Consider the following 56,855-nt stretch of genomic DNA (forward strand, 5'->3'; position numbering starts at 1 on the left):
CCGAAGCCGTGGGCGGCGCGGTGTCGGTGTGCAGGTCGCCTCTCGGCGAGTGGCGCGACGCGGCTCCAGCCGGACGGTATTCCGCGAAGGCAATTTGGGTGAGGCCCGGGGACACTGGACACACCGACAGTCATTTCAACCCACCACCCTGCCCAGGTGTTCCGGTCGGCGACTGTCGTCCGGGTCACAGCCGGAGGAGGGCAGTGCCCCGGAGACGGGTTTGGCGTACCCCACCCCGGGTAGCTGCCCACGATGACGGATGACCAGCCATTACTCGACACCGACGAGGTACGACGACGCGACCTGGACGAGGTGGTCGTCCGCGACTTGGACACCCCGTTGACCGAGGTCGACGTCTTCCCGCCGGCGCGTGATCTCGACGAACTGCTCGACGACATCTATCTGGGGCAGGACCGGATCACCCAGTCGGAAATCCACCGACGGGCAGTGGCGGCGGAACTACCGGCCGAGTTGCTGATCCGGATCACCGCGATGCCGCAGGGCGAATACGCCATCGACGAGGCAGCCGAGATCCTCGCCGAGCGTACGGTCGGCGACGAGCACCGGGAGCCGACGATTTGACCAGTGTTCACCGGACCGGCCGGAACCCGGACCACCGGACCGGCCGGAACCCGGACATCCTGGCCGGGCAAGACCAGCCGACGGAGCGACTGCCCGCCCTCGGCCAGCCGGCCGGCTACCCGGATCCGATCGGCGATCCGGACTTCGCCGACGAACACTGCCGTACGACTGTCGCCGACGACATCCTCACCGGCGCGGATCGGAGCCGGCAGCGCTAGACGATCTATTCCAAGGGGTGCGGGGCTACGCAAGGAAGCGAGGGCATCACGATTGACGTTGCGAAGCGTCACCCACCGGTCCAGCCCGCTGTCAGCCGCTGGCTTCCGCGGCGTGGACTCGACGGCACCGACTCGGATCAGTTAGTTAGCGCGGAAACTTTTTCGGCCTCTGACCCGAAAAAGTTTCCGCGTTGTTCCGATCATGGCTATGCCCTCGCTTCTTCACGCAGCTGCACTCCTTGGAATAGATCGTCTAGGTCGGCGCGCCTAGCCGGACACGTAGTCGACAGCGGCTAGTCGGAGCTGGCCGGCTTGGCCTGTCCCTGCGCCGCCTGCTGGGCCACCGCGTACGCCATCTGGAGGAAGTCGGAGGCGGCCACGGCGGTCAGCGCGGTGGCGGCCAGCCGGGTGAGCCGAGGGGCGAGCACCAGCCCGCCGGTGAGCCCGGTGGCGATCCAGACGGCCAGGCAGAACGGGCAACTGAGCAGTTCGCCGATCGCATGGCGGATACCGCTGCCCTGGTCGCGTACCTGCTCCATCACCTCGCCGCTGCCGATCGGCTTGTCGTACTGGGTGAACGGGGCCCGGATCGGGCTGGTCACCGCGTCCTTGGACAGCACCCGACTGAGTTTGTGGGTGGCGATCGACACCAGCACGATGTCAGCGGTCGAGGGGCGGGACGGCACGGGCCAGCCGGTCAGTTTCACCGTCGCCGCCAGCGTGCCGAGGAGGCCGGCATAGCCGCCCATCGCCACCAGGTATCCGCCCAGGGGGCGGTGCTCGTTCGGTGCGTACGCCTGGCGTAGCCGGGACACCTTGTCCCGGAAGCTCCGCTCGCCCATCTGGATCCTCTCGGTTTCAGCCGGCGTTCAGGTTGTCGGCGACCTCGCGAGCCAGGCTCTCCAGCGAGGCGTCAGCGAGTTCGTCGAGGCGCGGCCCGGGTGGTTCGACCGCCAGGTCGAACCGGACCTGGGCACCACCCGCGTCGATCGCTCCTATCTGGAGGTGCGCCATCCAGGTAGCGGCCCCGGACCCGCCGTCCCACCGGGCGCTGAGCGTCTCCGCAGCGATGTCGGGTCGCTGCCCTTGGCGCAGTGGCTCCGGCAACCAGCCGGATCGGGCCGGGTCGGTCGCGGTGTTGAAGACCACCTCTGGCGGCTCGGACATACCTCGCTCGGCGTGGCCAGGCATGTCAGACGCCAGGGCGTAGTCGGTTCGGGTCGATCTCTCGCCCGGGATGGCGGGCAAGGTATTCGGTCTCCAGTTCGGCGGTACGGCGCAGGTGGTTGGCCAATGCCGAGTCGGAGGCGTGGCGCAGGACGTCCAGCCGGGTGCGGTGCAGGCTGTGCATCTCCCGGATCAGGTCCTCGTCGTCGAGTTCGGCCGGGTCGATGCCGAGTTCGTCGATCGGATCGAGCCCGGTGAGCGGTTCCCCGTCCGGTCGCGGGACCTCGGCTTCGCGCAGATGGTCACCGTCCCACTCACCGAGACGCTGCTCCGGGCTGGCGTCGGTGGACACCCTGGGTCCGGTCGGCGGGAACTGGTCACGGTAGAGAGATCCGGTCATCCTTGCCCTCCGGGTTCGCGTGATTCGACACCGCCGGGGCGTACCGGTCGGCAACTAGACCTTTGCCCGGACCCGGCGGCACCAAACCAGTGACACCGGCACCAAACCAGCGACACCAGGGCGGCAACTACGACGGCGCGTCGGAGAGCCGCCGGTGTCCCCGGTACGCTCGGTCCATGAAACGGCTCTGGACCCCGGCCTGGATCACCCGCCACGTGATCGCCGTCGTCCTGGTTGCCGCCTGCCTCGGGCTGGGCTGGTGGCAGGTCAGCCGCGCGGCGTCCGGTAACGCGGTGAGCTGGGCGTACGCGTTCGAGTGGCCGGTCTTCGCCGGCTTCGTGGTCTTCATCTGGGCGCGTGAAGTCCGACACACGCTGCGCGGTGGGGAGACGGCGGAAGCGGTGGCGGATTCCTCAGCTCTCCCCGAGGCCAGCCTGCCCCCGGGGATCCGTCGTCCCGTCCGGGTGACCCGGGCCACGGTGCCTGCCCTGGACAACGACGATCCCGAGCTGGCCGCCTACAACCACTACCTGTCGTGGCTGAACGCCAATCCGGGCGCTCGCCCCAGTGACTACCCCGGCTGACCGCCGGAGGAGGAAAGGACGGAACGAGGTGGGCGCTGCCCTGACCCGCTACCGCGTCATCGCCTACGTGGTGGGCGTCGTGCTGATCGCGCTGGTCGTGATCGGAATGCCGCTGAAGTACATCTGGGCGGAGCCGATCGTCGTCGAGACGGTCGGTACGGCCCATGGCTTCCTCTACATGGTCTACCTGGTGGCCGTCTTCGACCTGGGTCGACGCGTGAACTGGCCGCTGAGCCGGATGGTCCTGGTGATGCTCGCGGGCACGGTCCCGTTCGTGTCGTTCTACGCCGAGCGGGTGGTGGCCCGGTGGGTCAGGACCTCGGCTCAGGCACCCACACCGGACCGGGAGCCGGTACGCGGCTGACCCGGCCCGGTCAGCCGCGTAACCGGCCGGCCTTGAGTTCGGCGCAGAATGCCCACCAGGCGTCTGCGCCGAACTCCAGCATCGGACCGTCGTCGACCTTCGAGTCGCGGGCCAGTACCCGGCCCGGCACGAAGGCCACCTCGACACAGGTGTGCGACTCGCAGCGGCTACTCCGACGCCACTGCGCTGGTTGATCCGCCATAAGATCCGCCCACTCCCGACGACTCGGTCAATGTCGGATGCAATGTGTGCACCGGGCGTTCATCGCCCGCTTCAATGTCTCATGGTCGGACCAACCATAGAAGACGATGAACTTGAATGAACTCCGTGTGATCGACATGAACACGGAAGGCGACGAAACGCGTCGGTCGACGTCGATCGACGCGGGCCCACAATCAGTGCGGTAGGTCTCCGGCGCGGATCGCGGACAGGAAGTTTCGCCAGGCCGGTGCGGCGATCTCAAGGTGGCCGACCGGAGCGGCGGAATCGCGTACGGCCACACCCGAGCCGGTCCTCGCGACTTCGACACACTGCTGAGATTCGCACCGGCTGCTCTTGCGCCAGACGCCCACGGTGGAACCCAACTGCGACATGCGCCCTCCCCGGCACCCCTTCAATTGCGGCAGGTGCCGCGACGCACCAGAGATTAGCCCGTCAATTGCCGCGCCGCATAGCCCGAAAAATTGCGAATTATGTTGTCCTGCCGGGCCATGAAGACTTTGCACGATCGGTCAGTTGCGACAGTCCGCGATAGCTGGTGCAACCTAACAACCCGGTGTAGCCTGCACAAGAGCCTGGCCAATTGATAGGTAGCGGGTAGCCAGGTGGCAACCCTCGCACACGACCACGTGACCCCTCGCTCGGCCGCCTCGCGCCGTTGAAGGAAGGGTTATCGCGATGGCCACTACATATGGACCGAAAGTCGGCCGGCGAAAGCTTCGGTCGGCCATTCGGCGGGCTCGCGAGGCTTCCGGCCTGACGCAGGAGCAGGTCGCGACGGCCATGGACTGGTCACTTTCCAAGCTCATCCGCATCGAAGCCGGATACGTCTCCATCTCCACCAACGATGTGAAGGCGCTCCTGCTCCACTACCAGGTCACCGACCCAGCCGAGGTGGCCGAGCTGGTGAGCCTGGCCCGGGTCGCCCGGCAACGCACCTGGTGGTCGCAGTACCGCGACAGCGTCCCGCCGGCCTACTTCTCCTACATCGGGCTGGAGGCGGAGGCGACGCGACTCTCCTTCTACCAGTCGGTCGGAATGCCCGGACTGCTCCAGACCCCGGAATACGCGCAGGCCGTCGCGAAGATCGTGATACCGAACTTCAACGACCCCAGCGAGGCGGAGGCCTCGGTCGCCCTGCGCATGCGCCGACAACGAGAGGTGCTGGACCGGATCGACCCGCCCACGCTCAACGTGGTCCTTGACGAAGCGACCCTGCACCGACAGACCGGTGGGACCGACGTCATCCGAGGTCAACTTCGTCACCTGCTCGCCCTGGCCGAGAGCGACCACATCACCATCCAGGTCCTGCCGTTCACGTCGCCGGTCTACACCCCGCTCGGCCAATTCGTGATCATCAGCTTTGCCGGCGTCGAGGATCCCGACGTGGTCTACCTGGAGAGCACCGGGCTGGAGGACGTACTCGACCAGCCCGAGGCGGTGATGTCGCACGTGCAGACCTTCGCCGGGCTGCAACAGGCGGCACTGAGCCCGGCCGACTCCCTGGCCCGGATCGCAAAACTGGCGGGCGAGCTCAACTGAGCCCGCCCGCCAGCCTCCCCCCTTACCGCGGTACTGGACGCCAGATCTCCCCCGCGGCCACCGGGTCCGTCAGCCCGCCGAGCCGGGCGACCTCCCGGGCCCGCACCAGGGCTCGGGTCACCTGGCCGAACTCTCGCTCCTGGTCACTGCTGAACAGCAATGTCGTCGTACCCCGGTAGGTACCCCACAGTTCATAGGCGGGTGGTCGCCACCGGTTACCGGCAACGGCCAGCAACACCGGTACGAGCGCCAGGATCCCCAGCGCCAGATAAGCCAGGGCGGTCAGCCGGTATAGCCCGCCGGTATAGCCGAGAGTGATGCCGAGGCCGGCCAGTACCACTCCGCTCACTCCCACTGCCCGGATCGTCAGTCGATCGTGGGGCCCCCGCGCAGTGTGCAGTTCGCTGAGTTCGCTGACCGGGTATCGGTTGCCCCCGACGGTGAACCAGGTGGAAGTCACGCAGATACCGGGTTGCCGATAAAGCGTGACCGAAATCCTGCCTTTAGCACCATTCGACGCTACGGAGAGTAGATCTGGTGAGCGCAAAGAGGGGCGGGTAGGATTCACACGTGCCTCCAACCACTCGTCAGGCGGGCTGGTGTGGACGGTTGTGAAGATCGGCATCTGGTGGCAGCCAGGTGCCGATCGTCGTTCATAGGGATGCTTTCGAAAGACCTCTTTGGCTTCCGCTGTCATTGTGCGAAGGCCGCGCCAGAAAAGGGAAGGCCCCAGTCAGCCACCTGGCAGATTTCCAGGCAGCAGCTAGCTCCGTGGACGCATTTACGTACGACTTTGTATTACTTTGCCGCCCCCAAAGCCCACCAGTCATCCGCCACGAGCGACTAAAGAGACAATCTGCCGACGAGCCGAGGTGGCCTGCGATCACCAGGAATGACCCTTCACCTTGAGCCGCCAAATAGATACTTTGGGTGATTTCGACATTTCCCCCATTAGTCATCTATGGGGGTTATCGCAGCTGCGTCACTGTTGGTCGTACCGATCGTCGGGTTAGGTTGGTCCCGCCGGTCCGGCCGTCCGCCGATCCCTCTGGCTCCGGTCCGGTGCCACCGATCTGTCAGCCCGGATCGGCGGCCGGAGAGAAGGGTCCCCCCACTCTTGTCGTCCGCGCGAAACCTGTTACGAGCCATCGTGCTGGTCGGTTTCTCGATCGGCCTGATCGCCCCCGGTTCGGTCGTACAGGCCGCACCGTCGGTCAGCGAGTTGACCCAACAGATCAACAAGGCCTCGGTCGAGTTGGAACGGATCGTCGAGTCGTACAACCGACTCAATGAGGAGATCAAGGCCACCAAGGCCACGGCAGCCGAAGTGAGCAAGCGGATCGAGCCGCTGGAGCAGCAACTCGCCGAGGCCCGCGCGGAGGTCGGCCGGTTGGCCGTCACCGCGTACAAGAACGGCCGGCTGCGTACCGCCGATGTCCTACTCGACCCGGCCAGCGCCGACAACCTCGCCGGCCGGCTGGGCGCACTGGACCAGCTGGCGCGGGACCGGGAGCAGCGGATCTCCGCGCTCAACCAGGCGCAGCACCGCTACACCGCTGAGAAGGCTCGCCTGGACACCACCCTGGCCAAGCAGACCGCCCAGGCCAAGCAACTCACCAACGGCAAGAAGAAGATCGAGGCCGACCTCGCCCGGCTCTATCAGTTGCGACGACAGGCATACGGCTCGGCCACCACGAAGGGAACCACCTACCAGGGCACCATCCCCGCGGTCTCCGGCCAGGCCGGCGTGGCGGTGCGCTACGCGTACGGCGCGATCGGCAAGCCGTACGTCTGGGCCGCCGACGGCCCCAACGGCTACGACTGCTCGGGGCTGACCAAGGCGGCGTGGCGGGCAGCCGGCAAGTCTCTGCCGCACAACGCCGCGATGCAGTGGGACCGGGTGGCCCGGATCAGCCGTAGCGCACTCCAACCTGGCGACCTGGTGTTCTACAACAAACTCGGTCATGTCGCGCTCTACGTCGGCAGCGGCAAGGTGATCCACGCTCCCACCTTCGGGGAGAGCGTCAAACTAGCCAGCGTGGACATGATGACGCCGTACGGCTACGGCCGGGTGCGCTAGCCAGCGCGCCAGCCTGCACAGGCACGCAGCGCCAGGCCGCCCCAGCAACGCAGCATGCCAGGCCGGGCAGGCACGCGGCCGGCAGAACAGAAGCGGCCGGCACAGCGAAAACGGCCGGCATCCCCTGGCGGGACGCCGGCCGTTCGTCGTACGGGGTTTAGGGCAGTTCGAGATCAGGCTGCCCGGAGGCCCTCTGCCCGAGCCAGCTCACGCAGCCGGCCGAGGGCCTGGATCTCCAGCTGGCGGATCCGCTCCCGGGAGAGCGAGAACCGCGAGGCGACCTCGGTCAACGAGTGCTCCCGACCGTCCTCCAGACCGTAGCGGGCCCGCATGATGCCAGCCGACCGGTCGTCGAGGTGGTTGAGCAGCCCTTCGATCCGCTGACGCTCCAGCGCGGTCAGGACGATCTCCTCGGGCGAGGGGGCGTCGCTGTCGGCAACCAGGTCACCAAGGTTGGTGTCCCCGTCGTCCCCGACCGGCGTGTCCAGCGAGACCGTGTCCTGCGACCAGCGGATCAGCTCCCGTACCCGCTCCACGGGCACCCCGAGGGCCGCTGCCACCTGCTCCGGCTCCGGGTCGGTGCCCAGCTCACGGGTCAGCTGACGGGCCACGTTGCGCATCCGGTTGACGTCCTCGACCAGGTGCACCGGCAGTCGTACGGTGCGCTCCTGCTGGGCGATCGCCCGGCTGATCGCCTGGCGGATCCACCAGGTGGCGTACGTCGAGAACTTGTAGCCACGCTCGTAGTCGAACTTTTCCACGGCCCGCACCAGGCCGGTGTTGCCCTCCTGGATCAGGTCCAGCATCGGCATCCCCGAGCGCACGTAGCGCCGCGCGATCGACACGACCAGCCGCAGGTTGGCCCGGATGAACAGGTCCTTGGCCCGCTCCCCCTCCGCGACCACCCGCTCCAGTTCCGCCCGGTCAACGCCCTCCGGCACCCGCTCCTCGTCGAGGAGGTGCTCCGCGTAGAGGCCCGCCTCGATCGCCTTGGAGAGGTCGACCTCCTTGGCCGCGTCGAGCAACGGCGTACGGGAGATCTCGTGCAGGTAGACGCCCACCAGATCGCGTTCCTCGGCGACCTCGTCAGTACGCATCACGACGTTCTTCTCCACGTTGCTCACGATCCCCTCGCTCGCACCGGCTGCCCGGTTTCTTGCGGTCCCCACGTTCATCAGCCCTCCCCCGTACTTCCGCTGTGCCCTGTGGTGCCGACACCTACACAACAGATGAGACGCACTGGGGATTCCGTCTCGTGAGTCGAAAGTGTCACGAATGCCTGAGTAGTTGCTGAGAGCGAGATCGACGTTTGCTGTCAGGGCCCCGCATTGCGCGACCAAGACATGGGATCCGGCCAACTAGCGCGAGATTGTCGCGGTGTTTCGCCCGAAAACTGGCGAAATCATGGACCCCTGTCGCAACGCTGCCGATGCCACCGTCCGCACTGCGATGTTCATCACTAGCGCAATACGCACCGATACGGCTGACCGGTCCATCCACGGGGCACGGATTACCCCCACCTCGGATGAACAATCCGGCGGGGGGCGCCGGGCAACTCTACCTCAGGGGGCGAGCAGGGCAAGCGCCCCACGAACCTGATGGGCGGAGCGGGCCAACGCGGTGCGCGCCTCATCGACGCCCGCGCCGGAGACGAGCGAGACCAGAGCGGTCTTCAGGTCTCCGCCGGCGTCGGTCAACGCCTGCCGAGAGACGTCCTCGGAACAGCCGGTCGCCTCCATCAAGATGGAGATCATCCGGCCTCGGAGCTTCGCGTTGGTGGCCACCACGTCGATCATGAGGTTGGAGTAGACCCGGCCGAGCCGGACCATCACCGCCGTGGAAAATGCGTTGAGCACCAACTTCTGGGCGGTGGCAGCCTTCATCCGGGTGGAGCCGGTGACCACCTCGGGACCGGTTTCGACGCCGATGAAGACATCCACCTCATTAGCCGCATCAGCAGCGGGATTGGCACAGAGCAGCACGGTCGCCGCCCCGAGTGTCCGGGCGGTACGCAGTGCGCCAAGCACGTACGGCGTACGGCCACTCGCCGCCAGACCGATCACCAGGTCGCCGGCCTGTACGCAGTCCTTCGCCTCGGCGGAACCGGCCGCCTCGTCATCCTCGGCGTTCTCCACCGCCTGCCACATCGCCGACGGCCCGCCCGCGATGTGCGCGCAGAACCAGTGCTTCGGCGAGTTGAAGGTGGGGGCGAGTTCCGCCGCGTCGAGCACCCCCAGTCGGCCCGAGGTGCCGGCGCCGAAGTAGTGCACCCGGTGTCCTGCCTGCAGCGCTCGTACGCCGAACTCGACCGTCTCCGTGAGCTCGTCGAGCACCGCGGTTACCGCCTCGGGCACCCGACGGTCGGCTTCGTTGATCACTCGCAGTACGTCCCGGGTGGGCATCAGGTCCAGGTCGACGCTGAGCGGGTTGCGCCGTTCGGTCGGTGCCCCGACCCGGACCACGGCCGGGTACCCGTCCCCGCCGCCGTCCACTGCCACGTCGCTGCTCATGCCCGCCTCCGGCTACCCACGCGGTGCGAAACGACCGCCTCGGCGGTTACTTCCAGTGCCTTCTTCGCGCGCGCCCGGTTGCGGGCGGCCACTCCGACGAAGAGGCAGTCCACCACGGTCAACTGGGCGAGTCGGCTGGCCATCGCGCCGGATCGGTAGGTCGTCTCCCGGGCCGCCGTGGTCAGTACGAAGTCCGCTGCCTCGGTGATCGGCGAGCGGGGGAAGTTGGTCAGTGCGACGGTGGTCGCCCCCCGGGCTCGCGACTGCTCCAGCACCTCGATGACGTCCGAGGTGGTGCCGGTGTGCGAGATGCCCAGGGCGACATCCCCCTTGCCAAGCAGGGCTGCCGAGGTCAGCGCGGTGTGTATGTCTGGGAAGTAGAAGGCGGTGCGCCCGATCCGGTGCAGCTTCTGTTGGAAGTCGGAGGCGACGAAACCGCTCGCCCCGGCACCGTAGATGTCGACCCGACCGGCGTTGGCGACCGCCGTCACGACCTGCTCGCAGATGGCGGGGTCGAGTTGCTCGGCGGTCTCCTCGACGGCTCGGGCGTCGTTGAAGGCGATGGTGGCGATGATCTGGGCCAGGTCGGCACCGGGTGGGATGTCCCCACCGACGACCCGTGCGTCCGGCGGCTCGACTCGGCGAGCCGCTTCGGCGGCCAGGCGGATCCGCAGCTGCGGATAGCCTTCCATTCCCACCGACCGGCAGAACCGGATGACGGTGGCTTCGGAGGTTTCGGCGGCGGTGGCGAGGTCGGTGATGGTACGCCGGGCCGCATCCGCCGGATTGGCCACGACCAGACGGGCGACCCGCTGCTCGGCCGGCGACAGTGACGGGAGCAGACCACTGATGTGGACTATTAATCCACCGGTCTCGTGGTTCACAGAAACCTTCGCACTCTTCGCCACGGATGAAACTTACTTTCATAAAGCCGGGAGCGTCAACCATGACACGGGGTATTGAGAAAATCACGCCGGGCCGATAGCAAGGGTCCCATCCCCCACCCCGTCCCGCGTACCGGCCCCGTGGCCAGTCATTCCCGACCAAGGGAGCGACCCGGCATTACCGTGTGGCGCATGACGAATCGCAGCGTCCTCATCACCGGCGGCACCGGCGGGCTCGGGACGGCGGTCACCGACAGCTTCGTCGAGGCGGGCTGGCGGGTGGTCGTACCGGTCCGGGAGGCCGGCCCGACGACCGGCCCGGCAGCCGGCGGCGTGGTCCAACCGGTGGCGGACCTCACCGACCCGAGCGCCGTGGCGCGGGCGGTGGACGCCGCGACGGCCGATCCGGCCGCACCGTTGCGGGCCGTGGTCAACCTGGTCGGCGGGTACGCCAGCGGCGGGCTGGTGCACGAGACCCCGGTGACCGAGTTCGAGCGGATGCTGTCGCTCAACCTGCGCCCCACCTACCTGGTGACCCACACCGCCCTGCCCCATCTGGTGGCCGCTGGGGGCGGCGCGGTGGTCTGTGTCTCGTCCCGGGCCGCCGTCGCGCCCTTCCCCGGGGCAGCGGGCTACGTGACGGCCAAGGCCGCGGTACAGGCCTTCGCCGCCGCCGTCGCGGTCGAATACCGACGATCAGGAGTACGGTGCAACACCGTCGCCCCAAGCGTCATCGACACGCCGGCCAACCGAGCCGCCCAGCCCACCGCCGACCACTCCCGTTGGGTGCCCCCGGCCGAGATCGCGGCGGTGATCCGGTTCCTGGCCAGCCCGGAGTCGGCTCCGACGAGCGGCGCGACCATCCCGGTCTACGGTCAGGCCTGACCCCGGCCCTGCGGCCCTGACCCCGACCCTCGGGTCAGGCCGGCCCCACGGACAGGGCCGGCGCCGGACCCCATGCCCAGTGCCGTAGCCGCTCCTGGATGGCCCGGCTCACCTCGTCCGGGGTGGCGTTGGCGTCGATGACCACGAAGGTGGCAAACTCGGGCAACGAGCGGTACGCCGCATCCGCCGCGACCAGGTATTCCATGCTCTCGTGGTCGGTTCCCCGCCGCTCGATCCGCCGGTACGCCTCGGCCGGGTCCACCGCGAGAAAAAAGGTGACCTCCGGCGCCGGGAAGATCCGGTAGAGCAGCCGGGCCAAAGGTTCCCAGCGGTCCCCCCGATGGGCCCGAATGCTGGCGTACTGGCAGACGGCGTAGCGATCCATCACCGCCACCCGACGGCGTAACGTCGACCGGATCAGGGCCCGGGCGATGGCCAGCCAGCGCAACACCGACTCGGCGATCAACATGCCATTGCGGCCCAACAGCCGTTGGGCGTCCCGGCGGCCGAGCCGTTGGGCCAGCCGCCCAAACCAGCGTCGCCCGCCCGCGTTCTGCCAGTAGTCGGCCGGCACTCCGGCGGCAACCAGAACGTCGGCCAGCCGGTGTGCCTGGGTGGTCTTGCCGGACCCGTCGATACCGACCAGGGCTACCGCCCGTAGCCGCCGGACTCTGTCGTCGGAGATGCCGTCATGCCGCTTCCCTGCAGATGTGGCCACCCCGGCCACGGTACCGCCCAAGAGCACGCAATCGTTACTAGAAGGAAAGCGGTCCACCTCACGATTGCCCCGCCAAGTCACAATCGTCACTGCTGTTGACGGCGGTCACAGGTGTGAGCGACCGGCGCACCGGGTACCGATAGATCGTCATCCCACCTACTGGTTTGCCGTCCCACGATTTCAGGGAGATACCCATGGCGCACCGCGAGGACGAGGGGCTGTTGCATACCCTCAAGCGGGTCGCCGCTGTCCTCAAACAATCCGAGATTCCATTCGCTCTTGGCGGCAGTTTCGCCGTCTACGCCCACGGCGGTCACTCCAGCGACCACGACGTCGACTTCCTCATCCGGGGACACGACGTCGACCAGGCCCTGGCGGCGCTCGTGGCGGAGGGCTTCGTCGCGGAGCGGCCCCCCGAGGACTGGCTGGTGAAGGTCTACGACGAAGGTCGTCTGGTGGACCTCATCCACCGCCCCATCGAAACCCCGGTCACCGACGAGACCTTCGCCGACACGGTCGTCCGGCCGGTCGACGCCATCCACATGCCGGTGCTGTCCGCCACCCAGCTGATGGTGCACAAGCTGCTCAGCTTCTCGCAGCACTACTGCGACTTCGCCCGTGGGCTACCACTGGCCCGCTCACTCCGGGAACAGATCGACTGGGAGCGGGTACGCAAGGAGACGGCACATTCGCCGTACGCGGAGGCGTTCCTGGTCCTGCTGGACCGACTGGACGTCGTGCCCGCTCCGGGGGCGCGCGAAGACTGAGGAGGTGATGGCATGCCGCAGCGGAGCGACACCGAGCCGCCGGACGAGTACCTCGAGGCGGCGGTCCACCGGCTGCTGACCGAAAACCCCGGCATCGCCGAACAGGGCATCGCGGTGGTTCGCCGGGACCACTCGCTGGTCCTATCCGGCGAGGTGGAGAGCCACCGCCGCCGCGACCAAATCCTCCAGTTGGTGACCGAAGCCTTTCCCGATCTGCCGCTGCTGGTGGACATCGGGGTGATTCGCGCCCAGGAGCCAACCGAGGTCGAGGAGTTGCCGTGAGGAGAGCACGATGACGATCCGGATCGCCGCGGTCGGCGACGTGCACGTCGACAAGGACGTGGTGGGACGGTTCCGACCGGCCCTGGACCGCCTGCCGGAGCATGCCGACGCGTTGCTGCTGGCGGGCGACCTGACCCGACACGGTACGGAGGAGGAGGCCCGGTGCGTGGCCACCGAGTTCGGTGGCCTGGACGTGCCCGTGGTCGCCGTACTGGGTAACCACGACTACCACTGCGACGAGGTGCCGCAGGTCGTCGAGGTACTCCAGGACGCCGGCATCACCGTGCTGGAAGGGGACACGACAGTGCTCGACTGCGGGGGAACCCGGGTCGGGATCGCCGGGGTGAAGGGGTTCGGTGGTGGATTCGCCGGCCGCTGCGCCAGCGACTTCGGCGAGCCGGAGATGAAGGCGTTCATCCGTACCACCAGCGTGATCGCAGACCGGCTCGGCGAGTCGTTGCGTGAGCTGGACTGCGACGTACGGGTAGCCCTGATGCACTACGCCCCGGTACCGGACACGCTGGCCGGGGAGCCCCTGGAGATCTATCCGTTCCTCGGGTCGTACCTGCTCGGCCAGGCCATCGACTCGGCCCCCACGGCGCTGGCCCTGCACGGCCACGCGCACGCCGGCTCGGAACGGGGCACCACCCCGGGTGGCATCCGGGTACGAAACGTCGCCCACCCGGTCATCAAACAGGCATACAGCGTGTTCCACCTCGCCGAGCACGCGGCCGACTAAAGGTTTCCACAGGTCACAGAAAGGGTATTCAATCGACCATGGAACTGATTCTTTGGATTCTCGCGGTAGTACTGGTGGTCGCCGGTGTGCTGGCCCTCTTCCGGCGGCAGCTGCTCTGGGGAATTGTCCTCATCATCGTCGGGCTACTCGTTGGGCCTGGCGGTGTCAGCATCTTCAATTGACGCCCCCACAACTGACCTCCGCGCAACGATTAACCCCCGCACAACGCTGATCGCACTGCTCAGGCCACTGATCCCGGTGCTCGAAGTCCACCTTGGTGGACCTCCGAGCACCGGGATCAGCGTGTTTCTGGCTATTGAGGAGATCAGCAGCGGGGAACGCCCGGAATGAATCCGTCATGACCGGTGTAGACATAGGCGTCGGCGATGAACCGTCCCGTACCGATCCGGTTCCAGATGTTGCTCGTACCGTAGGTACCCGTGACCGTGGTGCCGGTGGTCTGGCAGTAGATCGTGACGGTGGTGCCGGTGGCCACCGTACCCACTGAGGAATAGCCGGTGCCCGGACCGGAGCGTACGGTCAGCGCGGTGCCGGCGGTCCGAACCGTGCCGGTGCCGGTGCCCCCACTGGAGCAGGCGTTGTCGCTGACGTAGGTCGTCGCGCCCCAGTAGTACGCGAGGCTGCCGTTGAACCGGATCTGGATGTCGCTGCCGCCGGAACGCTGCTCGTAGTGCAGGTGGGCGCCGTACGAGTTTCCGGTGTTGCCGACGTAGCCGAGCACCGTGCCGTAGTTCACGGTGTCCCCCACGGAGAGGCCGGAGGCGAACGAACTCAGGTGGGCGTAGTACGTGGTGTATCCCCCACCATGGTCGATCCGGACGTACCGGCCGTAGCTGGTGTTGCCGAGGTCCGTCACCCGGTCCACCGTGCCGGGTGCGCTCGCCACGACCGGGTCGCCTTCATCGTTGGTGCGGTTGAAGTCGATGGCGTTCGTCGGGCTGTGGTCGGGCCGGGTCTGGCCGTCCCAGCTCTGTCCGCACGGGAACGGAACCTTGAAGGTGGGCGCCGCGAGCGCGGGGCTGGCCGGAACCAGCGCCGCAACGGCAAGTAGCAGCGTGGTGCTGGCAAGAGTGAACAGGCGTGGACGCATCCGGCACCCTCCATGGAGAAAAGCTTCTATGGCCGCGACGAGGATGACAGAAAACTCCGCACACGAGAAGTGGTGCATATCGATGATCAGTCGCGCACACGGACTGCGACCTTGCCGAACGCGTACCGCTAGGTTTCCGAATCGTTACGCCCACGACGCGGCGGCGGTATAGACGAACTTTCCTTGCAAGCGCTTACATGTGGTGACGCCCATCGAGGCCGGCACGGAGCCACGGGCAAGCGAGCCACGGCTATCGGCGCGCCGGCAGAGGAAGGAGGACGGCATGGCGGTCTTCACCAGACCACGCCAAGCCTTCGCGATCGCCAGCGTGTTGGGCCTGGCACTCGCCACCACCGCGTGCGGAGGAGGCAGCGACGACACCAGCGACAAAGCGAACTCACCAGAGTGCGCCGCCTACAAGGACTACCAGGGGCACAACGGTAAGAAGGTTTCGATCTACGCGTCCATTCGGGACATCGAGGCGGACCGGCTACAGAACTCCTGGAAGGAGTTCACCGACTGCACCGGCATTAAGATCAACTATGAGGGCAGCGGCGAGTTCGAGGCACAGCTGCAGGTACGTGTCGACGGCGGCAACGCCCCGGACATCGCCTTCATCCCCCAGCCGGGCCTGCTGACCCGGTTCGCCGAAGCCGGCAAGCTCAAGCCCGTCTCGGCGGAGACCAAGGCGATGGCCGAGAAGAACTACTCCCCGGACTGGCTGAAGTACAGCACCGTCGGCGGCCAGTTCTACGGCGCACCGCTCGGCTCCAATGTGAAGTCCTTCGTGTGGTACTCGCCGAAGACCTTCAAGGAGAAGGGCTACACCATCCCCACCACCTGGGATGAGCTGATCGCCCTCAGCGACAAGATCGCCGCCACCGGGCAGAAGCCGTGGTGCGCGGGGATCGAGTCCGGTGACGCCACCGGTTGGCCGGCCACCGACTGGATCGAAGACCTGATGCTGCGTACGCAGACCCCCGAGGTCTACGACCAGTGGGTCACCCACGGCATCCCGTTCAACGACCCGAAGATCGCTGAGGCGCTGGACAAGGCCGGCACCATCCTGAAGAACGAGAAGTACGTCAACGGCGGCTACGGCGGGGTCAAGAGCATCGCCACCACCTCGTTCCAGGAGGGTGGCCTGCCCATCACGCAGGGCAAGTGCACGATGCACCGGCAGGCGTCGTTCTACGCCAACCAGTGGCCGGAAGGCACCAAGGTGGCCGAGGACGGCGACGTCTTCGCCTTCTACTTCCCCGGCATCGACCCGGCCAAGGGCAAGCCGGTGCTGGGTGGCGGCGAGTTCAGCGTCGCCTTCGCCGACCGGCCCGAGGTCCAGGCGGTGCAGACGTACCTCGCCTCGGCCGAGCACGCCAACACCCGCGCCAAGATCGGCGACTGGGTCTCCGCCAACAAGGGCCTGGACCTCGGCAACGTCGCCAACCCGATCGACAAGCTGTCGGTCCAGATCCTCCAGGACCCGAAGACCGTGTTCCGGTTCGACGGTTCCGACCTGATGCCGGCCGCCGTCGGCTCGGGTTCGTTCTGGAAGGGCATGATCGAGTGGATCAACGGTAAGGACACCGCTGCCACGCTCACGTTCATCGAAGGCACCTGGCCGAAGTGACCCCATCGGTGGTCCGGCCCGGCCTACCGGGCCGGACCACCGATTCGTTGAAACCCCATAGGGAGAGCGGATGAGCTTCGAGTTCGCCGACGAAGCCCCAAAACTCATGATCCTGCTGTACGGCCTGGTGGCCTTCGCCGTCGTGGTGGGCGGCCTGCTACTCCTGCTCGACGCCGTACCCACCTGGTTCACCCGCCGCCGCGAGGCCCGCCTGGTCGCGGCGTCCGCCAGTGGTGGCACCGTCACCGTACGCCGGATGAAACCGCGGGAGGGTGTGCTCGGGCTCTTCTTCCTGCTACCCACGGTGCTGCTGCTGCTCATCGGGCTGGTGGTACCAGCCTTCCGCACCATCCTGTTGTCCTTCATGGACAGCGACGGGTCGAACTGGGTCGGCCTGGCGAACTACGACTGGATGTTCTCCCAGGACGAGATCGTCAAAGTGCTGACCAACACCCTGCTCTGGGTGATCCTGGTCCCGCTGGTCGCCACCTCGATCGGCCTGATCTACGCGGTCATGGTGGACAAGGCCCGGTTCGAGTCGCTCGCCAAGTCACTGATCTTCATGCCGATGGCCATCTCCTTCGTCGGGGCCGGCATCATCTGGAAGTTCGTCTACGCCTACCGCTCCGAGGAGCAGGAGCAGATCGGTCTGCTCAACCAGATCGTGGTCTTCTTCGGCGGTACACCCCGACAGTGGTTGCTCGAACCACCGCTCAACACGTTGCTGTTGGTCGTGGTGATGATCTGGATCCAGGCCGGTTTCGCCATGGTCATACTCTCGGCGGCGATCAAGGCGATCCCCGGCGACATCGTCGAGGCCGCCCGCCTCGATGGGGTCAACCCCTGGCAGATGTTCTGGCGGGTCACCCTGCCGAGCATCCGGCCGGCGCTCATCGTCGTGGTGGTGACCATCTCGATCGCCACCCTCAAGGTCTTCGACATCGTCCGGACCATGACCAACGGCAACTACGAGACCGGTGTGATCGCCAACGAGATGTACAACCAGGCCTTCCGGGCCGGCGAGACCGGTCAGGGCTCGGCCCTGGCAGTGATCCTCTTTGTGCTGGTGGTCCCGATCGTGATCTACCAGATCCGCAACCTGCGCAAGCAGCGGGAGGTATGACATGACGACCACCACGCCCCCGCTCGCTGGCACCAAGGTGGCAGGCGACCAGCCGAAGACCGCCGGCGCTCGGGTACGCAAGCGCCTCAACAGCCGGACCGCCACGATCGTCTCCATCGTCATCGCGGTGGTCTGGACCATTCCGACGTTCGGCCTGTTCGTCTCCTCGTTCCGGCCCGAGGACCAGATCAAGACCACCGGCTGGTGGACCTTCTTCACCGATCCGCAGATCACCCTGGACAACTACCAGGACGTGCTCTTCGGGCAGTCGGCCTCCTCCGGCCAACTCGCCAGCTACTTCATCAACTCGCTGGTCATCACCATTCCGTCGGTGCTGTTCCCGCTGGCCTTTGCCACGCTCGCGGCATACGCGTTGGCCTGGATCAACTTCCGGGGCCGGGACTGGATCTACATCGGCATCTTCGCCCTCCAGATCGTGCCGTTGCAGATGGCACTGGTCCCGCTGCTGCGGTTCTTCTCCACCGGAGTGACCGTGAACGGTGTCACGCTGATGCCGGCCTGGCAGCTGGAGGACGAGCAACGCTTCATCCAGGTCTGGTTCGCGCACACCTGCTTCGCGTTGCCGTTGGCCATCTTCCTGCTACACAACTTCATCTCCCAGCTACCCGGTGAGCTGATGGAGGCGGCCCGGGTGGACGGTGCGAGCCACCCGAAGATCTTCCGCACCATCGTGTTGCCGCTGATCACGCCAGCGATCGCGGCCTTCGGAATCTTCCAGTTCCTCTGGGTCTGGAACGACCTGCTGGTCGCGCTCATCTTCGCCGGAGGTGGCAACGAAACCGCACCACTGACCGTACGACTGGCGGAGCTGGCCGGAACCCGGGGCAACGACTGGCAACGGCTGACCTCGGGTGCGTTCATCTCCATCCTGGTTCCGTTGATCGTCTTCCTGTCCCTACAGCGGTACTTCGTACGCGGCCTGCTCGCCGGTAGCGTCAAGGGTTAGGTGCTCGCCACAAACCGATGACGGTGGCGGGGTGATTGAGCGAAGCGAGTGACACAGTGACCAGGATCGACGATGTCGCTCGTCACGCGGGAGTCTCCACCGCCACCGTCTCCCGGGCGCTGCGGGGCCTGCCGGCCGTATCGGCGACCACCCGGGCACGGGTACTGGCCTCCGCCACCGAACTCGGTTACACCGTCTCGCCCAGCGCCTCCCGACTAGCGGGTGGTCGAACCGGCACCATCGCCGTGGTGGTGCCGCTGATCACCCGCTGGTTCTTCGGCACCGTCGTCGAAGCCGCCGAGGCGGTCCTTCACGAGGCCGGTTACGACCTGCTGCTCTACACCCTCGGCGGCCGGGAACACATCCGGCAACGGTTGTTCCGTACCGCCGATCTGCCCAAACGGGTCGACGCGATGATGCTGGTCGCCATGCCGTTACTGGCCGCCGACTTCGTGACGGTGACCCGGCGGGTGCTACCCGGCGTCACGATCAGCTCCGGCACGGTCGTACCGGGTTGGCCCGGGGTACGGATCGACGACGTGGCCGCCGCCCGTACCGCCGTCGCCCACCTGCTGACACTCGGCCATCGCCGGATCGCCCACATCTCCGGCTCGCCCAACGACGAACTCCCACACACCGCCCACCTCGATCGGCGACTCGGCTATCGGCAGGAGCTGCTCGACGCCGGTATCCCGGCCGATCCACAACTCGACGTGGACAGCGACTTCACCGTGGCCGGGGGTACCCGGGCCACCGAGGAACTGCTCCGACGCGGTGAACCGCCCACCGCCATCTTCGCGGCCTGCGACGAGATGGCGATGGGGGCGATGACCGCGCTGCGCCTAGCCGGCCTACGGGTGCCCGAGGACGTCAGCGTGATCGGTGTCGACGACCACGACCTGTCCGCCGCCGTCGGACTCACCACGGTCGCCCAGCCCGTCACCGAACAGGGCCACCTCGCCGCTGGCATGCTGCTCGACCAGCTCTGCGGCGCTTTCCCCGACGATCGGGGCCTCGCGCCCGTGATCCTGCCCACCCGACTGGTCGTACGCGAATCGACCGGGCAGGCGCGGGCAACCTGATACCGACCGGTGGCCACCTGTGGGCCTGGGCTCAAGCCGCCTGACGGGTACGCATGACGACGAATACGGGAGAGCGGAGAGCATTCTGAACACCTATGCGACAAATGTCGAGACATCCGACTCGACGGCCGATTCCGCCCACTGGTGGGAGGACGCCGTCATCTACCAGATCTACCCCCGGTCGTTCGCCGACTCCGACGGCGACGGCATCGGCGACCTGCCCGGCATCACCGCCCGCCTCGACCACCTCGTCGAACTCGGCGCCGATGCGGTCTGGCTGTCGCCGTTCTATCCCTCCCCGCAGGCCGACGCCGGCTACGACGTGGCCGACTATCGCAACGTCGACCCGATCTTCGGTCGACTGACCGACGCCGACAAGCTGATCACCGAAGCCCACGCGCGCGGCCTGCGGGTCATCGTCGACCTGGTGCCCAACCACACCTCGTCGGCCCACCGCTGGTTCCGTGCCGCCCTGGCCGCCGGCCCGGACAGCCCCGAGCGCCAGCGCTACATCTTCCGCGACGGCCTGGGGACCGACGGCGACGAACCGCCCAACGACTGGCAGAGCGTCTTCGGCGGCGGCGCCTGGACCCGGATCACCGAACCCGACAGCCGCCCCGGGCAGTGGTACCTGCACCTGTTCGACCCCGGCCAGCCCGACCTGAACTGGGACCAGCCCGAGGTACGCGCCGAGTTCCTCGGCATCCTGCGGTTCTGGCTCGACCGGGGCGTCGACGGATTCCGGGTCGACGTCGCCCACGGCCTGGTCAAACAGGCCGACCTGGCGAACTGGCACTACCCGCAGGAGCCGCTCTCGGGCGAGGGTAAGGAGGGGCAACGCCCCCCGATGTGGGACCAGGACGGCGTACACGAAATCTACCGGGAATGGCGGCAGCTGCTGAACAGCTACCCCGGTGACCGGATCCTCGTCGCCGAGGCATGGGTACAGCCGGCCGAGCGGCTGGCCGCCTACGTCCGCCCGGACGAGATGCACCAGGCGTTCAACTTCGAATACCTGGAGGCGGCCTGGACCGCGCCCGCCCAGTACGCGGTGATCACCCGATCATTGACCGCCACCGAAGCCGTCGGCGCCCCCACCACCTGGGTACTGTCCAACCACGACGTGCTGCGGCACGCCTCCCGGCTCGGGCTGCCGGTCGGGCAGCCCCGACCCAACGGCATCGGAATCGGCGACCCGCAGCCGGACGGCGTACTCGGGTTGCGGCGGGCCCGGGCCGCCACCCTGCTGATGCTCGCCCTGCCCGGCTCGGCCTACCTCTACCAGGGTGAGGAGCTGGGCCTGCCCGAGCACATGGCACTGCCCGACGACACCCGACAGGACCCGACCTGGATCCGCAGCGGCGGCACAATGCGGGGCCGGGACGGCTGTCGGGTGCCGATCCCATGGCAGGCGGACAGCCCGTCGTACGGCTTTGGCCCGACCGACGCCAGCTGGCTGCCCCAACCGGCGAGCTGGGCCGAGTACGCCGTGGACCGGCAGCGCGGGGTGCCCGGCTCGACGTACGAGACGTACCGTACGGCGCTGCGGCTGCGCCGCGAGCTGGCGCTCGGCACCGGAACGGTGTGCTGGCTGGAGAGCCCGGACGAGGTGCTCGCCTTCCGCAACGGCCGGCTGCGGGTGCTGACCAACTTCGGGGACGCCCCGGTCCCGCTGCCCGATGGTGCGGAGCTGCTGCACGCCAGCGCTCCGCTCGACACCGACGGGCACGTGCCGACGGACGTCACGGTCTGGCTGCTGGGCTGAGGTGTTAGGAAGGGCCCCTTCCTATCGCTTTTTGCATAGGAAGGGGCCCTTCCTAACACGCGGGCTAACACGCGGGCTAACACGCGGGCTAACAGGCGGGGCTAACGGGCGACGGTGGCGCGCTCGGTGAGCAGGTCGTGTACGTCCTCGATGTCGCGGGGCGCGGTACGCGACGCCAGCCAGTACATGATCCCGGTAGGGATGAAGAAGAGCTGGAACGCGGCCAGCCCGACGGCGAAGTTCAGTGGTGGTGGGAACGCCGTACGCAGCCCCTGGAACACCGCCCCGACCAGCCCGTTGCCGGTGGCTCGCCCGACCCCGTTGACCAGGTTGCCGAGGCTGTAGACGGTGCCCCGATGCTCGGGCGGGTTGACGTCGGCGATCAGCGCGAACCAGTTGGGCGAGTTGGCCGAGGTCAACGCCAGCGCCAGGATCGCCGTCAGCAGACTCAGCCCCACGGTCGGCTCGGTGACGACGCTGCCAAGTACCGCGCCGATGATCGCACCCGAACCCGCGCCGTCCGGCACGTCGATGCGGATCGGCACGAAGAACAACACCACATAGAACGGTACGGCCGCCAGAATGCCCACCGCCGCCACCAGCGCCCGCCCCCGAGGCGTACGGCGTTGCAGCGCGTCACCAACGAGCCCGCCGACGATGGACAGTGCCCCGCCGAGCTGGAACAGGGTGGCGAAGACGCTCCCCACCACGATCGCGGTGGCGGTGGAGTAGCCCTGGTCCTCGGCCCGCTGCTGGAACAGCACCGGCAGCCAGACCAACGAGCCGAAGGCCGCCTGGGCGGGCAACCCCTGCAGGATGAGCCAGACGTTGGTCCGTCGGCCAAGAATCTTCGGCAGGTCCCGGCGAGTGATCCGATAGTCGTACTCGGTGCCGTCGGCGAGGGCGGCGGCCAGCTCGGGTTGACTCTGGCCGCGCTGGACGTCGTACGTGAAAAGGTAGGCCGCCGTGGCGACCAGGCCGACGACGCTCAGCAGCAGGAACGGACGGCGCCAGTCGGCGGCGCCGAGCACCCCGCCGAGCAGGGTCCCGGCAAGGGTACCGATCCCCTGGGAGAGTCCCCAGAAGCTCATCACCAGGCCCCGACGACGGGGCGAGATCAGATCGGTGACCACCGAGAACCCGACCGAACCGACCGCGCCCAACCCGATCGCGGCGACCAGTTGCGCGGCGAAGAACAGCAGGTAGTTGTTGGCGAAGGCGCTGCCGGCCGTACCGGCCGCCCAGAGCAGCGTACCGATCATGAGCAGCGGTTTCCGGTTGGCGCGGTCCCCGACGTACGCCCAGGCCACCGAGGCGACTGCGCTGACCAGGAAGTTGGCGGCGGTGACCAGCCCGAGCAGGGACTCGTCGACCCCGAGGGCACCACTGATCGGCTGGTAGAGCGGCGGGACCAAACCGATGGCCACGTTGTCCAGCGAGGCGAGTACGACGAAGACCACCACGCTGTAGACGCGGCGCACCGCCGTCGCACCTGCCCGCGCCCGGCCACCCCGGGTCACGCCTCCACCACTACTGGTCATCCTCGCCACCCAACCATGTCCGGCAGACAACCAGGGCCAGATAACAACCAGGTGACGGGCATCGCCACGACCGGCCGGCTGACCGGGCGAACATGACCTCGGCGGAACAAGCTGCCCTTTGAACGGTTGTTGCGACTGTAGCGACAATCACCGTTCACAAAGTTCTATGTCAGCCGATCGGCTGGAACCATGCTGACGTGACCATTGCGAAGAATTACGTCGATTTTTCCGTACGGGAGGCGCAAGGAATCTCGCCCACGTACGAACGACTATCGCGAGCCATCGCCCGCGACCCGGAAATCTTGGCGCTGCTCGGCACCCTGCCGCCAGCCAAGCAACAGCCGAATCTGCTTTTCGGCACCGTACGGCTGCTCGCCGGCCCGGTCGACGACCCGGTGGCCTTTCGCGACTTCACGCTGGCGAACTGGCCGGTCGTCGAAGCGGAACTGCACGCCCGGGCCACGCAAACCAACGAGCCTGGCCGGTGCGCCCTGCTGTTGCCGGTGCTCGCCGCACTACCGCAGCCGCTGGCCCTGCTGGAGGTTGGTGCCTCGGCCGGCCTGTGTCTCTACCCCGACCGCTACACCTACCGCTACGGCGATCTCCTCCCGGATCGCGATCATCGCGTCGCAGAACAGCACATGATCGGCTCAAACGGACCGGTTCTCGACTGCGTGGCCAGCGGAATGCCGATGCCGGAGCGCCTTCCCGAGGTGGTGTGGCGGGCCGGCCTGGACCTGAATCCGCTCGACGTGACCGCGCCAGCGGATGTCGCCTGGCTGGAAGCGCTCATCTGGCCCGAGCACACCCATCGCCGGGCCCGACTGCGTGCCGCAGCTGCGATCGCCGCAGCGGACCCGCCGCTACTCGTTCGCGGTGATTTGGTGAGCGACCTCCCGGCGCTGGCCGCCCAGGCACCGCCCGACGCGACGCTGGTGGTGTTCCACAGTTCCGTGCTCTACCAGGTAGCGCCGGCACGTCGGGGCCAGTTCGCCGAGGTGGTACGGGGACTGCCCGGACACTGGATCGCCATCGAGGGCTCGGATGTGCTGCCCTACGACGGGTTACCGTGTCCACCAGAGGAAACGCAGCACAACGTCCTAGCGCTGGACGGTAAGCCGTTGGCCTGGACCCGGGCACATGGGCAGTCGATAACCTGGCTCGCGTGACGGTAAACGACGACTGGTCTGTGCTGGTGGCCTTCCGGCAGGAAGCTGACGCGTTCACCGCGGCGCTGGGCGAGCTGCCTACATCAGCCTGGGACCAGCCGACCCGCTGCACCCCCTGGCAGGTACGCGACGTGGTGGGCCACGTCATCACCGTGATCGCGCGGGTACCCGACATGGTGGCCGCGCCCGCCCCGGACACGCCCACTCCAGGCGAGCCTGCCCCGGACACGCCCACTCCAGGCGAGCCCGCCCCGGACACGCCCGACATCACCGCAACCGGCTACTACCGCGCGGACAATCGGTTCAGCAGCACCGCCAACGCCGACCGGGTGCGTACCGCTCGCAACCGGGCTGCGGTTTCGGACGTCGCTGGGCTCTGTCGTGAATTCACCGAAACCTGGCAGACGGTGGTCGCGCTCTGCGAGCAACAGCCGGCGGGTCGAGTCGTACGGACCCGGCACGGGGACGTCATGCTGCTGTCGGAGTTCCTCGCCACCCGGATCGTCGAGCTGGCCGTGCACGGGCTCGACGTCGCCGACGCCATACCCCGGCAGCCGTGGCTCACCCTGGCCGCTGCCGAGCATTTGCAACAGATGCTGTTCGGGTCGGACTGGCGGAGCGCCGTCGCCACGACTGGATGGGACCCTGTCACCCTGCTGCGAAAGGCGACCGGCCGCGCCCCGATCACCGCCGAGGAGTCGCGCCAACTGGATCGATTGGGAATGAAGCGACTGGCCCTCGGCTGACGACCGCTGCCCAAGCAAACCAGTACGGGTGGGTCGCGCCGCCAACGCAGCGTCCATTTTGCGCCAGACGTACGACTGCTCGTTGACCATTCTTAATGTCATGAGCAACGTTCTTGATGGCAAGGTCGCGCTGGTGACGGGTGGTGCCCGGGGGATCGGCGCGGCGGTGGCGGTACGGCTGGCCGAGGATGGTGCCGATGTCGTATTCACCTATCAGCACCGCGCCGACCAGGCGGCAGAGGTAGTCGAGCGGATCAAGGCAGTCGGCCGCCGGGGGCTGGCGGTGCAGGCGGACAACGTCGACCCGGATGGTCTCACCGCCACCGTGGACCGGGTTGCCGAGGAGTTCGGCCGGCTCGACATCCTGGTCAACAACGCCGGGGCCTTCATCGTGGCGCCGCTCGAGGACCTCGGTCTGGAGGAGTTCGACTACACGATGGCGGTGAACGTACGGGGGTCGTTCATCGCGGCGAAGGCGGCGGTCCGGCACATGACCGAAGGCGGGCGGATCATCAATATCGGCAGCAACGTGGCCGAGCATGTCGCGTTCCCGGGATTCGCCGCGTACTCGACGAGCAAGACCGCCCTGATCGGGCTCACCAAGGGGCTCGGTCGTGAGCTGGGCCCGCGAGGCATCACCGTCAACATCGTCAACCCGGGTCCGACCGACACGGACGCGAACCCAGCCGACGGTCCCACCGCCGAGACGATCAGGGGCTTCACTGCCCTCGGTCGGTACGCGGAGCCGGCGGACATCGCCGCTGCGGTCGCCTTCCTCGCCAGCGAGCAGGGCCGGTACGTGACCGGCGCGTCGATCAACGTGGATGGAGGCTTCAACATCTAGTCGCCACGCCCCGCCCTGCGCGGGTTAGGAAGGGCCCCTTCCTATGCAAAAAGCGATAACAAGGGGCCCTTCCTAACACCTCAGCCGGTGGGGCGGTTCGCGGTCAGGTCGCGGACGTCGGCGTACCGGTGGCGGATGGCCGGGACGGGCGGGGCGTCGTATTCGGCAGCCGCGCCAAGCGCCCAGGATGGAGGCTGGGGGGCACCGAGGGCGATCCAGGCGGCCTGGCGGGCCGCCCCGTCGGCGACGTACTCCCCCGGCGGCGGCACCCGGACAGGACAGCCGAAGACCTGCGGCGCGATCCGGCGAACCGCCTCGGAACGCGCTCCCCCGCCCACCAGGATGATCCGGTCTACGGTGGCTCCCTGCGCGACCAGCGCCTCGAGTCCGTCGGCGAGCGCACAGAGCAGCCCCTCGACCGCTGCCCTGGCCAGGTGGGCCGGGGTGGCGGTACGCAGGGTCAGGCCGTGCACCGCCCCGGTGGCCTGCGGCCGGTTGGGGGTACGTTCGCCTTCGAGGTACGGCACGACGACGAGCCCGTCGGCTCCGGCCGGTGCTGACAACGCCAGTCGGGCCAACTCGGCCAGGTCCACCCCGAGCATGGTGGCGGTGGCGTCCAGCACTCGGGCCGCGTTGAGTGTGCAGACCAGCGGCAGGAATCGCCCGGTCGCGTCGGCGAAGCCGGCCACCGCGCCGGACGGGTCCGCCGCTGGGGTGTCGGCGACGCTGAACACGGTGCCCGAGGTGCCGATGGAGACCACCACATCGCCGCGGACCGCACCGACCCCGAGCGCCGCGGCGGCGTTGTCTCCGGTGCCCGGCCCGATCGGCGCGCCGCTGGGCAGTTCACCGGCTCGGCCCGCCGGACCGAGCACCTCCGGTACGCCCAACCGCCGGCCGAAGGCGTGTTCCAGCAGGTCGATCCGGTATTCGCCGGTCGCCGGGGACCAGTAGCCGGTGCCGCTGGCATCTCCCCGGTCGGTGCGTAGCGCCCCGATGTCGCCGGTACCGGTGTCGTCGGCCGCGACGCCGCCAGCCCCGCCCAGTTTCCAGGTCAGCCAGTCGTGCGGCAGGCAGACGGCGCTCACTCGCGCCGCCGCCTCTGGTTCGTGCTGGGCCAACCAACGCAGCTTGGTCACGGTGAAGGCGGCCAACGGGACACTGCCCACCGCCTCCGCCCAGGCTCGGGCCCCGGTCTCGCCACCGCCCAGCTCCGCGACCAGGTCGGCCGCCGCCTGCGCCGAGCGGGTGTCGTTCCACAACAGAGCCGGGCGTACGACCGTGCCGGCGTCGTCGAGGCAGACCATGCCGTGCTGCTGACCGGCGACCGAGATCGCGGCCACATCGTCCAGCCCGCCCGCCTGGGCAGTGGCCTTCTGCAGCGCCTGCCACCAGGCCTGCGGGTCGACTTCCGTGCCGTCCGGATGGGCGGCCCGGCCGTGACGGACCAGCGCTCCGGTCTCCGCGTCGCGGACCACTACCTTGCACGACTGGGTCGACGAGTCGACTCCGGCGACCAGGGTCATTCGTGACCGCCACCCGAACGAGCGCCGAGTAGGTGTTCGAGCGCGAGCTGGTTGAGTCGTACGAAGCCGTAGCCCTGGGCACCGGCACTGTCGGCGTCGAACTCCTCGAAGGCACTCCGGTCGGCCAGTAGCTCGGCGTACCCTTCAGCTGGGTCGAGGGTGGGTGTGCCGAGGTCGGCGACCTTGCTGGCGACCAGCGCCTCCTGCACCTCCGGGTCGGCCCGGAATGCGGCGGCCCGCTCCTTGAGCAGCAGGTAGGTGCGCATGTTGGCGGCGGCTGAGTCCCAAACCCCGGTGAAGTCCTCGGTTCGGGACGGCTTGTAGTCGAAGTGCCGGGGCCCGTCGTAGGCCGGGCCGCCGCCGGGCGCACCGTTCTCCAGCAGGTCGACCAGGGCGAACGCGTTCATCAGGTCACCGTGGCCGAAGACCAGGTCCTGGTCGTACTTGATGCCCCGCTGCCCGTTGAGGTCGAGGTGGAACAGTTTGCCGTGCCAGAGCGCCTGGGCGATGCCGTGCGCGTAGTTGAGCCCGGCCATCTGCTCGTGCCCGACCTCGGGGTTGATCCCCACCAGCTCGGGATGTTCGAGGGAGTTGATGAAGGCGATGGCGTGCCCGATGGTGGGCAGCAGAATGTCGCCGCGCGGCTCGTTGGGCTTGGGCTCGATGGCGAACCGCAGCTCGTAGCCCTGGTCGAGGACGTAGGCGGTGAGCAGATCGAGCGCCTCGCGGTAGCGGTCCAACGCCGCCCGAACGTCCTTGGCCAGGTCGTACTCCGAGCCTTCCCGGCCGCCCCAGAGCACGAACGTCTGGGCCCCCAGCTCCGCCGCCAGGTCGACGTTGCGCAGCACCTTGCGCAGGGCGAATCGGCGTACGCCCCGGTCGTTGCTGGTGAAGCCGCCGTCCTTGAAGACCGGGTGGTTGAACAGGTTGGTGGTGACCATCGGTACGACCAGGCCGGTCTCGTCCAGCGCCTTGCGGAACCGGGTGATGTGCCCGTCTCGGGCGGATTCGTCCGCACCGAACGGAATCAGGTCGTCGTCGTGGAGCGTGATGCCGTACGCCCCCAGCTCGGCGAGCCGATGCACCGCCTCGACCGGATCCAGGGCCGGTCGGGTGGCGTCGCCAAACGGGTCGCGGGCCGGCCAGCCCACTGTCCAGAGTCCGAAGGAGAACTTGTCCGCCGGGGTGGGCAGGGTTGCCATGCCGCCTCCTAGATCTCGACGTATCGATGTGCTCACACCAGCTTTCCCGAACCGAGCCGATCAGTCGAGCACCGATATGGGATCGCTCCCGACCGCCATACTCTGCGCATGTGTGGCACCAATAGACTCAGCGCACGTTCCTCCCTGCACTAACTCCGAGGTGAGGAATAGGGCTCAGGTGCCGACGGTGCCGTCGATCCCTTCGCGCAGGAAATCGGCGTGCCCGTTGTGTCGGGCGTACTCGTGGATCAGGTGCAGCATCACCACCCGCAGCGAGACATCCTCACCCCAGCGTGCCTGGTGGCCGATCACGTCCAGTGACTCCGCCGCCGCCTCGATCCGGCGAGCGTGCTCGACCTCGCGCTGCCAGGCGTCGAACGCCTGCGAGCGGCTGGCGGTACGCGCGTCGTACGCCACCTGGAAGTCACCCTCGGCGGACCAGACGAGTGGGATGTCCTCTGCGTTGATCACCCGACGGAACCAGGTGCGTTCCACCTCGGCCATGTGTCGTACCAGACCAAGCAGGGAGAGGGTCGACGGCGGCATCGACTGGCGGCGCAGTTCCTCGTCGGTGAGTCCTTCGCACTTCATGGCGAGCGTCGCCCGGTGGAAGTCGAGGTAGGCGCGTAGCGTCTCGCGTTCGCCCCCGCGCAACGGCGGTCCGACTCGTTCGACGGTCACTGGTTCCCCTTCCGACCGGGACGATTCTGCCTGCCAGCGCCCCAACCGGCCACTCCATTGAGTCAGTAGGCGCCTCGACCGTTGACGACCGCGCCGACGGTCTTCCACATGATGGTGAGGTCGGCGGCGAGCGACCAGTTCTCCACGTAGTAGAGGTCGAGCCGGATGCCGTCCTCCCAGCTGAGGTCCGACCGGCCGCTGACCTGCCACAACCCGGTCATGCCCGGCTTGACCAGCAGCCGTCGGGCAACGTCGCCGTCGTAGCGTGCGACCTCGGTGGGCAGTGGTGGGCGCGGACCAACCAGACTCATGTGCCCAAAGAGGACGTTGACCAGTTGGGGCAGCTCATCCAGCGACCATTTGCGCAGGAGGCGGCCAACCCGGGTAACCCGGGGATCGGACCGCATCTTGAACAGCAGCCCGTCGGTCTCGTTCCGGGTGCCCAACTCGGCAAGCAGCGCGTCGGCGTTGACCACCATCGTCCGGAACTTGTAGACGCCGAACTCGTTGCCGCCCTGCCCGACCCGGGTCTGCCGGAAGATCACCGGCCCTCGACTGTCCAGTTTGATGGCTAGTGCGATCAGCGCAAGCACCGGTAGCGCCAGGGCCAGCGCCGCGAGCGCCAGGGAGCGGTCCACCAGCCCCTTGACGAACTTGCGCAGCCCGCGGAACTCGGGTGCCTCCACGTGGATGAGCGGCAGGCCCGCCACCGGCCGGGTGTGGATGCGCGGCCCGGCGACGTCGGTCAACGCGGGGGCCAGCACCAGGTCGACCCCGGTCCCTTCCAACTGCCAACCGAGCCGACGCAGCCGGGCTGCGGTCAGTTCCCCCGAGGCGGTCACCGCCACCGTGTCGACGTTGCTGGAGGTCACGGCGTCGAAGATGCCCCGGAACGACCCGACCACCGGTACGTCGCCGAGCCGCTGTGGCACCGGCGCGAGCAACGCGTCCGGGATGCAGGCACCCACCACCTGGTAACCGGCGTACGGCTCCCGCCGCAGGGTGTGCACCAACTCCAGGACATGCGCCGCGTCCCCGACCACCAACACCCGACGCGACCAGCCGCGCCCCCGCAACCGGGACCAGTGCAGGTGCTTACGGGCTCCGAACCGGGCGACCACCAAGCCAATCGTGCCGACCGCGAACGAGATACCGAGGAACCCCCGGGAAACTCCTACGTCGGCGATGTATCCGGTGATGGCGACGGCTCCGGCAAGCCGAAGACTGGCCGTGGTGACCCGACGGTACTCATCGGCACCGTACCCGAGCACCCGGTCGTCGTAGCAGCGCAGCACCTTGAGGGAGAGCAGCCAGGCGAGCACCAGAGCCGGAGCCACCACGACGTACGGGATGTCCGAGCCGCGCGGCTCGTCCCCGCCGAACCGGGCGAAGTAGCCGCCCAGCACCGCCAGCCCGAGGATCGTCGCGTCGAGGACGAGGATGGCCCGAAGGTAGGCGCGTTGTCGGAGTCGACTCTGGATGGTGGCACCCGGCGTGGAAGCCGGGGAACTGGTCGCTGGGCTCAGCAGTGTCGCCGTCGGCACCGGCCCTCCCCAATTCGTTCAGGGCATACCCCGGGTCAGTCGCCGACCCCGTCCCCGTCGCGGAGCCGGCGGACGCCGGGCACTCCGACATCTTCGCCCAACAAGCTGACTACGCAGCGCTTCCGACAGATTACTGTCACTTACTTGGAAAGCGCGGTAACCATCGCTCGCGCGCCGGAGACGTCGTCGACCAGTTAGCGTCGTACCGGTTTGCGTTGTATCGGGTGGCCGTGTCTGCGGCAGCGGCGATCAGGGCGCGGACCGGGGTCAGCGCGGTGGGGCTGGGCGGAGTGCGATGGCCTTGAGGAAGATGTCGCCGATCTTCGCCGGATCCGCGGTGACGAAGACCCCACCACCGGTGACCCTGGTGATGCCCTCCAGCTCGTCCCGGCTGACGTCACCGCCGATACCGATGATGACCACCTGGATCGGGCGCTCCGGATCGGCGAGCCGCTTCAGTTCGGTCAGAAGTTTCTGCTCGCTGATGCCATCGGAGTTCTCGTTACGTCCGTCGGTGAGCAGCACCACCGAGTTGACCCGACCCGCCTCCCAGCCGTCCTGCACGGCCCGATAGGCGGCGAGCACGGTGTCGTAGAGGCCGGTCCCGCCATTCTCCTTCGGCGTGACCTCGCGCAACGCGCCCTCCAGCCGGCCGCGTTGGCTGCTCAACGGTCCGATGGGTACGAGTTCGCGATAGTCCCGCTCCCCCACCAGGTCGGTGGAGAAGGTCCACAGACCGAGGGACCACGAGTCGTCGAAGAGCGCCAGCCCACGGCGGGCAGCCGCCACGGTCACCTGCTGCCGGGTGGCATTCCCGGCGGTGGGCACCCGCTGCCGCATCGATCCGGAGACGTCGATGACGGCGAGCATCCGGCCCGGCTGGGTGACCGCGGTCCAGGTGGAGAGCGCCTGGTCGATGAGGACCGGATCGAGGGTTCCATCGGCCGTACCGGTCGGGTCCGGGCTGCTCGTGCCCGCCGTACCGCCAGGGGTGGCCGGGGTGGCACCGGGCGTTCCGGGCCGGGGGGTGTGGACGGTGCTCGGCGCGCCCTGCGGGGCCCGGAAACCGTCCCCCCAGGTGCCGTCCGGGGCGCGCAGCCCGTGCGCGGCGAGTAGGTCGCGGAAGCCCTTGCCCTGGAGCGTGGCATAGAGCGCCTCGGCGGCGGCGACCTTCGCCGGCGGGCTACCCGGCATCACCGCGTACGGGTAGTCCATTCCCATCGGAGTCGGGTCGAGATAGAGCGCGGCGAGTCGGATGGGTGGATCCACCGCGTTGTAGCCGATGACGTTCTCCTCGGAGAGGGCGGCGAGGCTGAGCGCGGAGGCGATGGACGACGCGTCGGACGCGCGCGGGAACCGGGCGATCAGATCCTGCCGCAGCACCGAACCGCCGGTGGCCAGCGCCCGCAAAACGGCGGTGGTCGTCGCCCGTGCCTCGGCCGCATCCGACCCGGCGGCAGCGGCACGGGTCAGCGCGAGCAACCCGGAGAGACTGGCCGGGTCCCGGGCCGGGTCGACGGTGCCGGCCCGCAGCCCGGAGCCGGTGGTCACCTGCTTGAGGAGGTCCGCCCAGGTGAGTTGGGCGGACGGCCAGCCCAACCGGCGGGCGACCGGCTCCGGCATCGCCACCACGACCGGGCTGTGCGCCACCGACCCGCCGTTCGTCGGGGTGAACCCGGACGCCCCGGCGGTACGCAGGCGGGTCAACCAGGTCGAGGAGTCCGGCAGCCACACGTCGGGCAGCTCAGCGGCGCCGCTGGCCTGGCCAACGCCGGCCAGGGTGACGCCGTGCTGCGTGGCTACCTTCCCCGCCACGTCGACCGGGTCGGCACTGACCACGTCGACCGCCACGCACGTACCGTTGACCGCCGCGCCGTCCACCGTCCACTTCTCGGCGGCGGCGCTCACCGCAGGGGCGATCTCGGTGGCGGCGGCCACGTTGAGTCGAATCTCGCCGGTACAGGTTGGGCCGGAAAGCCACCGGTATCCGAACCATGCTCCCGTGGCGACGACGACGAGGGCCGTGGCAGCAGCGACGGCTCGTGCTCTGCGGAGCTTCTTGGTATTACGGTGGCGACCAGACACGAGACCATCTTGCGTACCTGGTCAAGGCCTTGCCACGAGCCCTCACCCGAATGTTACGCACCAGTAACACTTTCACCAGGTCTCATAGCTACAGGTAGTTAAACGACTACTATTCGCCTGCACATTCCGGCATTTGCCTATGTTCTTTGCCTATCCGATAAACGGGGTCAGTACGACTACACCGATCACCGCCGCGGCAGGACACAGGTCGGGCTCGACACCGGCACCGGGTCACCAGCCGGCGTGGGCACCCCGGTCCCCGGGTCCACCGCGAAGACCCCGATCGCGTTCGCCCGCTCGTCCGCAACGTAGAGATGGTCGCCCACCATCGCGAAATGTCGGGGCCAACTGCCACCGGTGTCCACCTCGGTGACGTAACTCGGCGTTCCTTCTGCCACCGCGAACACCGACACCGTCCCCACCCCTCGATTGGCGACGTAGAGAAACCGCCCATCGGGTCGCACCGCGATCTCGGAGGGCTGGACCTTACCGGTCCGGGTGCTGGCCGCGACCCGACCCCGCTCATGCAGCGTCCCGCCGAGGTCGTATCCGTACGTGGTCACCGTCGCGTCCAGCTCGCCAACCACATGACAGTGCAGTCCGTCGGGATTCCGCACCAGATGGCGGGGACCGGTGCCGGGGTCGGTCCGTACCGGCGGCAGCCGGGGCAGCAGCCGGCCGGCGGCCGGGTCCACGTCGTACCGGTAGATGGCGTCGCTCCCCAGATCCACCGCGAGTAACCCGTCGCCCTGCGGCTCGGGCGAGACCATGTGGGCGTGTGCCTGCTCCTGGCGCTCCGGGTCCGCGCCGTGCCCCTCGTGGGCCACCAGATCGGTGCGCTCCCCCGGCACCCCCGCCTCGTCCAGAGGCAGTACGCAGACACTGCCGCTGCCGTAGTTCGCCGCGAACAACTGCGCCCCATCGGGTGCGACCGCCAGATGGCAGGGTTCGACACCCCCGGTGGACCAGGTACCGAGTCCGGTCAGCGCCCCGTCATCCGCCACCGCCCAGGCACTGACCCGGCCCTCGGCCAGTTCGTTGACCGCGTACAGAACCGGCAGGCTCGGATGCCAGGCGAGGAAGGACGGCGACGGCGTGATCGCCACCGTGCCGAGTACGTCGAGTGCACCGCTCACCGGGTCGCGGTGAGCGGCCACGATGCCCTGCCCGCCGCCACCGCTCTCCTTGGTGTAGCAGCCGATATAGACGAGCTCGCCACTGCCGGCCATCCGGTGCCCCTCCTCGACCCGTCGGGTGTGCTCCCGTCCTTGATCCAAGCAGAGGATGCGGGCAGCCGCTCGGCAGCTGAGTTGTTAGGAAGGGCCCCTTCCTAGGCAAAAAGCGATAAGAAGGGGCCCTTCCTAACCTGTTCCTAACCCGGAAAGCGCGATCAGCCGGCCGGAACCGGCTCGCCCCGACGCTGCGCGACGTGCTCGACCAGCGCGATGAGCAGGGCCTTACCCGACTGGCGCTGCCGAACGTCGCAGAGCACCACCGGCACGTCCGGGTCAAGATCGAGGGCGGTACGCACCGCCTCGGTGGTGAACCGTTGCGCCCCCTCGAAGCAGTTGACCCCAACGACGAACGGCGTACCCCGCTGCTCGAAGTAGTCGATCGACGGAAAACAGTCGGCGAGTCGGCGGGTGTCGGCGAGCACCACTGCCCCCAGCGCCCCGAAGGCCAACTCGTCCCAGAGAAACCAGAACCGGTCCTGGCCGGGCGTACCGAACAGGTAGACCTGAAGATCCTCGTTGATCGTGATCCGGCCGAAGTCCATCGCCACCGTGGTGGTGTTCTTCTCCTCAACCCCGGACAGATCGTCGGTGTCGACACTCGCGCTGGTCAGCACCTCTTCGGTCTGCAACGGCCGGATCTCGCTGACCGCGCCGACCAGCGTGGTCTTACCCGCCCCGAAGCCACCGGCGATCAGGATCTTCAGAGCGAGCGGGATCCGCTGACCGGATCCGTTCCGGTCAGAGCGCCCGGAGTCCATTCACCACCGCCTTGAGAATGTTGTCGTCGGGAAACTGTTCCGCCGGAGGCTCGTGCATCTCGATGAGACCGGCGGAGAGCAGGTCGCCGAGGAGCACCCGGATCACACCCAGCGCCAGGTCGAGATGGGCGGAGAGCTCGGCGACGGAGAGCGGTTCCTGGGCCAACTCGATGATCATCCGGTGCTCCGGCTGTAGCTGTCGGTGCGACTGGCCCCCGGCCTCCTTCGCGGCAGCTACCGCCACCACGAACGCCACGAGGTCGAACCCGCCGGTGGCCGGCCGTACCCGCCCCTGAGTCATCGCGTACGGCCGGACCACCGGCCCGGCGTCGTCGTCGAGCCAGTCGTGATGGGGTACGGGCGGCTCAGCCCGCGTCATCGGTACCCTCCGTGGGATTTCGAGTCGGCGCGGACAGGTTCTGCCCGACTCGGGTGACCAACATCGCCATCTCGTAGGCGATCAGCCCGATGTCGGACTCGGCGTCGCTGAGCACGGCCAGGCAGGCGCCCTGACCGGCGGCTGTGACAAACAGGTAGGCCGACTCCATCTCGACGACGGTCTGCCGTACCGGACCCGCCGCGAAGTGTCGGCTCGCGCCCTTCGCCAGGCTCTGGAAGCCGGCAGCCATCGCGGACAGGTGCTCGGCGTCCTCCTGGCTCAGGTCTCGTGACGAGCCCATCAGCAGGCCGTCCGCCGAGAGCACCACGGCCTGCCGCGCGGTCGGTACGCGATCCACGAGATCGTCGAGCAACCAGTCGAGATTCGCGGCCGGCCTCGTCGTGTGTACCACTACGCGTCCCTTCCAGATTCGGTGGATCCCAGGTCGGCGACCGGGGAGTCATCGGGGTCAGCGGGAACGGACTTCGCCGCACTCCGCTGGTCGATCGCTGTCGGCGTAGACGGTTCCGGCCGGACAACAGAAGCCGACGGTTCCGGTGAGGAGGCGGAAGCCGACGGTTCCGGTGAGGAGGCGGAAGCCGACGGCTCCGATGGGGTAACGGAGGCCGACGGTTCCGGTCGGGCTGGAGTCGGGGCGTTGGCTGGCCAGCCGGATTCCTGCCGCCCCCGCGCGGTACCGGCCTGCAACGCCGACATCAACGTCCGGACCTCGGCCGGCGCGCGGGGTGCGGGTTCGTCGGGTCTTGCCCCTGCCGCCGTTCCGGTCGCTGAGGCGGCATCGGTCCGATCCGCCCGCAGCTGCGGCGCGAGACTGCTCTGCCGGACCCGCCGGGGCAGTCCGTCGTCGCCCACCGCGCGCACCGGGCGGGCGGTGGAGCCGGGCAGGTCAGGACCGCCGCTGGCCTGGCCGGCGTCACCGATGCCGGGTTCAGCGGCTGGGGATACCGCCGGATCCGGTTTCGATGCGCCGGCCGGGGCAGCGCTACGCCGGCTGGGCAGTCCGTCCGGGGTCAGCACCGGGGTGGCGGATCGGCTCGGCTGGCGGTCTGGCACCACAGCCAGTCGCGCCTTTCGGGAGTCCTCCGCCCCTGCCCCGTACCGTGGGCCAACCGGCTCGCCTGCGGCGGGCGCGGTGGACCGGGACGGGGGAACCGCAGGTGGCTCGGTGGTCACGAGACCGCCGGGCACCAGGGCCACCGCGGTGATTCCGCCGTACGGCGACGGCCGCAGTCGTACTCGGATGCCGTGCCGGGCCCCGAGCTGTGCCACCACGAACAAGCCGAGCCGGGCGCTGTTGGCGGGGTCGAACTCGGGCGGGTCGGCCAGCCGTCGATTGGCGTCCTCGATGGCCTCGGGGGTCATGCCCAGTCCCCGGTCCTCGACCTCGATCACGTAACCGTTGGCCACCATCTGGCCGGTGACCTGTACCCGGGTCTGCGGTGGGGAGAAGGAGGCGGCGTTCTCGATCAGTTCGGCGAGCACATGGATGACGTCGCCGACTGCCCGGCCGGCGATGGCGGCGGGCGGCACGGTGACGATGTCGACCCGGGCGTAGTCCTCTACCTCGGAGATTGCGCCCCGGATCACGTCGATCATCGGGACCGGGTTGCGCCAGCCCCGCCCGGGGGCCGCTCCGGCAAGAATGACGAGGTCCTCGGCGTGTCGGCGCATCCGGGTGGAGAGGTGGTCGACCCGGAACAGGTCTTCCAGTTCTTCCGGTTCCTCGGTCCGCCGTTCCATCCGGTCCAACAACGCCAACTGCCGATGCAGCAGGGTCTGGCTCCGCCGGGCGATGTTGAGGAAGACCTCGTTCATTCCACGACGCAGGGCGGCCTCGTCGACGGCGGAGCGAATCGCCGTGAGCTGCACGTCACTGAACGCGTGCCCCACCTGGCCGATTTCGTCGGTGCCGAAGTCCATCGGCGGGGCCTCGCGCGTGACCTCGACCTCCTCACCCCGACGTAGCCGGCTGACGATGGCGGGCAGGCGTTCCTCGGCCATGTCCAGGGCCATGGCCCGCAGTGCGGTCAGCCGACGTACCAGTGAGCTACCGATCCGCAGGGCGATGATCACGGAGGCGACGATCGCGACAAGACCAAGGACCCCGGCCAGGCCGAGCTGGGCCAGGATGCGGTTGGCGATGGGTTTGGTGCGCTTGACGAGGGTGTCGGCCGCAGTCAGCTGGAACGTCCGCAGCTGTTCCTGGACCGGGTCGTGGCTGCGCTGCCAGTTGGCGGCGGTGATCGGCGGCGCGGCCGTCGGCCGGCCCCGGCTGACCAGTTGCTCCAGCAGTCCACGCAGCTGGATGAACTCCGCAGCCTCGGTCATCTTCTGATAGGCGACCCGGTCGCTGGGCCGCAGTTCGGCCACGGCCGAGGCGTACAGGATCTGCTGGTTGCCGATGGCCTGGACGATGCCGTTGAACTCGCCGTCGGCGAACTTCCCGGCGGTGAACGCACCGGCCAGCAGGGCGTCGGCCAGACTGAGCTTCTCCCGGGCCTGGATGAGCGCGATCACCGCCCGGGCCTCGCGGTTGAGCCCTTCGTCGGGCAGGGCGGTCATCGCGGTGAACGCGATGAAGATCGAATCAATGGTGGCGCTGTACAGGCCCACGGCACCCGGGCGGTCGAGTTTGCGCTGGTTCACGGAGATGCGACCGGGGGCCAGCGCTTCCAGCGCGGTGAACGACTGCGCGATCCGTTCGTTGAGCAGGTCACCCGCGACGTCACGTACGTCGGCATGAGAGGCCCGCCGCCGGAAGTCGGCGATCGCCTGGTCAGTACGGGACCGCTGCTCGGCCAGGGATGGCAGTTGCCCGGATCCGGCCAAATAGATCGTGGTGAGCCGCCGTTCCCGTTGTAGCTCGACCACCAACGCCTCGCCCGGCTGCCCCACCTCGTTGAGCAGCTGGCGGGTGTTGAGCAGGCTCAGCGCCGGTCCGACGGTGAGTGTGGTCGCGAATATCCACAACGCCAGCAGGGCGGCGATGGGCACGGCGACGAGCGTGATGACCTTCGAGCGGATCGGCCAGTTGCGGGTATTCAATCGGACCTCGCCGGAGGGGTATGGCGGCAGTAACACCGAGCCGGAACGGTCCGCGGGCTCCGACCTGAGTCGGGGTTCACGGGCGTACGCCCTCGGCAGGATACGTAATCGGAAACGTAAGCACTACCAGAGCCCCAAGTTCGATTCCGGGCAGACCGGTCACTGCCTGGACAGGACCACCCGGTCGCACCGTTCGGCGGGCAGATACAACAGGGCGTCCCCCATACGGTGACCGCACGGGGGACGCCCTGATCGACGCAAGTGGTAAGCCGGTGACCGTCAGGCCGAGGTCGTCGGCAACCCGCCGGTCACCGTCAGACCGAGGCCGTCGGCAACCCGCCGACCGTACGTCTCGTCGCACTGGCTGAAGTGCCAGACCATCTTCTCCTGGATGTGCTTGTCACACTGACCCAGCAGGTTGATCATGTTCTTGACGAGGTCGTCCCGCTCCCACTCGGGCATGGTGCGGAACCGCTCGCCCGCCTGGGCGTAGTTGTTCTCCCGCTCGATCGGGGCCCGCATGATCTGCCCCGAGACGTGCGGCCGGTACTCCCGGTAGGACTCGTCAGCCTCCCGCAGGCCCGCCACCGAGGAGGGCTCGAAGTTGATGTGCGGGTTGGCTCCCCGGTTGTCCACCCCGTACGACATCTGGCCGCCGTCCTGGTTGGTGTTGACCTGGACGTCCGGCTGGGGCGCGTTGATCGGGAGCTGGAGGTAGTTCGGGCCGACCCGGTAACGCTGGGTGTCCGAGTAGGAGAAGGTCCGCCCGACCAGCATCTTGTCGTCGCTGAAGTCCAACCCGTCGACGAGTACGCCGGTACCGAAGGCGATCTGCTCGTTCTCGTTGTGGAAGTTGGTGACGTTGCGATTCAAGGTCATCACCCCGACCGGGCACAGCGGGAAGACGTCCTCCGGCCAGGTCTTGGTGTCGTCCAGCGGGTCGAAGTCCAGTTCGGGGTGCTCGTCGTCGCTCATGATCTGGACGTTGAGTTCCCACTGGGGGTACTCGCCGCGCTCGATCGCCTCGTAGAGGTCCTTCGAGGCGTGGCCCAGTTCGGTGGCCTGAATGGCCGCCGCCTGCTCCTCGGTCAGCGACTCGATCCCCTGCCGCGACTTCCAGTGGTACTTGACCAGCACACCCTCGCCGGCGGCGTTGACCATCCGGTAGGTGTTCACGCCGAAGCCGTCCTGGGTCCGGTAGTTGGCCGGGATGCCGCGCGGGCTGAACAACCAGGTCAGCATGTGCATCGACTCGGGCGTGTTCGACATGAAGTCGAAGATCCGGTTGGGTTCCTGACGGAAGGTCACCGGGTCCGGCTTCAGCGAGTGGATGACGTCCGGGAACTTGATCGCGTCCCGGATGAAGAAGACCGGCAGGTTGTTGCCGACCAGGTCCCAGTTGCCGTCCTCGGTACGGAACTTGACCGCGAAGCCCCGGGGGTCGCGGGCCGCCTCGGAGGAGTCCCGGCCACCGATGACGGTGGAGAAGCGGACCGTGACCGGGGTCTTCTTGCCCTTGGTCTGGAACAGCTTGGCCCTGGTGTAAGTCGACGCCGGCACCGCATCGGTGCCGGTTCCGATCGTCCCGTACGCCTCGAACTCACCGTGCGCGACGAACCCGCGGGCATGCACCACGCGCTCGGGGATTCGTTCCCGGTCGAAGTGGCTGATCTTCTCCAGGAAGTGGTAGTTCTCCAGCGTCGCCGGTCCGCGCGAGCCGACGGTGCGCTGCTGCTGGTTGTTGTGTACGGGGTGACCCTGGCGGGTGGTAAGCGTCGGCTTGTTGGCTTGTGGCTCGCTCATGCGCTTCCTCCTGATAGCTGGTCTTCCTGACAACCGCATCGCCCCAGCCAAGCTCGTTTTCTGGAATGAGTCAAATTTTACCTTCTGGAATGAGTCAAATTCTGCCGAGATCCACCTGGCAACCTAGCTGGCTACATCGGGGTACATCGGGCTACATCGCCCCAGATCAGGCGAGACATGGACGAATGACCGAAGTCGGAAAGTGTCCCGGATCGGGATTGGTGATCAGGGCTCAGCGGGAATACCAGGTAGCGAAGGAGGAGACATGTCGCCTACCGGGATTGCCATCACCATTCTCGCCATCATCATCGTCGTGGTCATCGCGATCGTCGTCTGGTCGTCGGCGCGTCGCCGCGCCCTGCGCTCCCGGTTTGGCCCGGAATACGACCGGGTCGTCGCCGAGCAGAGCAGCCGCTCCGCCGCCGAACAGGAACTGCGCGACCGTGAGCGCCGGCACGCCGAACTCACCATCACCCCCCTGTCCGAGGAATCTCGCCAGCACTACACCGCCGCCTGGGAAGAGATCCAGGCCCGCTTCATCGACGCGCCGACCGAGGCGGTGGGTGCCGCCGATGAGCTGGTCACCCGGCTGATCGCCGAACGCGGCTACCCCACCGGTGACTACTCGGACCAACTCGCCCATCTCTCCGTCGAGCACGCCCGCACGCTGACCAGCTATCGCGAGGCGCACGACATCCATCTACGCAACCAGCGCGGCGAGGCAAGCACCGAGGAACTACGCCAGGCCGTCGTGCACTACCGGGAACTCTTCGCCGACCTGCTCGGCACGGACCCGGTACGGCACCCCCACCAGCAGGAACCGGAGCCGGCCGGACCGACAGCCCCGGCCCGGCCCCACCAGAGCCACCCGGACGAGCACCGTCCGGACACCCCCCAGGACGTCCCGACCCGGTGAGGAGATTCCCATGCGAGACCAGGACCAGCTGAACCGCCGTACCGACGCCGTCGAAACGGATCTGGCCCAGGACTCGGAGCAGGCCAACACGGCTCAGGACCGAGACCAGATCGACGCCGACCAGACCGACCGGCCCTACCCGGACGCGTCGGCCAATTCGCCCGATCCGGACGGACCGCAGCCGGGCCGTCCGGCTGGACGATCAGCGTGGGCCACCACCCCGACGCAGGCGGAGACCACGGCCTGGGTGGAGTCGACCGACCCCGACCGCACCACTCCAGGCGGCCGCGACCAGAACGAACAGGTGGAGCGCGACGTACGACCCGACCGGCTCGACGAGCTGGCCGATGACCCGGATCGGGGCCGGTTCCACGAGCCCGCCCCGCAGCCGAGCGCTCTCGGGGCCACCACCGTCGGCGGGGCGGTGGCCGCCTCCGCCATGGCTGGCGGCACCGGCGCAGTGCAGCGCGACGACCAGGACAAGGACATGGTCGCCAAGGGTGACGGTCTCACCGCCGGCACCGTCAGCGGCGACCACGACGAGGTGGACCGGCTCCAACAGCAGACCCGCTACCAGCCGCCGGCCGAGGCGGTGTCAGTGCGGTCCGACGAGTCGGCCCATACCGGCGAATCCGCGCGGCAGCCCGAGTCGGGTGGGCCGGGGCAGCCGGACGGACACATCGCCCCCACCCTCTTCCCCGAGGCGGACGGGCAGGACTTTCACGACCGGTGGCGCGAGATCCAACTACGCTTCGTCGACGACCCGCAGGGCAGCGTGGACGAGTCCCGTCAGCTCATCGAAGAAGTGATCGACTCGCTGACCGCAGCCCTGACCGCGCGCAAGGACGAGATCGGTCGGGGGCCGGATGGTGACTTGGACACCGAAGAGTTGCGGATGGCGATCCGGCGACACCGAGACCTACTGGATCAACTGCTGAGCCGGTGATTGCTGCGGCATGGACCGGGCGATCCCGGGTAGCCCACCGGGAAGGAGCAACGCCGTTTCCGGACAGGAGGGCAGCAGGCATGACCCAGCATGATCCGGACCTGGATCGACCGTTGGAGGAGACTCCGGAGGTGGCGGCGGCGATCGACGACGAAACCACTGTCCCCCAGTTCGTCACTGGTGGCGGCCGTCGGCCCGAGAATCCCGATTTCGGGCAACCCGGGGAGGTACCTGGGGACTTTCCGAAGACCGATGAGTGGCTCGGCGATCCGACCGGGCGGGGACGAGAAGGTCCGGTCGCCCGTACCGGGGCGGAGCAGCCCTGGGAGCCGGAGGACCTGGCACGGGCCCAGGGTGCGGATCCGGATCCGCGCAGTGTCGAGCGGGCCAGGCGCGAACTGGAGCAGGATGGACCCGCGGCGATCGAGAAGACCGTTCCATAATTCAGAAGCCCTGGTACGACCGACGTCGTACCAGGGCTTCTGCTATTCACCTAATGCTGGTGGTCCTCCCGCTCACAACGGCGGGTACGCGTTGCGCATCAACTCCTGGAACTGGGCCGAGAACCAGTGCCCGGAGAGCGGGGCATCGCCCAACGCCCCGCTCATGTTGTTGTTGTTACGCGGATTGCCGGTGTAGGTCGGGTCACACATCCGGTCGAAGCCCTTACCCTCGTCGTTCGGGATCTCCCGGCTGGCACCGTCCGACTCGCCCGGGGGCTTGATCCAGACGTAGGCGTCGATACCGGGAGCCGGTGCTGCCGTGGGCCGCTCGCCGATGCCGGCACCGGACTGGTTGCACCAGTTGCCGAGGTGGATTCGCCGGTCAAGGCGGCCACCGTCGACATAGGTGTCCACGTTGGTCTGCGGACCGGGGCCGGTGGGCCGGGCGGCACCGCCCCAGCCGTTACGGCCGGTGTCGATCAGCATGCCGACGTTGGAGTTGAAGCCGGCCGTAACCAGCCGCTCGCGGAACGCCTGCGCAAAGGAGAGTTCGTCGACGTACCGGTTCCAGTCGACCCACTTGGACTGGCGTACGGAGGTGCCGTTCACCGTACTGTCGATGGTGTAGTACGACTCCTTCAGGATGCCGTAGTTGGCCGTGTTGGCGATGAAGCCGTGCACGTTGTTGACGGTGCTTCCGGATGCCCGGGCGGCCTCGGCGAAGAGGGTTGCGGAGGCCCCGAAGTTGTCGTCCCAGCCGATCCAGCCGTGGTGCCCGGCATCGATGTAGTTGTAGGTGTTGGGCAACGCGCCCAGCTTCGCCAGTGCGTACCCCACACCGTTGACGTAGTTACCGTTCGCCTTCATGGTGTCGCACATCGCGGTGGCCGTTGGGCGAGGCGTCACATTGGTGACCAGGTTGGGCAGCGAGTCGATCTCGATGATGTTGATGATCCGGAGATTGCGGTACTTCGGATCCGCCATGATCGCCGCGATCGGGTCGATGTACTCGGTCTTGTACCGGGGCAGCTCCGTCGGCCCCAGTTCACCGTTGGACGCCAACGCGGCACAGTCCCGCCCCGGCAGGTTGTAGATCACGAACTGGATGTAGCCAGCCCCCTGGGCCAGTGCCGTGTCCAGATGTCCCCGCAGACCCAGGCCCCCGTTCACGCCATTGATCGCCGCGATCCGGTCCAGCCAGACGCCGGTCGGATTGTTGGAGATTCGGCTACCGCCCGGCTCTGCGTCCGCCTTGGCCTTCCACTCTGGATTGACGTAGCCACGCGCTCCGGCGTACGGATTGTCGACCCGGTCACCGGTTCCCGGTGGCGGGGTGGTGGGGGGCGGCGTGGTCGTGGGCGGTGGCGTGGTGGGATTCGTACCGCCGTTGCAGGTGACCCCATTGAGGGTGAACGCGGTCGGCGCCGGGTTGCTCCCACTCCACGCGCCGTTGAATCCGATGTTGGTGGAAGCACCAGTGGCCAGCGATCCGTTGTACGACAGGTTCTGCGCGGTCACCTGGTTGCCAGTCTGGGTCCAGGTGGCCGACCAACCCTGCTGCACCTGCTGGCTGCTGTTGGCGAAGGTGAAACCAAGCGTCCACCCGTTGATCGGGTCGCCCAGGTTCTTGATGGTGATGTTGGCGGTGAACCCACCCGGCCATTGGTTGGTCGTGTAGGCGACATCGCACTGCGTCGCCGCGTGGGCCATGCCGGCCGGGAGGCCGATGAGACCGGCTGCCACCAGCCCACTGGCCCCAGCCAAGGCGGCTGCCTTGTACCGTCCAGACGATCTACTCCATAGCTTCATGCCACTGATCTCCTTGGGCCAAGCCGGGTCCGCTGCGGCAGAGCCCGGCGCGGCAGCCTCGCCGACGGCGCTGATCGGTCGGTAAGGCTGCAATTCGGGTGACGGTGCTGCCCGGCCCGGACAGGCGAAGGTAGTGGTCGGCCATAGCAGGTGGCCGGTTGTCGGATGCCGTCCGGGGATCCGGATGCCCTCGGCGCCGACTGCGTGGGGTGGCCTCGCCAATACTGCACGAATTCTTGCATGGGAGCGCTTCCAAGGCAACACCCCGCAGGAAGACCCCGATCCGGTGAAGAAGGACTGGTTCGCCACAAAAAAGGCTCGCGCAGGGGCGAGTCTGCACATCCTGCCCAAGCACGCATCACCGGAACGATCAGCCACTGAGCCGACAGCAAGGGCTTTACCTCGATAACACACTAAAGCCGGTAGGTGGAGCTATTTCATCTAATTAGTCTATTAATCCGATCAAAGCTCGCGAAAGCGCTACCGTCAGTCATGGCTCGGCCGCAGTCCGCGGCAACGAAAAACAGGGGAAGGAAGTGACGGAAGTCATGTCTAAGAAGTTCCTCGGCAAGGTAGTCGCTGGCGCGGCGCTTGGCGGCGCCTCCCTACTCGTCTGCGCGCCTGGCATCGCGCTGGCGGACAGCGGCTCCCACAGCGCGAACGGAAGCGACAAGGGTGGCCATGTCTACACCAAGCCGCACTGGGCGAAGCCTGGGCATGAGCTGACCCTCATCGAGGTCTGCGACACGCCCCAGGAACACGCCTGGGTGTGGTCGGAGGTCACCGGCAAGGTGCAGCTCAAGCCCAAGAGCGACGACTGGCAGGGCTCCCGCGAGCACGACGACTACCGGTCGGAGGCCAGCGAAGAGGGCGATGAGCGTCGCAAGCACGAAGACTCGCGTCACGAGAACAGAGAGTACGAAGAGTACAAGAAGTACAAGGAAAAGAAGGCTCACGAAAACGGCAACTCCGCCGAGGAGAGCACCGAAGCCGAGCGCAACGGTGAGCACGCCGGCTCGACGGACGAGCGCAAGAAGGACGAGCACGGCCAGAAGGACGAGCACGGCCAGAAGGACGAGCACGGCCAGAAGGACGAGCACGGCCAGAAGGACGAGCACGGCAAGGATGGCCGCAAGCAGGCCGAAGAGGGCAACAAGGACGACAAGAAGGTCGACGAGAACGGCCGTTCGGGCGACCAGACGGGCGAGCACGCCGGCGACGAGAAGAAGGACAAGAAGGACTGGAGCCGCGAGGAAGCCGAGAACGGCAACGGCGAATCCGGTGGCAACGCCGGCGGAAGCGCCAAGCCGGAGGAGGGCGACCCCTCGGCCGAGGACGCCAAGCGCGAGCACGGCGAGAAGCGCGAGCACGGCGAGAAGCGCGAGCACGGCGAGAACGGCGAGCACAGCAAGAAGTGGGAAAACGGCGAGGAAGCCGCCCAGGAGGAGCGCAGCTGGGACGGCAAGAAGGACGAGCACGGTAAGAAGGATGAGCACGGCAAGAAGGACGAGCACGGCAAGAAGGACGAGCACGGCAAGAAGGACGAGCACGGCAAGAAGGACGAGCACGGCAAGAAGGACGAGCACCGCAGCGGTGACCAGGGCCACGAGGAGGACGGCTGGAAGTACTGGGCCACCGTCGAGGTCTCGGAGGACGCTGAGCCGGGCACGTACGAGCTGAAGGGCTCGTGCGGCGAGGGCGAGCTGGTCGTCGCACCACGCGGCTGGGTCGACGGTGGTGACGGTGGCGCCAGCGGCACCGACACCGGGATGGCTGCGAGCGGTGTCGGCATGCTGGGGGCGGCCGCTCTCGGCGGCATCGTTCTGATGCGGCGGCGGCGGGCCGATGGCTCGCTGGCCTGAGCCGGCGACGAGTGGAGCCGACGGCCGTCACGGATTACCGTGGCGCGCCGTCGGCGCCGCCGTCGTCGCCCTGCTGGCCCTGCTCGGTGCTGGCTTCATCGGTGCCGCGCTGAAGACCTCACCGCCGGTACGACCGCCGCAGCCACGCGCCGAGGCGGGGCCGACCAACCTCAACCCAATCACCGACGACGGGGCGCTGGACGGCGACGAGTTCGACGATGGGTCGGATGATCTTCTGTCCGACGACTCGACCGCCTTCGCCCGATCCGAGCCGACCGACATCACGATCCCGAGGATCGGGGTCGCCGCGAAGATCATGTCGCTGGGGGTGAACCCGGATGGCACGATCCAGGTCCCACCGCTCGATCAGGCGCAACTGGCCGGCTGGTATCAACCGGGGCCGAGCCCCGGGGAGATCGGCAACTCCGTCATCGTCGGGCACGTCGACTCTGCCGTGATCGGCCCTGCGGTCTTCTTCCGCCTCGGGGCGTTGCAGCCCGGAGACAAAATCCAGGTGACCCGCAAGGACCGCACGATCGCCAAGTTCAAAGTCGACCGGGTCGAGTCGTACCCGAAGACCGGTTTCCCCACCGAACTCGTCTACGGTCCGACGGACAAAGCCGCCCTGCGGGTGGTGACCTGCGGTGGACAGTTCGACGAGCGGACCCGCAGCTACGTCAACAACGTGATCGCATTCGCCACGCTCGTACCCTGACGGGAACGGAACGAGCCGGGGCCCGGATCGACTCCGGGCCCCGGCTCGTGCGTACGACCGATACTCAGCTGGCCGCCGACGTCCGGACCAGGGTACGGATCTGACGCAGCAGCACCGACAACGCGGCCAGGTCCGCCCGAGACTCGTCGAACTCGCCCATCGCCTTACGTGCCCGGCCAACCGAGGTCGCGTTGGACTGCTCCCACTCCTGCACCCGGTCCTCCGCCGATGCGGAGTCGGCGGTCGAGCCGAGCACCTCGGCGGTGAGCGCCGCCAACGCCGCGTACAGGTCGTAACGCAACGCCATCCGGGCCAGGGTCTGCCAGCGGTCCTCACGGGGCAACAGCGAGATCTTCGACAGTAGTGAGTCGACCCGGAACCGGTCGGAGAGCACGAAGTAGACCGAGGCGACCTCGTTCACGTCGCGCCCCGTCGCGGCGGCGGTCTCGACCACGTCGAGCAGGCCGAAGCTGTACATCAGACGGGTCGCCTGGGCCGCCAGGTCCCGGTTCAGACCACGCCCGAGGAGCAGTTCGACGTGTGACTCCAGGGCCTGCCGCTCGCTGCCGTAGAAGAGCTTGTCCAGCTCCGGCAGAAGCTGGGAGACCCCGTCGCGCAACCGGCCGATCTCCCCCGGCACGTCCAGCGGCGAGCGCCGGTTGGTGACCAGCCAGCGGACCGCCCGGTCGAGCAGCCGCCGGGTGTCGAGGTAGACCGCGGTCTGCACCTCCGTGGGCACCCGGTTGTCCAACGCCTCGATGGCGTCCCAGATCGCACCGAGCCGGAAGACCTCGCGCACCACCACGTAGGCCCGGATCACGTCCGCCGCACTGGCGGCGGTCTCCTCGACCACTCGGTAGATGAACGAGATCCCGCCCCGGTTGATCACCTCGTTGACCAGCACGGTGGTGACGATGTCCCGGCGCAGTCGGTGACTGGCCATCCGGTCGGCGTACCGCTCGCGCAGCGGGGTCGGGAAGTAGTTGGCCAGCACCTCGGCCGTCCACTCCTCGTCGGCCAGCCCGTCTTCGAGGATCTCCCGCTCCAGGGCGATCTTCGTGTACGCGAGCAGCACCGCGAACTCCGGCGCGGTCAGCCCCGTCTCGGTACGAGCAGCCAACTCCTCGTCCGAGGCGAGCGCCTCCAACTCCCGGTTGAGCTGACCGGAGCGCTCCAGGTCGGAGATCATCCGACGGTGCACCGGCAGCAGCGAACCGGCCTGCGCCAGCGCGTTGCCGATCGCCCGGGCCTGGTCGTAGTTGTCCCGCAGCACCAGCTCGGCGACCTCGTCGGTCATCTCCGCCAGCAGCGTGTCCCGCTCCGGGCCGGTCAGCTCACCGTCGGCCACCACCGCGCCGAGCAGGATCTTGATGTTGACCTCGTGGTCGGAGCAGTCCACCCCGGCGGCGTTGTCGATGAAGTCGGTGTTCATCCGGCCGCCCGCCAGGGCGTACTCGATCCGACCCACCTGGGTGAAGCCCAGGTTGCCGCCCTCGCCGACCACCTTGACCCGTAGGTCCTTGCCGTTGATCCGGATCGCGTCGTTGGACTTGTCCCCGACTTCGGCGTTGGTCTCGCTGGACGCCTTGACGTAGGTGCCGATGCCACCGTTCCAGAACAGGTCGACCGGAGCGGTCAGGATCGCCTTCATCAGGTCCTGCGGCGAAATCGACTCGACGTCGGGCTCCAGGCCCAGCGCCGCCCGTATCTGTGGCGACACCTGGATGGACTTGGCGGTACGTGGGAAGACGCCACCGCCCTCGGAGATCAGCGTCGGGTCGTAGTCGGCCCAGGACGAGCGCTCCGTGTCGAAGAGTCGCTTCCGTTCCACATAGGAGCGTGCGGAGTCCGGCGACGGGTCCACGAAGATGTGCCGATGGTCGAAGGCGGCCACCAGCCGGATGTGCTCGGAGAGCAGCATTCCGTTACCGAACACGTCACCGGACATGTCGCCGACGCCGACCACGGTGAAGTCCTCGGTCTGGGTGTCGATGCCCATGTCCCGGAAGTGCCGCTTGACCGACTCCCAGGCACCCCGGGCAGTGATGCCCATCTTCTTGTGGTCGTAGCCGGCCGAACCGCCGGAGGCGAACGCGTCGCCCAGCCAGAAGCCGTACGAGGTGGAGATCTCGTTGGCGATGTCGGAGAAGCTGGCGGTGCCCTTGTCCGCCGCCACCACCAGGTACGGGTCGTCGCCATCGTGCCGGACCACCTCGTGCGGCGGCACGATCTGCCCACCGACCAGGTTGTCGGTCACGTCCAGCAGCGCCGAGATGAACTCCTGGTAGCAGGTGACCGCCTCGTCCCGGTCCCCCGGCTTCTGCTTGAGCACGAAGCCACCCTTGGCACCCACCGGCACGATCACGGCGTTCTTCACCATCTGCGCCTTGACCAGGCCGAGCACCTCGGTACGGAAGTCCTCCCGCCGGTCCGACCAGCGCAACCCGCCCCGGGCCACCGGCCCGTACCGCAGGTGCACGCCCTCGAAGCGCGGCGAGTAGACGAAGATCTCGAACTTCGGCCGGGGTGCCGGCAGGTCCGGGATCGCCTGCGGGTCCAGCTTGAACGCCACGTACGGCTTGGGCCGTCCGTCGGTACGGCGCTGGTAGAAGCTGGTCCGCAGGGTGGCCTGGATCAGCGTCAGGTACGACCGCAGGATCCGGTCCTGGTCCAGACTGGACACCTCGTCGAGCTCCCGCCCGACGGTGGCCACCAGTTCCTTGCTGCGCAGGTTGCGCTCCTCGGTGCTCAATTCCAGCAGCGGCGAGAACCGCACCTCGAAGAGTTCCACCAACAGTGCGGCCAGGTGCGGGTAGGCGATGAAGGTCGACTCCATGTACTCCTGGGAGAAGACCGTGCCGGCCTGCCGCAGGTACTTCGCGTACGCCCGCAGCACCACCACCTGTCGCCAGGTCAACCCGGCCCGCAGCACCAGCTCGTTGAAGCCGTCGATCTCCGCCTCACCCCGCCAGGTGGCGGAGAAGGCATTCTCCACGTGCGCCCGTACCTCGATCAGCTCCCGCGCCCCCTCGGGCAGGTGCAGCCCGAAGTCGTACAGGTAGATCCGGCCGTCGATCCGGTCCACCTCGTACGGGTGCTCGTCCACCACGCTCACGCCGAGGGAGTGCAGCACCGGCAGCACTGCGGAGAGCACCATCGGCTCGCCGTACCGGTAGACCTTGAACCGGACGTCCATCTCGTCCGGCGGCTCCGGGGCGGTCCAGCCACTGGCGGTCGCCCGGGCCGGGTGCTGCTTGCGGAACAGGTGCATCTCCAGCTGGCCAGGCTCCTCCAGCAGCTCCAGCTTGGCCAGGTCCTTCATCGCCTCGTACGGCGTGTGCCCGTCCTTGTAGCCCTCCGGGAACGCGTCCGCGTACCGGGTGAACAGGTGCTTGGCCTGCTCGTCGCCGAGCTTGCGTTCGAGCACCAGCCGGTAGTCGTCGTCCCAGAGGCGGGTCGCCTCGGCCAGCTGTTCGGCCAGTACGTCGGCGTCCACCTCACCGGGCGGGTTGGTGGGATCGGCCCGGACGATGAAGTGCACCCGGGCGAGCATCGACTCGGTGACCCGAGTGGTGTAGTCGACCCCGACCCCGTTCAGCTCGCGAAGCAGGATCTCCTGCATGCGCAGCCGGTTCTGGGTGGTGAACCGGTCCCGGGGCAGGTAGATCAGGCAGGAGATGAACCGGCCGTAGCCGTCCCGGCGCAGGAAGAGTCGCAGCTGGCGACGCCCGGCCATCCGGAGCACACCGATGACCGCATGGTAGAGGTCGTCGGTCTTGATCTGGAACAGCTCGTCGCGAGGGTAGGTCTCCAGGATCTGGAGCAGGTCCTTGCCGGAGTGGCTACGCGGGCTCAGCCCCGAGCGTTCCATTACCTCGGCGACCTTACGGCGGACCACGGGCAGTTCCCGCACGCTGGTGCGGTAGGCGGCGGTGGAGAAGAGGCCCAGGAAACGCTTCTCGCCGACCACCTCGCCGGCTTCGTTGAAGATCTTGAAGCCGATGTAGTCCAGGTAGGCGGAGCGGTGCACGGTCGCCCGGGAGTTCGCCTTCGTGATGATCAGCAGGCGCTTCTCCAGCACCTTGTCGTGCGCCTCCGGCGTCATCGACGACAGTGCCCGAGGACGGGTGGAGTCCTGCCGCAGGATGCCCAGCCCGGTGCCGAGCACCGCCTCCAGCACCTTGTCACCCTCGCCGCCGGCCTCCGGGCCGGTGTCGGCCAGCCGGTACTCCCGGTAGCCGAGGAAGGTGAAGTGCTCGTGCGCGAGCCAGCGCAGCAACTCCACCGAGTCGGTGATGTCCTTCTCCGGCACCGGCGGCCGGTTGTCCGAGGTACGGGCGGCGGCCAGCTCGTCGGCGAGCGCGAGAGCCCGCTCACGCATCTTCGGCCAGTCCTCCACCGCCTCGCGGACGTCGGTGAGGACTCGCTGCAACTCGGCGCGCAGCCGGTCGCGGGCCTCCGGGTCACGAACCGGATCGATCTCGATGTGCATCCAGCTCTCGACGATGTCGCCGTCGATGGCGTCGTCGGGCTCGACGTCGGCGGCGACCTCGATCAGCCTGCCCAGCGGCTCCCGACGCACCACCACCAGTGGATGCACCAGCATGTGGACGTCGAGGTGCTGGGCGGTGAGCAGGGCGGTCACCGAGTCGACCAGGAACGGCATGTCATCGATGACGATCTCGACGACGGTGTGCTGCTGGTCGGGGGCCGGCTCGTGGATGCGCAGCTTCAGCTCACCCGGCACCCGCTGCTGGGCCAGGTCCCGGTGGTCCCGGGCGGCGGCGAGCATCTCCTCGGCGGTGAACCCGATCAGTTCCTCGTCTGGCGCGAACCGCCAGAACCGGTCGACCAGGGTAGCCGCGTCGTGGTCGTCCCCGGCCAGCGCGACGGCCTGGGCGACGAGTCTTTCGACATTCGGCACCGGCTCGTCGAGATCGGAATCATCCACATCGTCACCCAGCGCCTCGCTGGGTAGTGCCGGATCGTAGAGCGTGTCGACGCTGACGCCGGTGAGTCCAGTGACGCCGGCATCGCCGTCACTGTCGGTCACCGTGTCAAAGTTGTCGTCGTCCCGGCTCGCCGTATCCGGCCGGAGATCGGGTCTCGGTTTGATCGCCGGACGCCGGTTCATCGGTGCCACTCCCCTCAACCCACCTCGTTGTGGGCCTGTCCAGCCTATGTGCCAGCTGTTCTTGGATTTGTCGGCGAACCGCCGACCGGACGTCCGGAGCCGGACTCCGTCGGTGCCACCCATCGCGAGAACGCGAGACAGACCCTGCGGCGCTGAGTACCCAGGCTGAGGAGGTCATCACACGCGCGTAGGGCCGTGTTTCGGCAGACCGTGTGCGATCTTGTCGCGGTGGCACGGGCCGACCATACCCCTCGCCGAAACGGTCACGTACTACCGTCGGGGGCGTCCCATCCCCGATCGCCACGGAAGGTGATCATCTGATGCGCCGGCCGTACCCTTTCCGTCGTTCCCATCGCCGACCCGGGCCGCAGACCGTCGCCGCGCTCGCCGGACTAGGGCTGCTCGCGGGCGCTCTGGTCGGATGTTCGGGCAGTGACCGCCCGGAGGAACGGTTGGACTCCTTCCTCACCGGCTGGCGGGATGGTCGACTCGCCTCCCTCTCCTTCGTCGGCCCCGCAGGTCAGCAGATCAGCGGGGCCGAGGTCGCCGAGCAGATCAAGACGCTCACCGGCGATCTGTCCGAGACAGCACCGGCGCTGAGCAGGGCCGGCGACGCCAAGGTGACCAAGGACACAGCTATCGTTCCGGTAACCATCGACTGGACCCTGCCCGGCGGACAGCACTGGAGCTACCCCACCTCCGTACGACTCACCGAGAAGAACGGCGAGTGGCAGGTGGTGTGGGAGCCTCGGATGGTGCAGGAGCAACTCACCGACGGCACCCGCCTGTCGGTGCGGCGACTGGCACCCGCGCAGCGGGCCGCGATCCTCGACGGCACCGGACAGCCGGTCGTCAGCCCGCAACCGGTCGTCGTGATCGGCGTGCAGCCCGGCGAGGTGACCGACATCCCCGCGCTGGTCAAGGAACTGAACAGTGCCTTCCGGGCGATCCGGCCGGTGCTCGACCCACCGATCGACCTGAGCGACCTTCCGGACCGGCTCAAGAGCGCCGGGCCGGACGCCTTCGTCGACATCGTCAGCCTGCGTCGGGCGCAGTACCTACAGATCAAGTCCCGCATCTACGACCTACCCGGCACGAAGTTCCGGGACGAACAGCGCTCACTCGCACCGACCCGTGAGTTCGCCCGAGCGCTGCTGGGCACCGTCGACCCGGTGCAGAAGGACGATCTCGACAAGAATCCCGGCCGCTACGCGGTGGGCGACATGATCGGGCACGGCGGACTCCAGGGGCGTTACGAGCAGCAGTTGGCCGGAATCCCGGGGGTCAGCGTGTCGGTCACCCGACAGTCCGGGGATGCGCCGGCCGAAACCGTCGCCGAGGTGTTCCGCCAGGAGCCGCAAGCCGGGACGCCGCTGAAGACCAATCTCGACGTACGGGCACAGAACGCCGCCGACGCGGCCCTGAAGGGTACGTCGCAGCGCAGCGCCGTGGTGGCGATGCGGATCAGCGACGGGGCGGTCGTCGCGGTCGCCAACGGCCCGGGTGGGGGCGGCGAGAACCTCGCGTTCACTGCCCAGGTGCCCCCCGGCTCGACGTTCAAGATGGTCAGCACCCTGGGCCTGCTCGACCAGGGCGCGGTGGGCCTGGACACCCCGGTCGCCTGTCCGAAGACGTTCACCGTCGACGGCCGGTCGTTCAAGAACTCCGACTGGTTCGAACTCGGCACCGTGCCATTCCGGACGGACTTCGCCAAGTCGTGCAACACCGCCTTCGCCGCGCTGGCCCCGAAGCTCGGTGCCGACGGGCTGGCCACTGCCGGTCGAAGCCTCGGCCTGGAGGGCAACTGGCAGGTCGGGCCGGACGCCTTCACCGGCAAGGTCTCCACCGGCGGATCCCCCGCTGAGCGGGCCGCCGCCTCGTTCGGGCAGGGCACCACCCTGGTCAGCCCGCTGTCCATGGCCGCCGCCACCGCCGCAGTAGCAAAGGGCCAGTGGCACCAGCCCCGACTACTGTCCGACGCCGGGACCGACCTGAACGCACCACCCGGCCCACAGCTCAAGACCACCTCGGTCCAGCCGCTACGAACGATGATGCGTGAGGTGGTCACCAAGGGCACCGCGACCACGTTGCGCGACGTGCCGGGCCGGCAGGTGTACGGAAAGACCGGCACCGCCGAATACGACGACAACCCGGCCAACACCCACGCTTGGTTCGTGGGCTGGCAGGGCGACATCGCGTTCGCCGTATTCGTGGAGAAGGGCGGATCGAGCGGCGCCACCTCGGTGCCGATCGCCGAACGGTTCCTGCGCGGCCTGCCCCGCTGAGCCGGCCGGTCGCCGCCGACGGCTCGTTCGTCAGCCGGCCCCGTCGGCCGCCCCGTCCGTCACCGGGGTGCCATCGGGTCCGGCTGACTCGGCCGCCCCGATTACGGCCCGCAATCCCCGGCGGCTCGCCGTACTCGATTGGGCCGGTAGCAGTCGGACCGGCCCCGCGTCCGGTGCGGCAACCGGCGCGAGCCCGGCGACCAACGCGGCGACGATCTCCGCGGCGTAGCTGCCGTCCGGGTCGTAGTCCGGGTCGAAGACGGTGAGCTCCAGGCCGAGGCAGTGCGGTGTCTCGACCAGGCCCGCGATCAGCAACTCCAACTCGGGGAAGGCGATCCCACCCGGGTCGGGCGCGTCGACCGCCGGCATCACCGCCGGGTCGAGTACGTCGACGTCGACGTGCACCCAGTAGCCGCCACAGTCGGAGAGTTGGTCCCGGGCCCACTGGGCGCTGCGGGCGGCCCCCTCCACCCGCAGCGTCGGCACCGGCCGGGTGACGATGCCGGCCGCCTGGAGATCCAGCCGGTAGTCGTCCTGGGCCCGCAGCCCCAGCACCACCACGTCGATGTCCCGGAAGTACGGTCGGCGGCCCTCGATCGCGGCCAGGTCGGCCTGGCCCCGGCCGGTGACCAGGGCCAGTCCCTCGCCTGCGGCGGCACCCACGTACGAGGCGTTGCCCGGGTGCCGGAAGTCGGAGTGGCCGTCGACGTAGACCAGCCCGATCCGGCCCCCCACCGACTCGCCCAGCCGGTGCATCGCCAACGCCGAGCCGAGCACGATCGAGCAGTCCCCGCCGAGCACGACGGGAAACTCCCCCAGCTCGATGATCGACTCGATGCGTTTCGCCAGCGACATCGAATAGCCCGCGATCGCCCCGGCGTGGCAGACCCCGTCGCCGGGGCGCCAGTCGCCAGGGTCGTAGCGCGGTGCCGTAAGGCAGCCCGCGTCCCGTGCCCCGAGTCGGGCGACCAGGTCATGGTCCCGCAACGCCCCCGGTGCCTTGGCACAACCGGGCACCGAGGAGAGCGTCGGCGGGCGTAGCCCGAGGTTGGACGGTGCGTCGAGGACGGCGATCCGGCGCATCGTGGGCTCCCGTCCTGGTCGTGGCCGTTCGAGGCTGGTGGGCTCGCTTTTCGTCGTCGGTGTCGGCTCGTGGTCGGCGGTGTCGTGCGTTCGGGATCGGTGCTCGGGACGCGGGCGTCCGGTCAGAACAGGGCTCGGGCCAGGGCCCGCCGGGCGCTGCCCACCGTGGGGTCGTCGGGACCGGCCACCTTGAAGAGCGAGACCAGATGTTGCCGGGCCGTCTCACGATCGTCACCCGAGGTCCGTCGGACCAGGTCGACCAGACGAGCGTACGCCTGCTCGGCCCGTCCACTGAGCACCTCGACGTCTGCGGCCAGCAATTGTGCCGAGATGTCGTCGGGATCCGCCGCTGCCGCGGTCAGCGCCTCGGCCGGATCGGCGACCTGGGTCACCCGCCTGGTCAGCTCCACCTGCGCCAGCCCCGCCTCGGCGACGGCGTCCGCAGGGGAATCCGCCAGGATCTTCTTGTACGCCAGTTCCGCCGCGTCAAGGTCACCGTTCATCAGGGCGTCGTCGGCCTCGATGAGGCGCGGGTCCTCCGCCGGGGCCGTGGCCACGCCCTCCGCCTTGAGTACGGCGTCGAGCCACTGCCGCAACTGCGGCTCGGGTACGACTCCGGAGAAGGCGTCCACCGGCTGCCCACCCACCACCGCGTAGACGGTGGGGATGCTCTGTACCCGGAACATCTGCGCGAGGCGCGGGTTGGCCTCCACGTCGATCTTGGCGAGCACCCAGGTACCGCCATCCGCCGTGGCCAGTCGCTCCAGCATCGGCGAGAGCTGCTTACACGGCTCGCACCACTCGGCCCAGAAGTCGACGACGACGGGGGTCGTCAGCGACCGTTCCAGCACCTCAGCCTGGAAGGTCGCCTCGGTAACATCGATCACCGCGACGCTGCCCGCAGCCGGGATCGGCGGGGCTCCGGTCGACGGGGCACCAGGTGCGCCCGGGGTGGCCGGGGCGGCGGTGGCGGGGCGGGACGGGGTCGGGGCGGCGCTGCGTAGTGCGCCGAGGTCTACCGCGCCGCGGGTGAAGATCGACGGGTTGATCCGTGGCTCGCTCATGGTTGTCTAGTCTTGCACGCTCGCCGGTCAACCCAGTCCAACCGCTACCGCCACACCCCGCCACCCCAACCGGCTGGGAACAGTCAGAAGCGGGCCGGCTCGCGGTAGACGCCCCACTCGTCCCGCAGTGCGTTGCAGATCTCACCAAGGGTCGCCTCGGCCCGTACCGCCGTCAGCATCGCGGGAATCATGTTCTCCTCGGTACGGGACACGTCGATCAGCCGAGCGAGCGCCGCCTTGACCGCCACCTCGTCCCGTCGAGACTTACGCTCGGCGAGCACCCGACGCTGCTCCAACTCCACCTCGTGCGAGATGCGCAGGATCTCCAGTTCCTTGGCGACCGTGCCGGTGTGGCAGTTGACACCGACGATCTTCTTGTCCCCCTTCTCCAGCGCCTGCT

The 56,855-nt window shown here is 68.1% G+C and carries 52 protein-coding genes and 1 pseudogene (1 of these 53 only partly in view); 25 read left to right on the top strand and 28 right to left on the bottom strand.

Features of this window, described 5'->3' with window-relative positions; all coding sequences use genetic code 11:
• Nucleotides 1–312: 312 nt before the first annotated feature.
• Both ACWDV4_RS00600 and ACWDV4_RS00605 read left to right on the top strand, forming a co-directional pair.
• A complete protein-coding gene (locus ACWDV4_RS00600) occupies nt 313–582 on the top strand; it encodes a hypothetical protein (RefSeq protein ID WP_449974121.1) in 270 nt (89 codons plus the stop codon).
• The gene (locus ACWDV4_RS00605; RefSeq protein WP_449973693.1) at nt 579–800 is read left to right on the top strand and encodes a hypothetical protein; all 222 of its coding nucleotides are present in this window, start codon (nt 579–581) and stop codon (nt 798–800) included. Before ACWDV4_RS00600 ends, ACWDV4_RS00605 begins: the two co-directional genes overlap by 4 nt.
• 293 nt (nt 801–1,093) lie before the next feature.
• On the opposite strand, the gene ACWDV4_RS00610 is transcribed toward ACWDV4_RS00605, so the two are convergent.
• Genes ACWDV4_RS00610 through ACWDV4_RS00620 form a run of 3 tightly spaced genes read right to left on the bottom strand, consistent with a single transcriptional unit; the run spans nt 1,094 to nt 2,367 of the window.
• Nucleotides 1,094–1,642: a DUF1360 domain-containing protein gene (locus ACWDV4_RS00610; protein WP_449973694.1), complete on the bottom strand. Its 549-nt coding sequence runs from the start codon at nt 1,640–1,642 to the stop codon at nt 1,094–1,096.
• A gap of 16 nt (nt 1,643–1,658) precedes the next feature.
• Entirely contained in the window at nt 1,659–1,967 is a 309-nt protein-coding gene (locus tag ACWDV4_RS00615) for a hypothetical protein (protein WP_449973695.1), read from the bottom strand.
• Between the two features lie 25 nt (nt 1,968–1,992).
• The gene (locus ACWDV4_RS00620) at nt 1,993–2,367 is read right to left on the bottom strand and encodes a DUF6158 family protein (RefSeq protein ID WP_221449103.1); all 375 of its coding nucleotides are present in this window, start codon (nt 2,365–2,367) and stop codon (nt 1,993–1,995) included.
• Nucleotides 2,368–2,543: 176 nt separating this feature from the next.
• Between ACWDV4_RS00620 and ACWDV4_RS00625 the strand changes: the two genes are divergently transcribed.
• Together ACWDV4_RS00625 and ACWDV4_RS00630 are read left to right on the top strand one after the other, a co-directional pair.
• On the top strand, nt 2,544–2,951 hold the full coding sequence (locus ACWDV4_RS00625; RefSeq protein ID WP_449973697.1) for a hypothetical protein: 408 nt from the start codon (nt 2,544–2,546) through the stop codon (nt 2,949–2,951).
• Nucleotides 2,952–2,979: 28 nt separating this feature from the next.
• Nucleotides 2,980–3,315, top strand: a complete 336-nt coding sequence (locus ACWDV4_RS00630; RefSeq protein WP_449973698.1) for a DUF3817 domain-containing protein — start codon at nt 2,980–2,982, stop codon at nt 3,313–3,315.
• Between the two features lie 10 nt (nt 3,316–3,325).
• On the opposite strand, the gene ACWDV4_RS00635 is transcribed toward ACWDV4_RS00630, so the two are convergent.
• Both ACWDV4_RS00635 and ACWDV4_RS00640 read right to left on the bottom strand, forming a co-directional pair.
• Entirely contained in the window at nt 3,326–3,517 is a 192-nt protein-coding gene (locus tag ACWDV4_RS00635; protein ID WP_449973699.1) for a DUF397 domain-containing protein, read from the bottom strand.
• Between the two features lie 193 nt (nt 3,518–3,710).
• Nucleotides 3,711–3,908 carry a DUF397 domain-containing protein gene (locus ACWDV4_RS00640; protein WP_449973700.1) on the bottom strand — a complete coding sequence of 66 codons (198 nt, stop codon included), beginning with the start codon at nt 3,906–3,908 and terminating at the stop codon, nt 3,711–3,713.
• 304 nt (nt 3,909–4,212) lie between these two features.
• On the opposite strand from ACWDV4_RS00640, the gene ACWDV4_RS00645 reads away from it, so the two are divergent.
• Nucleotides 4,213–5,076: a helix-turn-helix domain-containing protein gene (locus ACWDV4_RS00645; RefSeq protein ID WP_449973701.1), complete on the top strand. Its 864-nt coding sequence runs from the start codon at nt 4,213–4,215 to the stop codon at nt 5,074–5,076.
• Nucleotides 5,077–5,098: 22 nt separating this feature from the next.
• Here the strand turns inward: ACWDV4_RS00645 and ACWDV4_RS00650 are convergent, their stop codons facing one another.
• Nucleotides 5,099–5,536, bottom strand: a complete 438-nt coding sequence (locus tag ACWDV4_RS00650; protein ID WP_449973702.1) for a DUF6232 family protein — start codon at nt 5,534–5,536, stop codon at nt 5,099–5,101.
• Nucleotides 5,537–6,193: 657 nt separating this feature from the next.
• Between ACWDV4_RS00650 and ACWDV4_RS00655 the strand changes: the two genes are divergently transcribed.
• Nucleotides 6,194–7,156, top strand: a complete 963-nt coding sequence (locus ACWDV4_RS00655; protein ID WP_449973703.1) for an NlpC/P60 family protein — start codon at nt 6,194–6,196, stop codon at nt 7,154–7,156.
• A 173-nt stretch (nt 7,157–7,329) separates the two neighbouring features.
• On the opposite strand, the gene ACWDV4_RS00660 is transcribed toward ACWDV4_RS00655, so the two are convergent.
• The 3 genes from ACWDV4_RS00660 to ACWDV4_RS00670 all read right to left on the bottom strand — a co-directional run bounded on the left by ACWDV4_RS00660 (nt 7,330) and on the right by ACWDV4_RS00670 (nt 10,574).
• The gene (locus ACWDV4_RS00660; protein ID WP_449973704.1) at nt 7,330–8,331 is read right to left on the bottom strand and encodes a sigma-70 family RNA polymerase sigma factor; all 1,002 of its coding nucleotides are present in this window, start codon (nt 8,329–8,331) and stop codon (nt 7,330–7,332) included.
• Between the two features lie 387 nt (nt 8,332–8,718).
• A complete protein-coding gene (murQ, locus tag ACWDV4_RS00665; protein ID WP_449973705.1) occupies nt 8,719–9,666 on the bottom strand; it encodes an N-acetylmuramic acid 6-phosphate etherase in 948 nt (315 codons plus the stop codon).
• Nucleotides 9,663–10,574 (bottom strand): MurR/RpiR family transcriptional regulator, encoded by a 912-nt coding sequence (locus tag ACWDV4_RS00670; protein WP_449973706.1) that lies wholly within the window; start codon nt 10,572–10,574, stop codon nt 9,663–9,665. Before ACWDV4_RS00670 ends, murQ begins: the two co-directional genes overlap by 4 nt.
• A gap of 168 nt (nt 10,575–10,742) precedes the next feature.
• Between ACWDV4_RS00670 and ACWDV4_RS00675 the strand changes: the two genes are divergently transcribed.
• The gene (locus ACWDV4_RS00675; RefSeq protein WP_449973707.1) at nt 10,743–11,435 is read left to right on the top strand and encodes an SDR family NAD(P)-dependent oxidoreductase; all 693 of its coding nucleotides are present in this window, start codon (nt 10,743–10,745) and stop codon (nt 11,433–11,435) included.
• Between the two features lie 34 nt (nt 11,436–11,469).
• Here the strand turns inward: ACWDV4_RS00675 and ACWDV4_RS00680 are convergent, their stop codons facing one another.
• Nucleotides 11,470–12,153, bottom strand: coding sequence for a dTMP kinase (locus ACWDV4_RS00680; RefSeq protein WP_449973708.1), 684 nt, complete (start codon nt 12,151–12,153; stop codon nt 11,470–11,472).
• Between the two features lie 194 nt (nt 12,154–12,347).
• Between ACWDV4_RS00680 and ACWDV4_RS00685 the strand changes: the two genes are divergently transcribed.
• Genes ACWDV4_RS00685 through ACWDV4_RS00700 form a run of 4 tightly spaced genes read left to right on the top strand, consistent with a single transcriptional unit; the run spans nt 12,348 to nt 14,123 of the window.
• A complete protein-coding gene (locus ACWDV4_RS00685) occupies nt 12,348–12,920 on the top strand; it encodes a nucleotidyltransferase family protein (protein WP_449973709.1) in 573 nt (190 codons plus the stop codon).
• A gap of 12 nt (nt 12,921–12,932) precedes the next feature.
• Nucleotides 12,933–13,202 (top strand): hypothetical protein, encoded by a 270-nt coding sequence (locus ACWDV4_RS00690; protein WP_449973710.1) that lies wholly within the window; start codon nt 12,933–12,935, stop codon nt 13,200–13,202.
• Nucleotides 13,203–13,212: 10 nt separating this feature from the next.
• Complete coding sequence (locus ACWDV4_RS00695) at nt 13,213–13,941, top strand: metallophosphoesterase family protein (protein ID WP_449973711.1); 729 nt, start codon at nt 13,213–13,215, stop codon at nt 13,939–13,941.
• A 38-nt stretch (nt 13,942–13,979) separates the two neighbouring features.
• The gene (locus tag ACWDV4_RS00700; RefSeq protein WP_449973712.1) at nt 13,980–14,123 is read left to right on the top strand and encodes a GPGG-motif small membrane protein; all 144 of its coding nucleotides are present in this window, start codon (nt 13,980–13,982) and stop codon (nt 14,121–14,123) included.
• A 143-nt stretch (nt 14,124–14,266) separates the two neighbouring features.
• Here ACWDV4_RS00700 and ACWDV4_RS00705 read toward each other — a convergent pair whose 3' ends face one another.
• A complete protein-coding gene (locus ACWDV4_RS00705) occupies nt 14,267–15,052 on the bottom strand; it encodes a peptidoglycan DD-metalloendopeptidase family protein (RefSeq protein WP_449973714.1) in 786 nt (261 codons plus the stop codon).
• Between the two features lie 283 nt (nt 15,053–15,335).
• On the opposite strand from ACWDV4_RS00705, the gene ACWDV4_RS00710 reads away from it, so the two are divergent.
• From ACWDV4_RS00710 to ACWDV4_RS00730, 5 genes are all read left to right on the top strand, one after another.
• Nucleotides 15,336–16,682: an ABC transporter substrate-binding protein gene (locus ACWDV4_RS00710; protein WP_449973715.1), complete on the top strand. Its 1,347-nt coding sequence runs from the start codon at nt 15,336–15,338 to the stop codon at nt 16,680–16,682.
• 70 nt (nt 16,683–16,752) lie between these two features.
• On the top strand, nt 16,753–17,805 hold the full coding sequence (locus ACWDV4_RS00715; protein ID WP_449973716.1) for a carbohydrate ABC transporter permease: 1,053 nt from the start codon (nt 16,753–16,755) through the stop codon (nt 17,803–17,805).
• A 1-nt stretch (nt 17,806) separates the two neighbouring features.
• Nucleotides 17,807–18,772: a carbohydrate ABC transporter permease gene (locus tag ACWDV4_RS00720; protein WP_449973718.1), complete on the top strand. Its 966-nt coding sequence runs from the start codon at nt 17,807–17,809 to the stop codon at nt 18,770–18,772.
• A gap of 56 nt (nt 18,773–18,828) precedes the next feature.
• Nucleotides 18,829–19,854: a LacI family DNA-binding transcriptional regulator gene (locus ACWDV4_RS00725; protein ID WP_449973720.1), complete on the top strand. Its 1,026-nt coding sequence runs from the start codon at nt 18,829–18,831 to the stop codon at nt 19,852–19,854.
• Nucleotides 19,855–19,939: 85 nt separating this feature from the next.
• Entirely contained in the window at nt 19,940–21,619 is a 1,680-nt protein-coding gene (locus tag ACWDV4_RS00730) for a glycoside hydrolase family 13 protein (RefSeq protein WP_449974122.1), read from the top strand.
• Between the two features lie 101 nt (nt 21,620–21,720).
• Here the strand turns inward: ACWDV4_RS00730 and ACWDV4_RS00735 are convergent, their stop codons facing one another.
• On the bottom strand, nt 21,721–23,160 hold the full coding sequence (locus ACWDV4_RS00735; protein WP_449973721.1) for an MFS transporter: 1,440 nt from the start codon (nt 23,158–23,160) through the stop codon (nt 21,721–21,723).
• 197 nt (nt 23,161–23,357) lie between these two features.
• On the opposite strand from ACWDV4_RS00735, the gene ACWDV4_RS00740 reads away from it, so the two are divergent.
• From ACWDV4_RS00740 to ACWDV4_RS00750, 3 genes are all read left to right on the top strand, one after another.
• Nucleotides 23,358–24,329 (top strand): DUF2332 domain-containing protein, encoded by a 972-nt coding sequence (locus ACWDV4_RS00740; RefSeq protein ID WP_449973723.1) that lies wholly within the window; start codon nt 23,358–23,360, stop codon nt 24,327–24,329.
• The gene (locus ACWDV4_RS00745; protein ID WP_449973724.1) at nt 24,326–25,075 is read left to right on the top strand and encodes a maleylpyruvate isomerase N-terminal domain-containing protein; all 750 of its coding nucleotides are present in this window, start codon (nt 24,326–24,328) and stop codon (nt 25,073–25,075) included. Before ACWDV4_RS00740 ends, ACWDV4_RS00745 begins: the two co-directional genes overlap by 4 nt.
• Nucleotides 25,076–25,175: 100 nt before the next feature.
• Nucleotides 25,176–25,919 carry an SDR family NAD(P)-dependent oxidoreductase gene (locus tag ACWDV4_RS00750; RefSeq protein WP_449973725.1) on the top strand — a complete coding sequence of 248 codons (744 nt, stop codon included), beginning with the start codon at nt 25,176–25,178 and terminating at the stop codon, nt 25,917–25,919.
• Nucleotides 25,920–25,999: 80 nt separating this feature from the next.
• Here ACWDV4_RS00750 and xylB read toward each other — a convergent pair whose 3' ends face one another.
• The 11 genes from xylB to ACWDV4_RS00805 all read right to left on the bottom strand — a co-directional run bounded on the left by xylB (nt 26,000) and on the right by ACWDV4_RS00805 (nt 40,198).
• Nucleotides 26,000–27,445 carry a xylulokinase gene (xylB, locus tag ACWDV4_RS00755; RefSeq protein WP_449973727.1) on the bottom strand — a complete coding sequence of 482 codons (1,446 nt, stop codon included), beginning with the start codon at nt 27,443–27,445 and terminating at the stop codon, nt 26,000–26,002.
• Entirely contained in the window at nt 27,442–28,647 is a 1,206-nt protein-coding gene (xylA, locus tag ACWDV4_RS00760; protein WP_449973729.1) for a xylose isomerase, read from the bottom strand. Before xylA ends, xylB begins: the two co-directional genes overlap by 4 nt.
• A 174-nt stretch (nt 28,648–28,821) precedes the next feature.
• Nucleotides 28,822–29,328, bottom strand: a complete 507-nt coding sequence (locus ACWDV4_RS00765; protein WP_449973730.1) for a DinB family protein — start codon at nt 29,326–29,328, stop codon at nt 28,822–28,824.
• A gap of 62 nt (nt 29,329–29,390) precedes the next feature.
• Nucleotides 29,391–30,872, bottom strand: coding sequence for a sugar transferase (locus ACWDV4_RS00770; protein WP_449973732.1), 1,482 nt, complete (start codon nt 30,870–30,872; stop codon nt 29,391–29,393).
• A 267-nt stretch (nt 30,873–31,139) separates the two neighbouring features.
• On the bottom strand, nt 31,140–32,957 hold the full coding sequence (locus ACWDV4_RS00775; protein ID WP_449973733.1) for a substrate-binding domain-containing protein: 1,818 nt from the start codon (nt 32,955–32,957) through the stop codon (nt 31,140–31,142).
• A gap of 185 nt (nt 32,958–33,142) precedes the next feature.
• Nucleotides 33,143–34,186, bottom strand: a complete 1,044-nt coding sequence (locus ACWDV4_RS00780) for a lactonase family protein (RefSeq protein WP_449974123.1) — start codon at nt 34,184–34,186, stop codon at nt 33,143–33,145.
• Between the two features lie 161 nt (nt 34,187–34,347).
• Nucleotides 34,348–34,950 carry a GTP-binding protein gene (locus tag ACWDV4_RS00785; RefSeq protein ID WP_449973734.1) on the bottom strand — a complete coding sequence of 201 codons (603 nt, stop codon included), beginning with the start codon at nt 34,948–34,950 and terminating at the stop codon, nt 34,348–34,350.
• On the bottom strand, nt 34,931–35,329 hold the full coding sequence (locus ACWDV4_RS00790) for a DUF742 domain-containing protein (RefSeq protein ID WP_449973735.1): 399 nt from the start codon (nt 35,327–35,329) through the stop codon (nt 34,931–34,933). Before ACWDV4_RS00790 ends, ACWDV4_RS00785 begins: the two co-directional genes overlap by 20 nt.
• Nucleotides 35,316–35,741 carry a roadblock/LC7 domain-containing protein gene (locus tag ACWDV4_RS00795; protein WP_184536181.1) on the bottom strand — a complete coding sequence of 142 codons (426 nt, stop codon included), beginning with the start codon at nt 35,739–35,741 and terminating at the stop codon, nt 35,316–35,318. Before ACWDV4_RS00795 ends, ACWDV4_RS00790 begins: the two co-directional genes overlap by 14 nt.
• Nucleotides 35,741–38,395, bottom strand: a complete 2,655-nt coding sequence (locus ACWDV4_RS00800; RefSeq protein ID WP_449973736.1) for a nitrate- and nitrite sensing domain-containing protein — start codon at nt 38,393–38,395, stop codon at nt 35,741–35,743. The genes ACWDV4_RS00795 and ACWDV4_RS00800 overlap by 1 nt, the downstream gene beginning before the upstream one ends.
• 279 nt (nt 38,396–38,674) lie before the next feature.
• Entirely contained in the window at nt 38,675–40,198 is a 1,524-nt protein-coding gene (locus ACWDV4_RS00805; protein ID WP_449973737.1) for a catalase, read from the bottom strand.
• 265 nt (nt 40,199–40,463) lie between these two features.
• Between ACWDV4_RS00805 and ACWDV4_RS00810 the strand changes: the two genes are divergently transcribed.
• From ACWDV4_RS00810 to ACWDV4_RS00820, 3 genes are all read left to right on the top strand, one after another.
• Complete coding sequence (locus ACWDV4_RS00810; RefSeq protein ID WP_449973739.1) at nt 40,464–41,114, top strand: hypothetical protein; 651 nt, start codon at nt 40,464–40,466, stop codon at nt 41,112–41,114.
• 10 nt (nt 41,115–41,124) lie between these two features.
• Nucleotides 41,125–42,060: a hypothetical protein gene (locus tag ACWDV4_RS00815; protein ID WP_449973740.1), complete on the top strand. Its 936-nt coding sequence runs from the start codon at nt 41,125–41,127 to the stop codon at nt 42,058–42,060.
• 80 nt (nt 42,061–42,140) lie between these two features.
• Entirely contained in the window at nt 42,141–42,503 is a 363-nt protein-coding gene (locus ACWDV4_RS00820; RefSeq protein ID WP_449973742.1) for a hypothetical protein, read from the top strand.
• A 72-nt stretch (nt 42,504–42,575) separates the two neighbouring features.
• Here the strand turns inward: ACWDV4_RS00820 and ACWDV4_RS00825 are convergent, their stop codons facing one another.
• On the bottom strand, nt 42,576–44,312 hold the full coding sequence (locus ACWDV4_RS00825) for a glycoside hydrolase family 6 protein (protein WP_449973743.1): 1,737 nt from the start codon (nt 44,310–44,312) through the stop codon (nt 42,576–42,578).
• Between the two features lie 536 nt (nt 44,313–44,848).
• On the opposite strand from ACWDV4_RS00825, the gene ACWDV4_RS00830 reads away from it, so the two are divergent.
• Together ACWDV4_RS00830 and ACWDV4_RS00835 are read left to right on the top strand one after the other, a co-directional pair.
• A complete protein-coding gene (locus ACWDV4_RS00830) occupies nt 44,849–46,174 on the top strand; it encodes a hypothetical protein (protein WP_449973744.1) in 1,326 nt (441 codons plus the stop codon).
• Complete coding sequence (locus tag ACWDV4_RS00835; RefSeq protein ID WP_449973746.1) at nt 46,158–46,889, top strand: class F sortase; 732 nt, start codon at nt 46,158–46,160, stop codon at nt 46,887–46,889. The genes ACWDV4_RS00830 and ACWDV4_RS00835 overlap by 17 nt, the downstream gene beginning before the upstream one ends.
• 64 nt (nt 46,890–46,953) lie before the next feature.
• Here the strand turns inward: ACWDV4_RS00835 and ACWDV4_RS00840 are convergent, their stop codons facing one another.
• Nucleotides 46,954–52,023, bottom strand: a complete 5,070-nt coding sequence (locus ACWDV4_RS00840) for an NAD-glutamate dehydrogenase (protein WP_449973748.1) — start codon at nt 52,021–52,023, stop codon at nt 46,954–46,956.
• A gap of 320 nt (nt 52,024–52,343) precedes the next feature.
• Here ACWDV4_RS00840 and ACWDV4_RS00845 point away from each other — a divergent pair, with 320 nt between their 5' ends.
• Nucleotides 52,344–54,308, top strand: coding sequence for a penicillin-binding transpeptidase domain-containing protein (locus ACWDV4_RS00845; protein ID WP_449973749.1), 1,965 nt, complete (start codon nt 52,344–52,346; stop codon nt 54,306–54,308).
• A 69-nt stretch (nt 54,309–54,377) separates the two neighbouring features.
• Here the strand turns inward: ACWDV4_RS00845 and ACWDV4_RS00850 are convergent.
• The 3 genes and pseudogenes from ACWDV4_RS00850 to ACWDV4_RS00860 form a co-directional block, all read right to left on the bottom strand.
• Nucleotides 54,378–55,391, bottom strand: a pseudogene (locus tag ACWDV4_RS00850) (arginase family protein); the annotation flags it as partial.
• A 122-nt stretch (nt 55,392–55,513) separates the two neighbouring features.
• Nucleotides 55,514–56,455 carry a tetratricopeptide repeat protein gene (locus ACWDV4_RS00855; RefSeq protein WP_449973750.1) on the bottom strand — a complete coding sequence of 314 codons (942 nt, stop codon included), beginning with the start codon at nt 56,453–56,455 and terminating at the stop codon, nt 55,514–55,516.
• A gap of 83 nt (nt 56,456–56,538) precedes the next feature.
• On the bottom strand, nt 56,539–56,855 hold the 3' portion of the coding sequence (locus ACWDV4_RS00860) for an acyl-CoA mutase large subunit family protein (protein ID WP_449973751.1). Its footprint extends 1,372 nt past the window's final position; 317 of the gene's 1,689 nt are visible here — the last part of the coding sequence; its start codon lies beyond the right edge, outside the window; it ends in the stop codon at nt 56,539–56,541.

It is taken from the genome of Micromonospora sp. NPDC003197, from assembly GCF_053590565.1.

What these genes read in the sequence shown, in the direction of transcription:
- ACWDV4_RS00610 (WP_449973694.1), bottom strand. Translation starts at nt 1,642, where the DNA reads ATGGGCGAGCGGAGCTTCCGGGACAAGGTGTCCCGGCTACGCCAGGCG.
- ACWDV4_RS00615 (WP_449973695.1), bottom strand. Translation starts at nt 1,967, where the DNA reads ATGTCCGAGCCGCCAGAGGTGGTCTTCAACACCGCGACCGACCCGGCC.
- ACWDV4_RS00620 (WP_221449103.1), bottom strand. Translation starts at nt 2,367, where the DNA reads ATGACCGGATCTCTCTACCGTGACCAGTTCCCGCCGACCGGACCCAGG.
- ACWDV4_RS00625 (WP_449973697.1), top strand. Translation starts at nt 2,544, where the DNA reads ATGAAACGGCTCTGGACCCCGGCCTGGATCACCCGCCACGTGATCGCC.
- ACWDV4_RS00635 (WP_449973699.1), bottom strand. Translation starts at nt 3,517, where the DNA reads ATGGCGGATCAACCAGCGCAGTGGCGTCGGAGTAGCCGCTGCGAGTCG.
- ACWDV4_RS00640 (WP_449973700.1), bottom strand. Translation starts at nt 3,908, where the DNA reads ATGTCGCAGTTGGGTTCCACCGTGGGCGTCTGGCGCAAGAGCAGCCGG.
- ACWDV4_RS00645 (WP_449973701.1), top strand. Translation starts at nt 4,213, where the DNA reads ATGGCCACTACATATGGACCGAAAGTCGGCCGGCGAAAGCTTCGGTCG.
- ACWDV4_RS00660 (WP_449973704.1), bottom strand. Translation starts at nt 8,331, where the DNA reads ATGAACGTGGGGACCGCAAGAAACCGGGCAGCCGGTGCGAGCGAGGGG.
- murQ (WP_449973705.1), bottom strand. Translation starts at nt 9,666, where the DNA reads ATGAGCAGCGACGTGGCAGTGGACGGCGGCGGGGACGGGTACCCGGCC.
- ACWDV4_RS00675 (WP_449973707.1), top strand. Translation starts at nt 10,743, where the DNA reads ATGACGAATCGCAGCGTCCTCATCACCGGCGGCACCGGCGGGCTCGGG.
- ACWDV4_RS00685 (WP_449973709.1), top strand. Translation starts at nt 12,348, where the DNA reads ATGGCGCACCGCGAGGACGAGGGGCTGTTGCATACCCTCAAGCGGGTC.
- ACWDV4_RS00690 (WP_449973710.1), top strand. Translation starts at nt 12,933, where the DNA reads ATGCCGCAGCGGAGCGACACCGAGCCGCCGGACGAGTACCTCGAGGCG.
- ACWDV4_RS00695 (WP_449973711.1), top strand. Translation starts at nt 13,213, where the DNA reads ATGACGATCCGGATCGCCGCGGTCGGCGACGTGCACGTCGACAAGGAC.
- ACWDV4_RS00700 (WP_449973712.1), top strand. Translation starts at nt 13,980, where the DNA reads ATGGAACTGATTCTTTGGATTCTCGCGGTAGTACTGGTGGTCGCCGGT.
- ACWDV4_RS00705 (WP_449973714.1), bottom strand. Translation starts at nt 15,052, where the DNA reads ATGCGTCCACGCCTGTTCACTCTTGCCAGCACCACGCTGCTACTTGCC.
- ACWDV4_RS00710 (WP_449973715.1), top strand. Translation starts at nt 15,336, where the DNA reads ATGGCGGTCTTCACCAGACCACGCCAAGCCTTCGCGATCGCCAGCGTG.
- ACWDV4_RS00715 (WP_449973716.1), top strand. Translation starts at nt 16,753, where the DNA reads ATGAGCTTCGAGTTCGCCGACGAAGCCCCAAAACTCATGATCCTGCTG.
- ACWDV4_RS00720 (WP_449973718.1), top strand. Translation starts at nt 17,807, where the DNA reads ATGACGACCACCACGCCCCCGCTCGCTGGCACCAAGGTGGCAGGCGAC.
- ACWDV4_RS00735 (WP_449973721.1), bottom strand. Translation starts at nt 23,160, where the DNA reads ATGACCAGTAGTGGTGGAGGCGTGACCCGGGGTGGCCGGGCGCGGGCA.
- ACWDV4_RS00750 (WP_449973725.1), top strand. Translation starts at nt 25,176, where the DNA reads ATGAGCAACGTTCTTGATGGCAAGGTCGCGCTGGTGACGGGTGGTGCC.
- xylB (WP_449973727.1), bottom strand. Translation starts at nt 27,445, where the DNA reads ATGACCCTGGTCGCCGGAGTCGACTCGTCGACCCAGTCGTGCAAGGTA.
- xylA (WP_449973729.1), bottom strand. Translation starts at nt 28,647, where the DNA reads ATGGCAACCCTGCCCACCCCGGCGGACAAGTTCTCCTTCGGACTCTGG.
- ACWDV4_RS00780 (WP_449974123.1), bottom strand. Translation starts at nt 34,186, where the DNA reads ATGGCCGGCAGTGGCGAGCTCGTCTATATCGGCTGCTACACCAAGGAG.
- ACWDV4_RS00785 (WP_449973734.1), bottom strand. Translation starts at nt 34,950, where the DNA reads ATGGACTCCGGGCGCTCTGACCGGAACGGATCCGGTCAGCGGATCCCG.
- ACWDV4_RS00790 (WP_449973735.1), bottom strand. Translation starts at nt 35,329, where the DNA reads ATGACGCGGGCTGAGCCGCCCGTACCCCATCACGACTGGCTCGACGAC.
- ACWDV4_RS00805 (WP_449973737.1), bottom strand. Translation starts at nt 40,198, where the DNA reads ATGAGCGAGCCACAAGCCAACAAGCCGACGCTTACCACCCGCCAGGGT.
- ACWDV4_RS00810 (WP_449973739.1), top strand. Translation starts at nt 40,464, where the DNA reads ATGTCGCCTACCGGGATTGCCATCACCATTCTCGCCATCATCATCGTC.
- ACWDV4_RS00815 (WP_449973740.1), top strand. Translation starts at nt 41,125, where the DNA reads ATGCGAGACCAGGACCAGCTGAACCGCCGTACCGACGCCGTCGAAACG.
- ACWDV4_RS00820 (WP_449973742.1), top strand. Translation starts at nt 42,141, where the DNA reads ATGACCCAGCATGATCCGGACCTGGATCGACCGTTGGAGGAGACTCCG.
- ACWDV4_RS00825 (WP_449973743.1), bottom strand. Translation starts at nt 44,312, where the DNA reads ATGAAGCTATGGAGTAGATCGTCTGGACGGTACAAGGCAGCCGCCTTG.
- ACWDV4_RS00835 (WP_449973746.1), top strand. Translation starts at nt 46,158, where the DNA reads ATGGCTCGCTGGCCTGAGCCGGCGACGAGTGGAGCCGACGGCCGTCAC.
- ACWDV4_RS00840 (WP_449973748.1), bottom strand. Translation starts at nt 52,023, where the DNA reads ATGAACCGGCGTCCGGCGATCAAACCGAGACCCGATCTCCGGCCGGAT.
- ACWDV4_RS00845 (WP_449973749.1), top strand. Translation starts at nt 52,344, where the DNA reads ATGCGCCGGCCGTACCCTTTCCGTCGTTCCCATCGCCGACCCGGGCCG.
- ACWDV4_RS00855 (WP_449973750.1), bottom strand. Translation starts at nt 56,455, where the DNA reads ATGAGCGAGCCACGGATCAACCCGTCGATCTTCACCCGCGGCGCGGTA.